The organism is Pengzhenrongella phosphoraccumulans (assembly GCF_045689905.1).
In the GTDB taxonomy this organism is placed as follows: domain Bacteria; phylum Actinomycetota; class Actinomycetes; order Actinomycetales; family Cellulomonadaceae; genus Pengzhenrongella; species Pengzhenrongella phosphoraccumulans.
This window is the reverse complement of record NZ_CP144210.1, coordinates 281,953-338,252: the sequence shown is the minus strand read 5'-3', so window position 1 is coordinate 338,252 and position 56,300 is coordinate 281,953. Positions and strand designations below refer to the sequence as shown.

The window sequence follows — 56,300 nt, the reverse complement described above, 5'->3', positions numbered from 1 at the left end:
GTTGTTGGCGAGCACGTCGATCCGCGGGTACGCGGCACGCAGGTCCCGCGCGAGCTCGCGCACGGAGTCCAGCTGGGCGAAGTCGGCCAGGAACCAGGCGGCACCGAGCTCGTCCGCCACCGCGGTCGTCTTCGCCCGCGACCGCCCGACGACGACGACCTCCTCGCCCGCGGCAGTCAGCCTCCGGGCCGCTGCGGCGCCGATCCCGTCGCTCGCGCCGGTGATGATGATGGTGCGTCCGGGCATGATCTGCTCTCTGGTCGATCCAGGTCAGCTGGCGAGCAGCTCGCGCACCAGGGCAGGCAGCGCCTCCTGGATCGGCTCGCGCTCGACCCGGTCGGCGATGCGGTCATACGGCGTCGGTTCGGCGTTCACGATGATCACGCGGGCACCGGCCTCGACAGCCACGGTCGTCAGGCTAGCCACTGGTTGCACCGTCAGGGTCGAGCCGACCACGACGAACACGTCACAGGCGCCCGCCGCATCGATGGCGGCATCGAACGCGGCCGCCGGCAGGGGCTCGCCGAACATCACCACGTCGGTGGCCAGCAGCCCCCCGCAGTGCGCGCAGTGCGGATCGGGGTCCGCCTCGAGCCGGGCGAGGATCCCGGCGGTGGGTTCGGTCGTCCCGCAGCCCAGGCAGCGCGAGCCGGTCAGGCTGCCGTGGAGCTCGAGCACCATGCCCGACGACGATCCGGCGCGCTGGTGCAGACCGTCGAAGTTCTGGGTGCAGATCGCCCGGAGCGCGCCGGCCCGCTCGAGCTCGACGAGGCTGAAGTGCGCCGGGGTCGGCTCGGCCTGCCAGACGGGGCTGTCCCGCCACATCTGCCACGTGCGGCGGCGGATGGACGGGTCGGTGACGTATCGGTCGTACTCCAGAAGCTGGGCCGCCCCCGGGTCGCGCGTCCACACGCCGTCGGGCCCGCGGAAGTCCGGGATGCCGGACCCGGTCGAGATCCCCGCACCGGCGAGGATCGTGACGACGGGAGTGTGAGTCGTGCGGTGAGACTGCCCTGCTGCGGATGCCACCTGGCCGACGGTACGCCCGGCCGCGCCGCGCTCGTGCCCCCGAACCTGCGGGCGGGACGCCCGTCGGGGACCGCGGGTCTGGTTAGGTGACGGGCTGCAACCGCGCGTCGACGACGCCGTCGGACACCCACCGGCGCACCACGTCGGTGAACAGGGGGGCATCCTCGATGCTCCACGCGTGGTGCATCCCGGGGGCGATCCGGCACTGCGCGGTCGGCAGGGCGCGGAGCAGGTCGGGGAAGGAGTCGCGCACGGACGCGGACTCCTTGCCGCCGGCGATCGCGAGCACCCGACCCGGGAACCGGTCGAACCCCGCGGGCACGCCGCCGTCGTACACCTCGCGCAGCACCCGCTCGGCGGTGGCCCGCGAGACGCTCAGCCCGTGCTCGACGAAGAGGGCTCGCGCGTCGGCGGGGAGCCCGAACGCGCGCGCCTGGGCCCGCCAGAACCAGCGCTGGTCCCAGAACTGCAACTGCAGGTCCGCCAGTCGGCGGGTGGCGCCCTGCACGCCGGCGAGCGGCACCCCGCTGATCAGCGCCGACTGCACGACCTCGGGATGGTTCGCCAGCAGCCGGGTGGCGACCACGCCGCCCAGCGAGAGGCCGACCACGTGGGCCCGGCCACCCCGGGCGCGCGCGGCGATCGTGGCCGCGACGTCCGCGGCCGTGCCGGCCAGGTCGGTCCAGCGTTCCTCGGCGCGGGCGCCGAACCCCGGCAGGTCGGGCGTCAGCACGTGGAAGTCGGTCAGGCCGGCGACCTGGGGTTCCCACATCCAGCTCGCGACGTTGCCGCCGTGCAGGAAGACGATGGAGGTGTCGCCGTGGAGCCCGTGCTCGACGGGGTAGGCGGCGGTCACGGGAGACCGTCCTCGACCACGCGCAGCCAGTCCAGCTCGGCGCGCACGTGCGCGATGCCGTTGTCCAGCGTGGCGATCGTCAGGTAGCTCGCGCGGTCGTGCGCCGCCGCGCGCAGGCTCTCGCGCTTGAGCGTGAACCGGTCGAGGGTGGCCTCGGCCTCGGTGCGGCGCTCGTGCAGCAGGTCGAGCACCGCGTCCCGCGGCAGGCTACCGGCGAAGAAGACGCGGGCGAGGAAGGGTTCGCGTGCGGCGTGCGGCACGAGCTCTGAGCTCAGCCACTGGGTCAGCACGGCACGGCCCGCGTCCGTGATGTGGTGCTCTTGGCGGGCGGGGTAGTTGGCCTGCGGGACGACCTCGACTGTGGCGTAGCCGTCCGCGACCAGCGCCGTGAGGGTGCGGTAGATCTGTGCCTTGTCGGCCGCCCAGAAGTGGCTGATGCTCGAGTCGAAGACCTTCTTGAGGTCGTAGCCGGTCATCGGAGCGAGGTTGAGCAGGCCGAGGACCAAGCGGGCAAGAATCATGACCGTAGTAGAGCACGCAATTAGTCGACATTGCAACTATTGAGGTGCCCGCCACCTGGTCGTCCGCTTCGCCCGGGACGTCATTGACCTAGTGTCTCGACTGTGATTGTTCCGAACCCCCCGCAAGACGCCCGCCGCGGCCTCGCTCGGCACGAGGTCCCCGATGCGTTGCGCAACGACGTCCGGCTGCTCGGCGGCCTCCTCGGCACCGTGCTCCGCGAGGCGGGCGGCGCCGAGCTTCTCGCTGACGTCGAGCGGCTGCGCGAGCTGACCATCCGGGCCCATGACGAGCAGGGGATGGAGGCGCTCATCGAGGCGGAGACCCTCGTCGAGGGCTTTGCCCCGGCCCGCGCCGAACAGGTCGCGCGCGCCTTCACCTGCTACTTCCACCTGGCGAACCTCGCCGAGGAGTACCACCGCGTGCGCACGCTGCACGGCCGCGAGTCGGTGCTTGCCCCGCACGAGCTGTCGTCGGACGACTCCCTGCCGGCAGCCGTCGCTGAGCTGGCCAAGGAGATCGGGTTCGACGCGGCAATCGCGCGGCTGCAGGAGCTCGAGTTCCGTCCGGTCGTCACGGCCCACCCCACCGAGGCGCGCCGGCGCGCCGTGGCCACCGCGATCCGGCGGATCTCCGACCTCGTCGCCGAGCGCGACGCGCTGCACGTGGGCGGGACGTCGCTGGCCGAGAACGAGCGGCGGCTGCTCGCCGAGATCGACGTGCTCTGGCGGACCTCCCCCCTGCGGGCCGCCAAGCCGATGGTGCTCGACGAGGTGCGGACCGTCATGGCCGTGTTCGACGCGACCTTCTTCGACGTGTTCCCGGACGTCTACCGACGCCTCGACGACTGGCTGCAGGCCGACGCGGCCGGGGCCAAGGCCCCGATCGTCCAGCCATTCATCCGCCTGGGCACCTGGATCGGGGGTGACCGCGACGGGAACCCGAACGTGACACCGGACGTGACCCGCGCCGCGGCCGTGCTCGCGTCCGAGCACGTCCTGGCCGCGCTCGAGACGGCGGCGCGCCGCACCGGTCGCGCCCTCACGCACGACGGCACGGGCACCCCGGCCTCGGCCGAGCTCCTCACGCTGTGGCAGCACCAGCGGCAGCTCTCCGAGATCCTGACCTCCCGCGTGGCCGCCGACTCCCCGAACGAGCCGCACCGGCGCGCCCTGCTCGTCGTGGCCGAGCGGATCGCGGCGACGAAGAACCGTGACGCCGACCTTGCCTACCCGCGGACCGACGAGCTCCTCGCCGACCTGGCCGTGGTGCAGCGCTCGCTCGTGGCGGGCGGCGCGCCGCGTGCGGCGTACGGCGACCTGCAGCGCCTCATCTGGCAGGTGCAGACCTTCGGGTTCCACCTGGCCGAGCTCGAGGTGCGGCAGCACTCCCAGGTGCACGCCGCCGCGCTCGCCGAGATCGCCGAGCTCGGCATCGACGGCCCGCTCTCCGCCAGGACCACCGACGTGCTGGACACGTTCCGTGCGATCGGGGCCGTCCAGCGCCGCCACGGCGTCGAGGCGGCCCGGCGCTACATCGTGTCGTTCACGCAGAAGCCGGAGCACCTCGCGGCCGTGTACGAGCTGGCCGATCTGGTGTTCCCCGACCCGGCCCAGGCCCCGGTGATCGACGCCGTCCCGCTGTTCGAGACCTTCGCCGACCTCGCCGCCAGCGTCGACATCCTCGAGGCGATGCTGGACCTGCCCGCCGTGCAGCGACGCCTGGCCGCCAACGGGCGCCGGGTCGAGGTCATGCTCGGGTACTCCGACTCGTCCAAGGACGTCGGGCCGGTCGCCGCGACGCTGTCGCTCGACGTCGCGCAGAGCCAGATCACGCAGTGGGCGCGGCGGCACAACCTCACGCTGACGCTCTTCCACGGCCGCGGCGGGGCGCTCGGGCGCGGGGGCGGTCCGGCCAACCGGGCGCTGCTGGCCCAGCCGCCCGGTTCGGTGGACGGTCGGTTCAAGGTCACGGAGCAGGGCGAGGTCATCTTCGCCCGCTACGGCGACCCGGTGATCGCCGCGCGCCACATCGAACAGGTCGCCGCCGCTACCCTCCTCGCCGGCTCGCCGGCCCTGGAGAAGCGGAACGCGGCTGCGACCGCGCGGTTCACGGCCCTCGCATCGGTGCTGGACGAGACCTCGCGGGTCCGGTTCTACGAGCTGGTCCGCGCCGACGGGTTCCCGGCCTGGTTCGCCGAGGTCACCCCGCTCGAGGAGATCGGGCTCCTGCCCATCGGGTCGCGCCCCGCGCGCCGCGGGCTCTCGGTGGAGTCGCTGGACGATCTGCGGGCGATCCCGTGGGTGTTCTCGTGGTCGCAGGCGCGGACCAACCTTGCGGGCTGGTTCGGGCTGGGCACCGCCCTCGCGGCGGTCGGCGACCTCGACGAGCTCCAGGCCGCCTACGCCGACTGGCCGCTGTTCGCGACGCTGATAGACAACGTCGAGATGTCGCTCGGCAAGACCGACGAGCGCATCGCCGCGCGGTACCTCGCGCTCGGCGACCGGCCGGACCTGGCCGAGCTCGTGCTCGAGGAGATGCGGCTCACGCGCCGGTGGGTGCTGGCCACCACCGGCTCCGACAGCACCCTGTCCCATCGGCGGATCCTCGGGCGCGCCGTCCAGCTGCGCAGCCCGTACATCGATGCGCTCTCCCTGCTGCAGCTCCGCGCGCTCAAGCGTCTGCGCGCCGGGGTGGCCCCGGACGAGGTCGGGGACGTGCGCCGGCTGCTGCTGCTGAGCGTCAACGGCGTGGCGGCGGGCCTGCAGAACACCGGGTGACCGGGCTGCGCTGGCGCTCCGCAGGAGACGTGCTATACCGGAGTTAGCCGTGATTCACGGTCAGTCCCTCGGCCCGGAGAAGTGCCATCTCGGGTGTCACTGTCGACTCTCGGACCGGGACTCGTCAGCGCCCAAGGCGTCGTCTGGGGAGACACGCGTGGCCATGCTCAAGGAGCGGCGACCGGAGTCCGTCCGCACCTCCACGATCCGAGTCAACCGTCCACCGGACGTCGGTGGTTGGTCGACCATGGGCCGTTCGCGCCGGTTCGCCGAGCTCGAGGCACTGATCCTGGCCAAGGAGCTGGAACGCACCCGCATCGTGTGGGACGTCTCCGCGGAGGACCGTCGGTTCCGGTTGCAGGGCCTCGAGCGCACGGCCCGCCGGCAGGGGCAGCTGGCCGAGAGCGCGCGTCTCGCCCAGGTCCGACGGCGGTCGCTCGCCGCGCAGGGCGAGCTCGTCGCGCTCGCCGGAGCGCGCACCAGCTTCTGACGGGGGTGACCAGCCCCACGTCCACGATGCTGCCCATTTGGGCTCCCGGTGGCATTGGTGCGACCTACACTCGCGGCAAGGGCAGGCAACGGCGCCGTCCACAGTCATCGGAGGCTTGCCGTGGGTTCGTACGTGTTCGATTTCAGCGAAGGCGACAAAGACCAGAAGGACCTGTTGGGGGGCAAGGGCGCCAACCTCGCAGAGATGACGCGCCTCGGGCTGCCCGTGCCACCGGGCTTCACCATCACGACCGAGGCGTGCCGGCACTACCTCGCGCAGGGTTCCGAGCCGCAGGACCTGCGGCTGCAGGTGACCATGGCGCTGCGGCGGCTCGAGGACCAGGTGGGCCGTCGGCTCGGTGACTCCGTCGATCCGCTGCTGGTCAGCGTCCGGTCCGGGGCCAAGTTCTCGATGCCGGGCATGATGGAGACCGTCCTGAACGTCGGCCTGAACGACTACTCGGCCCTCGGGCTGATCGAGGCGTCGGGTGACGAGCGGTTCGTCTGGGACTCCTACCGCCGGCTGATCCAGATGTTCGGCAAGACGGTGCTCGGCATCGACGGTGAGGCCTTCGCCTCCGCGCTCGACGCCGCGAAGAAGACCAAGGGCGTCGCGACCGACGTCGAGCTGGATGCCGCGGACCTGCTGCTCCTGGTCGCCGACTTCAAGGCGATCGTGCTCGCGGAGACCGGACGGGCCTTCCCGCAGGACCCGCGCGAGCAGCTCGACATGGCCACGCGCTCGGTCTTCGACTCCTGGAACACCGATCGCGCCCGGCTCTACCGGCGCCGCGAGCGGATCTCGCACGACCTGGGCACCGCCGTGAACATCTGCACGATGGTCTTCGGCAACCTCGGTGAGACGTCCGGCACGGGCGTGTGCTTCACCCGCGACCCGGCCACCGGCCGCCCGGGCGTCTACGGCGACTACATGACCAACGCCCAGGGGGAGGACGTCGTCTCGGGGATCCGGAACACGCTCTCGCTCGACGACTTCGCCGCCCTCGACCCTGAGTCCTACGCCCAGCTGCGCCAAATCATGCGCCGGCTGGAGACGCACTACCGGGACCTGTGCGACATCGAGTTCACCGTGGAGCGCGGCAAGCTCTGGATGCTCCAGACGCGCGTCGGCAAGCGCACCGCCGCGGCGGCGTTCCGGATCGCGACCGCGCTGATCGACGAGCGGTTGATCACGCTGGACGAGGCGCTCGAGCGGGTCACCGGTGCCCAGCTGGCCCAGCTGATGTTCCCGCAGTTCGATCCCACCGCGGACCGGACGGCGTTCGCCCGCGGGATGGCGGCCTCGCCTGGCGCGGCCGTGGGTCGGGTCGTCTTCGACTCCGCCACCGCCGTCGAGTGGGCGGCGCGCGGCGAGCAGGTCGTCCTGCTGCGGCGCGAGACCAACCCCGAGGACCTCGAGGGCATGCTCGCCGCGGCCGGGATCCTGACCTCACGCGGTGGCAAGACCTCCCATGCCGCCGTCGTCGCGCGCGGGATGGGCAAGACCGCGGTCTGTGGCGCGGACGGGCTCGAGGTCGACTCCGTGGCTCGGTACGCCCAGGCCGGCGGCGTGAAGATCACCGAGGGTGACGTGCTGTCGATCGACGGCTCGACGGGTGAGGTGTTCCTGGGCGAGCTCCCGGTCGTGCCGTCCCCGGTCGTGCTCTACCTCGAGGAGGGCCTCGAGGCGGCCCTCGACGCGGTCGACGACGAGACGGCCGAGCTGGTCATGGCCGTCGATCGGATCCTGCAGCACGCCGACGAGGTGCGCCGGCTCACCGTGCGGGCCAACGCCGACACGGTCGAGGACGCCGGTCGCGCGCGGCGGATGGGTGCGCAGGGCATCGGGCTGTGCCGCACGGAGCACATGTTCCTCGGTGACCGGCGCGTGCTGATCGAGCGCGTGATCCTGGCCGCCACGGATGCCGAGCGCGAGGGCGCCCTGGCGGCGCTGCTGCCGATGCAGCGGGCCGACTTCACCGACCTGCTCACCGCGATGGACTCGCTGCCGGTCACGATCCGGCTGCTCGACCCGCCGCTGCACGAGTTCCTGCCCGACCGCGCGGACCTGATGGTCAAGGTCGCGCGCGCCGAGGAGCGCCAGGAGCCGGCCGACGACGACGTCCGGATGCTCGCGGCGGTCAACCGGCTGCACGAGTCGAACCCGATGCTCGGCCTGCGCGGGGTCCGGCTCGGGCTGGTCGTCCCCGGCCTGTTCGCCCTGCAGGTCCGGGCGATCGCCGAGGCCGTCGCGACCCGGATCAAGGCGGGCGGGCACCCTCGCGCCGAGATCATGATCCCGCTGGTCGGGTCGGTCATGGAGCTGTACCTGATCCGCGACGAGACCGACCGGGTCCTGGCAGAGGTCAGCGAGGCGCAGGGCGTGGACCTGTCGATCCCTATCGGCACGATGATCGAGCTGCCCCGTGCCGCGCTGACCGCGTTCCGCATCGCCGAGGCGGCGGAGTTCTTCTCGTTCGGCACGAACGACCTCACCCAGACGACCTGGGGGTTCTCGCGTGACGACGTCGAGGCGGCGTTCTTCGCCTCGTACCTCGAGAAGGGCGTGTTCACCGTGTCGCCGTTCGAGAGCCTCGACGTCGACGGCGTCGGACGGCTCGTGAAGATCGCGGCCAAGGAGGGACGGGCCGCACGACCCGACCTCAAGCTCGGTGTGTGCGGTGAGCACGGGGGAGACCCCGAGTCCATCCACTTCTTCCACCGCGCCGGCCTGGACTACGTGTCCTGCTCCCCGTTCCGGGTGCCGGTCGCGCGCCTCGAGGCGGCGCGGGCGGCCCTCAGCACGGACGCGGAGGTCACGAGCAGCTGAGCCTGACCCCCGTTCGCGGGGCACCACGGCAGGTCCCGGCCGATCGGCCGGGACCTGCCGTGCGTCCGGCCGGTTCAGGTGCGGTCGAGCTGGATCGGGGAGTCGAGCGTCGTGAGCTCGGCATCGAGGCCTGCGTCGACTGCCTGCTCCTTCGACTTCGCGATGGCGATCGCGAGGACGAGCAGCCCGAACAGGGGCTTGGCGAGCACGTCGGCGATGGAGTAACCCACCTGCCGGACGACCTCGGCCTGGGCGGGGTCGCTGATGAGCGAGGGGGAGAGGTAGGCCAGCGGGTACACGGCCCACGTGATGAGGATGATGTAGCGCAGCCCGTCGACGAGCGTGCGCACCCCCGCCGGCTGGCGGCCGAGCGACCGGCCGAGCTCCACGAAGAGCACGTAGAGGATGTACAGGAACGGGATCGTCGAGGCGATCCCGTAGAGGGTGCGGCTCGCGGACCCGACGGCAGCGATCTCGCCGGGGTACCCGAGGGCGATCATCGCCACCGCGGCGATGGAGAGCCGGACCAGCAGGCTGCGGGTCGTGGCCTTGGCCAGCTTCAGCACGATGACCAGCTCGGTGAGCAGCAGCGGCACCGTCAGGAGCCAGTCCACGTACCGGTAGGCCTCGTTGAACGGTGCGCCGTCCTGGACGTAGCTGCCGTCGACATAGGAGAACGCGTCCTCCCACGAGCCGAAGATCCGGACGTAGTGGTACAGGGCGATCGCGACGACGACCGTCGAGATCGTGACCGCGAGCTGGTTGGCCGGGCGGACCCGGTTGCGGACCAGCAGGAAGAAGATGAAGGCCGCCCCCATCGAGGCGATGACGAACGAGAAGGCGTTGTACACGAGGGAGAACTGCCCTGCGGTCAGCACGAGCATGGGATCCATCAGTGGCTCCTTGGGACGTGTCCTGGCGGAAGCCCGGACCTGGTGGAGTCATCTCTACCAGTTTTAGTCCGATTTAGTCTAGATATACTTTTTATGAGTTTCATCGCTATGATCGGCAGGTGGTCGACCCTCGTTCACTGCCGCTCCGTGAAGCCGCCGGGGAGCTCGGAGTGCACTACCAGACGGCCTACAAGTGGGTGACGTCGGGGGTGCTGCCGGCCACGATGGTCCGCGGGCGCTACGTCATCGACCGCGCGGCGCTGGCGGAGTTCGCGCGGCATCGAGACGAGCCCGCAGTGCCGCGGGCAGGGAGGTCGGCGCACCGGGCTGAGCACCTGGACAGGGAGGCGGAGCGTCTGCATGTCGCGCTCGTCGCGGGGGACGAGTCGGCTGCCCGCCGCATTGCCACGACGCTGATCGAGAAGGGCGTCCCGCTCGCCACCGTCCTGCAGGACGTCGTCTCGCCGGCGCTACGAAGGATCGGGGCGGCCTGGCGTGCCGGGGAATCCTCCATCTGGGTCGAGCACCGGGCGTCGGCCATCGTCGAGCGACTGCTCGGTCACGTCCAGCCGGAACCCCGGGGCCGGCGTCGGGGGAACGTCGTGGTGGCCGCGATGTCGGGGGACCTCCACAACCTGCCCTCGGCCATGGCGGCGGCCGCGCTGCGTGCGGACAACTGGGCCGTTCAGCACCTCGGCAGCGACCTGCCGGGCGAGGAGCTCGTACGCTTCTGCGCTGAGCACGACGTCGACCTGGCGGTCATCACGGTGACGACCGATGCCGTCGGCCCAGCCGCCGAACGCATCGCGGTCGAGCTCCGGTCGACCGGGATCGCGACCCTCGTGGGCGGATCGGGTCGGACGGTCCAGGATCTGCGGACCGAGGCGCGCGAGGCGATCCGCACCGGAGCGTCGACGCCCGGCTGAGAGGCGACCGGATCTCCTGCTCAGAGACCGGCCTGGTCGAGCGCGCTCTGCAGCGACTTCACGTAGCCACCGCTGGTGTAGGTCGCGCCCGAGACCATCGAGATGTTCGCAGAGCCGGCGGCCGCGGCCTCCTTGTTGAGCACCGGGATCGCGTACGAGTTGATCTGCTGGTCGTGACCGTTCGAGTTCGGGTAGCTGATCGCCTCGGCGGCGGTGACCTTGCCGGCGGTCACCGTGACCCGGACCTGGACGTCGCCGAACTGCGTCGACGCGGCCGCGCCGTCATAGGTGGCGGTCGCGGACGTCGTCGTCCCGGTTGCGGCGGGGGCAGACGAGGTGGCGCTCCCGGCGGTGCTGGTGCTCGCCGTGGCCGCGTTGGCCAGGTGAGCGATGCTGGTCCCGTAGGAGAGCAGGAGCACGAGGCCCGAGAGGGTGGTGCCGGTGGCGACAACGATGCGCTTCATGCCCATGACGATGCACCGGCGCTCTGGGTGCGCCCTGACCCCTGCCTATGCGCCCGCTGAGAACCCGCTCCCACTCACCCGTGGCTGACCCCGGCGGTGACGTCCTGCCGTACGGCGCCCCCGACGAGCCCGCCCGCGATGGCGCCCCGCGTGGCCCACTTCTTCCCGCTGGGGTCCGCGGTCTTCGTCGAACCGGACCTTGCCGTCGGTGTTCCGGACGAGGACGACGGCGTCGATGAGCTCGATCGATCATCCGGACTGGGTGAACGGGTGCCTCGGACTCTCACCCCCGGCGGATGAGGCCGCTGGCTTCGCCCCCGGACGACGCTGGTGCTGGCACTCAAGTTCACATCGAGAAGGAGTTGACATGAGTGACATACGGCACGAGACGGAGCAGGAAGCGTCGTGGCGGACCGAGCCAGCACCTTCGGGGTGGGTCGGCTGGATCGCTTTCGCCGGCACGATGATGCTGCTGCTCGGGGTCTTCCACGTGATCCAGGGCATCATCGCGCTCGTCCAGGACGAGTACTACCTCGTCGGTGCGAGCGGGCTGACGGTGCAGCTGGACTACACCCAGTGGGGCTGGACGCACGTGATCCTCGGGTCGCTGGTCGCGATCGCCGGGATCGCGCTGTTCACCGGTCAGATGTGGGCCCGGGTCGTCGCTGTCCTGGTGGCGTTCGTCAGTGCCATCGTGAACATCGGGTTCATGGCGGCCTACCCGGTCTGGTCGACGATCATGATCGCGCTCGACGTGCTGGTGATCTGGGCCGTGACGGTGCACGGTCGGGAGATGAAGTCGATCGACGCCTGAGCTCCGCGGCGCGGCGGCGGGTGGTCAGAGCCGAGATGGTCGACGACGTCGCCGCCGCGAGCGGTGAGCAGGGTGCAACGCGCACGGTGGGGGAGCATCGGTGGCCGATGGCGGCCGCGGCGCTCACCGCGGGCATCTTGCACCAGCTGCTCCCGGAGCACTTCCGGGTCGCGCCGCACTGGCTCTACCCGGCGTTCCTCGTCGTGTTCCTGGTGGTGCTCATCGCCGGCGACCCAGGCCTGATCGATCGGGACCGACGCTGGTTGCGGGTGACGACTGGTCTGATGATCGGGATGATCACCCTCGTGAACGGGATCTCCGCCGTTCGGCTCGTGAACGGCATCCTGAAGTCAGGAACGTTCGAGACCGCCAGCCAGCTGCTCGCGACCGGCGCGATCGTGTGGCTGACGAACATCTTGGCCTTCGCGCTGTGGTTCTGGGACTTCGACGGCGGCGGCGCGGGCGCGCGCGCGGCGCACGGCCTGCGCCACCCTGCCTTCGTGTTCCCCGAGATGACGTACCCCGAGCTCGCCCCGGCCTCGTGGCGGCCGCAGTTCGTGGACTACCTCGCGCTGTCGTTCAACACCGCGACGGCGTTCGGCCCGACGGACGTGTCCGCGCTCCGACGCTGGGCGAAGGTCCTGATGATCATGGAGTCGCTGATCTCCCTGGCCCTGGCGACCCTGGTCGTGGCGCGGGCCGTCAACGTTCTGTAGCTGCGCGCCGCGCCCGGGGCGCGCCCGGCGGGCGCCCGATCTGCCCGGTTGCGGAGCCCCCGGACGCTAGGGTGAAGCCACCATGACGAGCCCGACCCGAGTCTTTCAGGGAGCCGATGCGGGTCGGCTCGACCTCGGCGCGGTCGCCGACGAGCTCGCCGGTCGCTACACGATCGCCCGGGGCCCGGTCCGACGGGTCCGCTGCCGTCGCCTCGACACGGCCGATCGGCGGATGGGTGCCGCCGGGCTGACCCTGGACGATCAGACGGCCCCCCGGTCGCGACGGCTCGTGCTGGGCCGGGCGGACGGGTCGCAGGCCGTGGCCGTGGTCGGTGACCTGCGGTGGCCCGCGCTCGCGGAGGCGCTGCCCGCCGGACCGCTCGCGGACGAGGTGGTACCGGTCCTCGGGATCAGGGCGCTCACGGTCGTCGCCGACGACCTGCGCTCGTGGCAGCGCTGGGACCTGCAGGACGGCGAGGGCAAGACCGTCGCTCGGGTCGACGTCGACGAGCCCATCGGGGACGACGGCCGCCCGGTCGTGCTCACGATCCAGGCGCTGCGGGGATACGACGACGACGCCCGCCGGGTCGCACGGCTGCTCCTGCGCGGCGGGCTGCGACCGGTCGAGCCCGCCGCGCCTGACCAGGTCGCCGACGTGCAGCCGGTCCAGGCGGGTCCGGACCGGCCGGCGGTGGTGGTCCTGACCGACGCGTTGATCGCGTTCGAGGCCGCGATGCGGGCCAACCTGCCGGGGGTCCTGGCCGATGTCGACACCGAGTTCCTGCATGAGTTCCGGGTTGCGTTGCGACGAACCCGCACCACGCTCCGCCTCGGTCGGTCGGTCGTGCCGGCGCGGTGGCGCAGCGACTGGGAGCCGGAGTTCGCGTGGGTCGGCGCCCTCACCACCCCGGTCCGTGACCTGGACGTGTACGTGCTGGGGCTGCCGACGATGGCGGGCTGGCTGGTCGCGGCCGACCCTGCAGATCTCCGGCCGTTCGCCCTGCACCTTGCGCGGCGCCGCTCGGCCGCCCGCGCGACGATGGTGCGCGGACTCCGGTCGGCGCGCTTCCGGCGGCTCCAGACCGGCTGGGACATGGCGTTGGCGGAGCTTGCTGCGGAATCGGTCGACGGTCGGCCCGGCGGTGCCGCCGGAGAGGATGGTGGCGAAGCGGGGAACGACGTCATCTCGGCCGGGGTCCTCGCGGGGCGCCAGCTCGACCGGGCGCACCGCCGGGTCGTGCGCGACGGCACGTCGATCTCGGCCGCCTCGCCCGCGGATGACCTGCACCGGCTCCGGGGGCGGTGCAAGGCGCTGCGGTACGCGCTCGAGGTGTTCGAACCGGTCGCCGAACCCAGGACCGGCCGCAAGGCGATAGCCGACCTCAAGGGGCTGCAGGACGTCCTCGGTCGGTTCCAGGATGCCGAGGTCCAGCATCGCGCCCTGCGCGAGTTCGCCGACGAGATGATGCTCGAGGGCGTTCCAGCCGCGGCGCTGCTCGCGCTCGGTGAGCTGATCACACACCTGGACGCCGAGCAGGCGCGGGCCCGCCGCGAGTTCGACCGCGCATTCACCGACTTCGTGCAGACGTCCGGCACGACCGCTGCCCGGCTGCATCGACTCGGAGGAGGAACGTGAAGATCTTCGCGACGTACAACATCAAGGGTGGGGTCGGCAAGACGTCCACGGCGGTGAACCTGGCGTACCTCGCCGCGCGCGAGGGGCAGCGGACGCTGCTGTGGGACCTCGACCCGCAGGCCGCGGCGACCTTCCTGTTCCGCGTGCGGCCTCGGGTCAAGGGGGGCGGGCACGGACTGGTCTCCGGCAAGCGACCGATCGAGGCGGCCATCAAGGCGACCGACTTCGACAACCTCGACCTGCTGCCCGCGGACTTCAGCTACCGGAACATGGACCTCGACCTCGACGACGCGAAGAAGCGGACCCGCCGGCTCGGTCAGCTGCTGGACGGCTTCACGGACGACTACGACGTCGTCTTCCTCGACTGCCCGCCGAGCATCTCGCTGATGAGCGAGAACGTGCTGCACGCCGCCGACACCCTGCTGGTGCCGCTGATCCCCGCGACGCTGTCGCTGCGCACGTTCGAGCAGCTCAAGACCTTCGTCGCGGACTCGGTCAAGCCGCGCCCCGAGCTGGTCGCGTTCTTCTCGATGGCCGACCGGCGCAAGCGGCTGCACCGCGACGTGATCGAGACCTTCGACCGGGACGGCGCCGACGTCGCCGAGACCGTGATCCCGGCGTTGTCGATTATCGAGCAGATGGCCGAGCGCCGAGCACCCGTACCCGCGTTCGCGCCGTTCAGCCGCGCGGCCCTGTGCTACGAGCAGCTGTGGGCCGAGGTGCGGTCCGCCTCGTGACACCGACCAGGGCCGGGATCGGCATCGTCGGGGCAGGCGACATCTCCGGCCAGTACCTCGCCATGCTCACCGCCGCCCCCGACGTCGAGGTGCGGTACGTCGCCTCCCGGGACGCGGCGCGCGCCCGGTCCAAGGCGGACGAGTTCGGCGTCGCCGGGTCGGGTTCCTACGACGAGATGCTGCGCGACGACGCGATCGACGTCGTGGTCAACCTCACCGTGCCGCAGGTGCACCGCGAGCTCACCGCGCGGGCTCTCGAGGCGGGCAAGCACGTGTGGAGCGAGAAGCCGCTCGCGCTGACGGGGGCCGACGGTCGCGAGCTCCTCGACCTGGCCCAGGCCCGGGGCGTCCGACTCGGGTGCGCCCCCGACACGTTCCTCGGCACCGGGCTGCAGTCCGCGCTGCAGATCGTCCGGTCCGGGCAGATCGGGACCCCCCGGTCGGCGTTCGCGAACTTCCAGTACGGCGGCCCGAACCTGTGGCACCCGAACCCGGAGTTCTTGTTCACGCACGGCGGCGGACCGTTGCTCGACATGGGCCCGTACTACCTCACGGCGCTGGTGCAGGTGTTCGGTTCCGTCCGCCGCGTCAGCGCGACGGCGATCCAGGGCACCGCCACCCGGGTCGTGCAGACCGGACCGCGAGCGGGCCAGAGCTTCGGGGTCGACGTGCCGACCCACGTCACGGCGCTGTACGAGTTCGTCGACGGCGGGGTCGCCGACGTGATCCTGAGCTTCGACACCCCGATCATGCGGGTCGCGCTCGAGGTCACCGGGACTGCCGGCGCGCTGCGGCTGCCGGACCCCAACCAGTTCGGCGGCGACAGCGAGGTCTTCGCGCCCGACGGGACCTCTCAGGTCCTCGCGCCGATCGCACCCGGCGGATCGGGGCGAGGGGCCGGGGTGGTCGACCTGGTCCGCGCGGTCCGCGCCGGGGTGCCCGAGCGAGCATCGGGGGCGCTGGCGTACCACGTGCTCGAGGCGATGCTCGCGACGCAGGAGGCGGCCCGAACCGGACAGCCCGCCGACGTCGTCAGTCGCGTTCAGGCGGTTCCGCTGCTCCCGGCGGGCTGGGGGGTTGAAGGCGCCTGACGGCCTTCGGGCCCCCGCTACCGAAGCGGCGACCTGGCTGGACTCCCAGCAGGCCGCCGCTCGTCGGAGGAATCAGACCTGATAGGCGCACAGCGTGTCGGAGACCGTGAAGTCGGCCTCGGTGATCGCGCGGATGTCGTCGACGGTCAGGCCCTCCAGGACCTCGGTCAGGACCAGACCCTCCGGCGTCACCTCGAACACGGCCTTCTCGGTGACGATCACGTCGACCACGCCGCGGCCTGTGATCGGCAGGGTGCACTTCTTGAGGATCTTCGAGCCGGACTTGCTGGAGTGCTGCAAGGTCACGATCACCCGGCGGGCACCGGCGAGCAGGTCCATCGCGCCGCCCATTCCGGGCGTGTAGCGACCGGGTGCCAGGGGTCGGGCCCAGTTGGCGATGCTGCCTTCCTGGTCAACCTCCAGCGCGCCGAGGACGGTCGCGTCGACGAACCCGCCCCGGATGATCCCGAACGACGTGGTGAGGTCGAACACCGCCGCGCCGGGCAGGAGGGTGATCGGCTGACCGCCGGCGTTCGCGATGTCCGCGTCCTGCTCGCCGAGGCTCGGCGAGGGGCCGAACATCAGGCACCCGTTCTCGGACTGCAGGACGAGCTGGACCCCGTCGGGCAGGTAGTTGGCGACCCCGGTCGGGATCCCGATGCCCAGGTTCACGACCTGGCCGTTCCGGAGCTCTTTGGCGGCGCGTCGAGCGATGACTTCTCGTGCTTCCATGTCTGCAATACCTCCTTCGCTGACGAGCGGTGGACTACTTGAGCTGCCCTGACCGAACCCATTGATCGGTGTAGGCCCGCTGGTGCTCATCCATCGTGTTGCCCTGGACGACGGCGTTCACGTAGACGCTCGGCGTGCCGACGGACTCCGGCGGGATCTCACCGAGCTCGACGATCTCGTTGACCTCGGCCACGGTGAAGTCGGCGGCGGTGGCCATGACGGGGTTCGAGTTCAGCGACACGCCGCGGTACTGAATGTTTCCGTAGCGGTCGCCGCGGTAGCCCTTGATGAATGCAAAGTCGGCGCGCAGCGGCAATTCGAGCAGGTATTCCTTGCCCCGGATCATGAGCTTCTGCTTGCCTTCTTCGACGAGCGTCCCGACGCCGGTGGCGGTGAGTACGCCGCCCAGCCCGGCACCCGCGGCCCGGATCTTCTCGACGAACGTCCCCATGGGGAAGTACTCGACCTCGATCTCGCCCGCGGCGAACTGCTCCATGGCGATCTGGCACGTGCCTGCGTGCGAGGTGATCAACTTCTTCACCTGCTTGTGCCGGTACAGCGCCTCCATGTCGAATCCACCGCCCGGGTGGGCATTGACGTTCGAGATGACGGTCAGGTCCTTGACGCCGATCTCGACCAGCTTGTCGATCGCGCGCAGGGGCGACCCGATGCCGAGGAAGCCGCCGAGCATGATGGTCGCCCCGTCGCGGACGTTCTCCATCGCCGCGTCCAGGTCCATGACTTTGTCCACAATGACCCCTTCAGAGTAGTTCGCTCTCCAGGCACAGATTCTCGCCCCGGGGGCCGCCTATCTTCGCTCCGAGGAGCGCTTTCAATTCGAAATCTCGCAGGGAGTTTCGGGGTGAGTACTCGTCATCATTGTCCCCGAACTGTCCCGTGTCAGGCGGTTGCCCGATTGCCGGGCCAGCACTTTCGGTATCCGTCTTCGGGCTAACGATAGGTTGCCAAAAACGCCCGACCAGGGACCAACTTCCTACGCGAGCAGGACCTCTTCGGCAGCCGAGCCGGTCGGCACCGGGACGTCGAGCCTGGCCTCGCCCGCGCGCAGGGTCACGACGCGCACACCGAGGTAGCGGGGGTGGTCGCGGACCGTTGCGGCCTCGAACCGTGCGAGCGGAACGGTGAGCTGCGAGAGCGAGTGCTCCGTCCGGTTGCCCCGGACGAGCCACTGGCGGCGTCCCAGGATCAGCCGCAGGTCCGCGTCGCCGCACACGATCGCGCCCTGGAGCGTCATCGGGCGGGCGAGGTGCAGCGCACGGGTGGCCGCGCCGCCGCGCGGGATACGGACGATCCGACCGTGCGCCGCGAGGACCCGCAGCCCGGGTTCCGATCGCAGCACCTCGCGACTGAGGGTGACCAGAGCGACGTCGCGATCTCCCAGGTCGCGCAGCTCCAGGGCTGGCACGTCGGCGCCGAGCGACTGCCTGGTGCCCGGAGGCCGGGCGGCTACGGGTTCCATGGACAGCTCGCGCAGCACTCGCACGAGGCGGGCGACGACCTGCCGGGAAGCGCCGTTGTAGCCGACCGTGACCGCCGGGCCGCTGAGGGTGTGCACGACCAGCCGGCCATCGAGCAGGTTCACGCTGTCGGAGATGGCCGCGATGTCGTCGAACGCGACGCGGCGTTCGGAGTACCCGTCCCCCTGCCGGCTCAGCACGGTCATGCTCGCCGGCCCGACGGCAAGGAGATGGTCGTACAGGTCCATGTCGGGCGTCGCATCCCGGCGAGCCACGTTCCGCGGCACCTTCAGGACGAGCCGGAGGTTCGCCAGGTCCAGCGGGTGGTCTCGGTACAGCCGGGGCACGTCCGCCGGGTCGCGGATCTCGTCGATCCACGGCCCGAAGGCGTCGTACTCGGCCGATCGTGCCGCGGGCACCGCTCGGGTGGTCGGGCCGGGCGCTCGCTGCATGGTCGTCCTCTCGCCGTCCCCGGACGTCGCGTGTCCGTGACGACGATTCTCCACCGTCAGATGGCGGACCAACCACCATCCGAGCTCAGCACTGCGCCGGTGACGTTCGGGGAGTCCGGGCTGGCCAGCCAGCAGATCGCGGCGGCCAGCTCCTCGGGCTGCGCGACCGGCGGGATGATCGCCATCAGCGGACCGAGCACCGACATCGCAAAGTCCGACTTCGGCGCCGCGGTGGCCCCGATGTTCGTCGCGACGGCGCCCGGCAGCACGGCGTTGCACCGGATCCCGGCGGCACGGTAGAGCACGGCCGTCGATCGGGTCAGGCCGATGACGCCGTGCTTCGAGGCGGTGTACGCGGTGCCCGCGGCACCCGCGCGCAGCGACGCGGCCGAGGCGACGTTGACGATCGACCCGGAGCCCGCCGCCGTCATGAGCCGCAGGACGGCGCGCGTGGTCCGCATCGGGGCGGTGAGGTTCACGTCGAGGACCCGCTCCCAGGTGACGTCGTCGAGCTCGCCGACGGGCAGGAACGCGTCCATGATCCCGGCGCAGTTCACCAGGACGTCCACCCGGGCGCCGGCGTCGGCCACGAGCGCGTCGACGTGGCTCTGATCGGTGATGTCGCCGACCGCGCCCACGCCCGACCCGCCCGCCGTCGTGATGATCCCGATCGTCTCCGCGACCCGCCCGGGCATGAGGTCGCTGGCCACGACGTGCGCGCCCTCCGCGGCCAGCCGCACCGCGGTCGCCCGACCGATGCCGGACCCCGCGCCCGTGACGATCGCGGTGAGTCCCGAGAAGCGTCCTGCGTCCATGTCGCACTCCCTTGTGCTCGGGGCTGCACCGCGCCCCCGCGGGCGATCCGCGGCCCGGCGGATCGATGTCTGACCTTTGCAGCGCGGCAGGTCCGGCACAAGGGAAATCCGACCCAGATTCCCCCGGTCTGTCCCGGTGTGGTCGACCCGTGTGCTCCTCTTCGTCTGCCCGCGGGCTCACACCCCTGCGCTCGCGGTCGATGGGTACGCCGGACCCAACCCGCCTCACGACAGGACGCCCGTGGACTCGATCGCCGCAATCACCGGCCGCATCGCCGCGATCCAGAACACCCTTGCTTCCCTCGGGCCGCAGCGGTCCGCTGCCGCGGCATCGTCCGTGACCGAGGCCGTCGCGACGTCGTCCGCCACGACGTCGGGCACGGCGAGCTTCGCCTCGGTCCTGGCCACCGAGGTCGCGGGAACGAGCTCGGCCGCGACCGGCACCGTGAGCGCCGAGCAGCTGACCAACGCCGCGTCGATCATCCGGGCCGGCCAGGCGATGGGGCTGTCGGTGCGCGACCAGACGATCGGCGTCATGACGGCCCTCGGGGAATCCTCGCTGACGGTCGTCGACCACGGCGACGTGGCCGGGCCGGACAGCCGGGGACTGTTCCAGCAGCGCGACAACGGCGCGTGGGGGAGCCTCGCGGACCGGATGGACCCGAGGGCCAGCGCTACGAGCTTCTTCACCGCGCTGGCCGCGGTGCCGGGCCGCGACGCGATGACGCCGACCGCCGTCGCCCACGCGGTGCAGCGCAACGCCGACCCGAACCACTATGCGAAGTACTGGGACACGGCCGTGTCGATCGTGGCGCGGGTGTCGGCCGGAGCCGCCTGAGTCACAGCGGGTCGTCGGGCCGCTCCCGCGGGTCGGCGGGCCGCCGGAACCGTTCGCCGGTCTCGGTGTTGATGGCGGTGGCCCCGTCGGGCAGGTTGGACAGGTCGGGCGCGATGATCAGGTCGGGCAGCCCGGAGTCAGGCAGCCGCAGGGCCTCGCGCTCGCTCGAGGGCTCGTAGGTGATGCCGGCGAGGACCAGGTCGTGGGCACCGCGTCGTTCCAGCGTCTCGCCGCGGAAGAAGGCCGGCGCGGTCAGGCGGCACACGACCATGAGGACGGCGCCGACCGCGAGCGCGCCGATCCCGACCACGAAGACGCCGCCGATCCCGAAGATCGTGGTGTTGCCGTAGTCCGGCTGGGCGTACTGGTAGGAGGCGACCACGAACGCGCCGAGCAGCATCAGCCCGCCGCCCAACGGCAGCACACCCTTCATCCACAGGTCGCGCCCACCCTTGACGATCGACCGGCGGTAGAACCAGACGCACGCGAACCCGGTCATGCCGTAGTAGAAGGCGATCATCAGGCCGACCGCCGAGATCGAGTCGCCGAGGATGTTCTCGCTGACCAGGGTGAGGCCGACGTAGAAGAGGATCGAGACCGCCCCCATCCAGATCGTCGCGTCCGTCGGGGTGAGGTACCGCGGGTGGATCCGGGCGAACTTGGCGGGCAGGGCGCGGAAGGCCCCCATCGCCAGGGCGGTGCGGGCCGTCGGCAGGATGGTCGTCTGGGTCGACGCCGACGCGGACGTCAGCACCGAGATGACCAGCAACGACTCCATGATCTTGCCGAACCCGGACCCGCCGAAGACTGTCGGGCCGAGCGCGTTGAACACGTCGTCGGAGTTGGCCTGGTTGCCGAGCCCGATGCCCTCGGTGCCGACCCCGGCGAAGGCCACGGTGGCCACGCTGACGATGGCGTACGTCAGGAGCAGCAGCACCGTGGAGATGATGGCCGCCCGGCCGGGGGTCGTCTCCGGGTCCGAGGTCTCCTCGTTGATCGAGACCGCGGTGTCCCAGCCCCAGTAGATGAACACGGCGATGAGGGTCGCGGTCACGACGGCGCTCATCGTCAGCCCGCGCGGCACCATCCATTCGAAGCTCGGCGTGATCGAGCCGGCCGGCGCAGTGCCGCCGTAGACCTTGCTCAGGGCGATCACGGAGAAGATGACGAGGATGAGGACCTCGATGCCGAGCAACGCGTACTGGATCCGGGCCGAGACCTCGATCCCGCGGTAGCAGATGTACGTCATGATGATGATCCACACGATGCCCGCGACCGTGCTCCACAACGTGCTCGCGGCGAGGCTGTCGGCGCCGAACAGGCTGAACGTGTAGGACCCCGCGATCTGGGCGAGGTTCGCCATGACGATGACGTCCGCGGCGATGATCCCCCAGCCACCGAGCCAGCCGACCCACGGCCCGAACGCCCGCGACGCCCATGTGAAGGTCGTGCCGCAGTCCGGTTCGGCCTTGTTGAGCTCGCTGTAGGCGATCGCGATGAGGAACATCGGGACGAAGGCGAGCAGCATCACGGCGGGGGCCTTCACCCCGACGATGCCGTTGCCGTTCGTCGTGGCCACCACGAACCCCAGGCTCGCGGCCAGGCTGTACGCCGGCGCGGTGGAGGCCATCCCGACGACGATGCTGGACACGAGCCCGAGCGCGCCGCTCTTGAGACCCTTGTCGGCGGCCGCCTCGGGGAATCCGAGGGGGGCGTCCTCTTCGTCTTGCGCCATCGCAGACTCCTCGCCAGGTCGAGTTCCTTGGTGATCGTGGACGTGCGCAAATTATCTCGAGAATCTAGCGCAACCGGCAGATAACGGGGCGAAAACGGCGACGTAGGATCAAACGGGGCGCATCAACCGGGTCGGGAGTGAACGTGGTCCAGGAGCAGAGCCTGTCGGCGGTGCTGGGGGAGTTCGCCCGCACGATGCTCGCGGAGATGTCCGTCCAGGCGATGGTCGACCGCCTGGCGGAGCGGGCGGCGGGTCTGCTGCCGGTCGCCGGCGCCGGTGTGACGCTGTACTCGCGCGAGCTGACGGCGCAGCAGGTGGCGGCCTCCGACGAGCGCACCCTCGCCTCCGAGCGGCAGCAGGTCGCGGCAGGCGGTGCGCCGGGTCGCACCGCCGTCACCACGGGCGCGGCCGTCCTGGTCCCCGAGCTGCACGACGACGACCGGTTCCGAGCCTGGGCCTCGCTGGTGGCCGGGTCGGCCGCGGCGTTCGCGTTCCCGATGTGCCACGGTGCGGCCCGCCTGGGTGCCTTGACGCTGTACTGCGACGATCCGGGCTCGCTCGATCAGTCCTCCCAGGACGTGGCCCAGACGCTCGCCGACGTCGCCGCGGCCTATCTGCTCAACGCGCGGTCGCGGCGGGAGGCCCTGCACGCCGAGACCTGGTTCCGCGAGCAGTCCGTCCGGGATCCGCTGACCGGTCTCCCCAACCGGCTGCTCCTGCAGGAGCGTCTCGCGCTGGCGTCCGCGCGCGGGCAGCGCGCGCAGACGGCGGTCGCGGTGCTCGTGGTCGACCTCGACGGCTTCCAGCGGATCAACGAGACGTACGGGCACCGGTTCGGCGACGACCTGCTGATCGCGGTCGCCGCGCGCCTTTCTGCCCTCGTGCGGCCCGGTGACAGCATGGCGCGCGTCTCCGGCGACGAGTTCGTGTTCCTGTGCGAAGACCTGGCGTACGCCTCCGACGTCGAGGGTCTCGTGGGCCAGATCGACGACGCGTTCAGCACTCCGTTCGTGCTGTCGGGGCTCGAGCTCACGGTGACCGCGAGCGTCGGCATCGCCTACTCCGGGCCGGGCGAGGCGGTCACGGACGATCTCGTGCTGCAGGCGGGCACCGCGATGCACCAGGCCAAGCGTCAGGGCGGAGCGACGCACCAGGTGATCGACCTCCCTCTGGCCGAGGAGGTGCTCGATCGCCGCAACCTCGAGCGCGACCTGCACGAGGCGCTCGCGCGGGCCGAGCTGGAGGTCGCGTACCAGCCGATCGTCCGGGCGGCGGACGGGACGGTGACAGGCGTCGAAGCCCTGCTGCGCTGGACCCACCCCGAACGGGGACCGGTGAACGCTGCCACGGCGGTCGCTCTCGCGGAGCGGAGCGGGCTGATCGTCGAGATCGGCACGTGGGTGCTCGAGCAGAGCTGCCGTGACTGGGCGACCTGGCTCGCCGAGCGGCCGGGGCGCCCGCTCGACCTGTCCGTGAACGTCTCGGCCCGACAGCTGATGGCCCCCGGCTTCGACGCGATCGTCGCGACCGTGCTCTACCAGACGGGGATGGACCCGGCGGCGCTGGTGCTCGAGGTGACGGAAGGCATCTTCGTGGCCGACGGCGATCGGGCGTTGAGCGTGCTCGGCGAGCTCCAGCGGATCGGGACCCGGCTCGCCCTGGACGACTTCGGCACCGGGTTCAGCTCGCTGAGCTATCTGCGTCGCTTCCCGGTCGACGTCGTCAAGATCGATCAGTCCTTCATCTCCGACCTGGGCAGCGCCCCCGACGCCCGCACTCTCGTGGCCGCGATCACGCACCTCGCCCACGACCTCGGCAAGACGGTCACGGCCGAGGGGGTCGAGACGGCGACCCAGGCAGACGAGGTGGTCCAGATCGGGTGCGAGCGCGCGCAGGGCTACTACTTCGCCCGCCCGATGACGGCGTCGGAGTTCTCCGCGCGATTCAACTGAGCCGATCGGTGCGGCGGCCGATCGGTGCTGCGGCCGGTCGACCCGACGACGCGGATACCCTCGCGGGAGACAACGGACGGGCGCGTCGCGCGCCGGGAACTGGCGGGAGCTGCCTTGTGAAGAGCGTTGACGGTCATCTGCGTGACCTGCTGGACGGCGTCGGCGCGCTCGAGCCGGTCACCGTGGACTTCCTCGACGCGCTCGGCGCCGTGCTGGCCGCGGACGTCGTCTCCCAGATCGACCTCCCGGTCTTCGACAACTCCGCGATGGACGGCTATGCCGTGCAGCGCAAGGACCTCGTCGGTGCGAGCGACGACAGTCCCGTCGAGCTGGCGGTCGTGGGTGACGTCGCCGCCGGCACGGTCGCCCCGGCGGCCACCCCGGGCGCCGTCGTGCGGGTGATGACGGGGGCACCGGTCCCGGTCGGCGCCGATGCGGTCGTGCCGGTGGAGTGGACGGACGCGGGCACCGAGCGGGTGCGGATCTACCGCCAGCCTGAGACCGGAGCGAACATCCGACGGCGTGCGGGCGACGTCGGCGCGCAGGACGTCGTCCTGCGCCGGGGCACGGCTGTGGACCCGACCGGGGTCGGCCTCATCGCGTCGGTCGGTCCGGGCGCGGTGCTCGTGCACCGGCGCCCGCACGTGCTGGTCGTCTCGACCGGCTCGGAGCTCGTGCCGCCCGGGGCCGCGCTCGGGCCCGCCCAGATCTACGACTCCAACTCCCTGATGCTGGCGGCGGCGGTGCTGCAGACCGGATGCACCGTCCGGCGGCTCGCGGCGGTCCACGACGACCCGGACGCGCTCTTGCGTGCGCTGGACGACGCCCTGCCCGGGGTCGATCTCGTGCTGACCAGCGGGGGGATCAGCGTCGGCGCGTACGACGTCGTCAAGGCGGCGCTCGGCGGTCTCGGGACGGTGACGTTCGAGCGCGTGGCGATGCAGCCGGGCAAGCCGCAGGGGCACGGTGTGCTCGGGCCGGACCGCACCCCGGTCATCACGCTGCCGGGCAACCCGGTCAGCGCCTACGTCTCGTTCCAGGTGTTCGTCCGGCCGGTGCTGCGCCGCCTGCTCGGGCATGCCGAGATCGCACGACCGACCGTGCAGGCGCGGCTGCTCGAGCCGCTGCGATCGCCGTCGGGCCGTCGGCAGTTCGTGCGGGCGCGGCTCGAGACAGCCGGCGAGGGACGCGTGGTCCGGCCGGTCGGGGGTGCCGGTTCGCACCTCGTCGGCGCGCTCGCTCGCTCGAATGCGCTCGTGGTCGTGCCCGAGGACGTCACCACCGTGGCCGCCGGTGAGCTGGTCCAGGTGATGGTCACCGAGGCTGGCGAGTGGTGAGCGACGCAGGCGGCGACGGCACGGGGCCCTACGCTGACCCGATGCAGAACCCTCTGACCGACGCGGCGCGTGACACGTCGCGGATCACGCCACCGGCGCGGGCGGTTGTGCGCGCGCAGGTCACCACGGCGTTGATCGATCCCGCCGCGCACGCCGACGAGGTGGCACGGGCCAGCGCCGGCGCCGTCGTGACCTTCTCCGGCGCGGTCCGCGACCACGACGGCGGCCGCGCGGTCGCCCGGATCGAGTACGTGGCCCACCCCAGTGCGGGGGAGATCCTCGCGCGGGTCGCGGCCGACGTCGCCGCACGCACCGAGGTCGATGCGCTCGCGGTCTCCCACCGGCTCGGCGAGCTGGCCGTCGGTGACTGCGCGCTCGCGGTCGCGGTGTCGGCCGCGCACCGCGCCGAGGCGTTCGCCGCGGCCGCGCTGCTGGTCGACGAGGTCAAGCGGCTCCTGCCGGTCTGGAAGCGCCAGGTATTCACCGACGGCACGGACGAATGGGTCGCCTGCCCCTGACCGAGCTGGCGCGGCCCCGTGCCGATGCGCTCGACCCGTGCGCCGCGGGCCGGTGCGCGAAGTGAGATGCTGGCGGTGCTCAGATCCGGGGTGCGGAGGTCGATGGGTCGAGCACGGAGCCCCGTCGGCGCGGCGCCGTGCGGTCTGCTCAGAGTGCGCCGCCACGGATGCCCCCGGAGAGACGATCCATGACGACCCCGATGACGGTGCTCGCGCTGACGCCCAGCGTCGGCGGCCACTACTTCGGGGAGCTTCTCGCCGGCCTCACGCGCGAGATCACGGGCGCACGGGCGCGCCTCGTGGTGGTCGAGACCCTGCCGGCCAGCGCACCCCAGGACGAGCCGGGCACACCCGGTGACTTCGCCCTCCCGGTCGCGTGGTCCCAGGTCGACGGGGTCGTCTCGATCACGACGGCGGTGGATGCGGACTATCTGCGTCGGCTGCGCGACTGCGGGGTACCGGTCGTCCTGGCCAGCACCCAGATGGCGGACTTCGACGCCCCGGTGGCGATGCCGGACAACCACGGCGGCACGTTCGCGGCGGTCGAGCACCTGATCGGTCACGGCCACACGCGAATCGGGTTCGTCGGGAACCTCGCGCAGCAGGACGTACGCGAGCGCCGAGCCGCGTTCGCGCGGGCGCTTGCCACGCACGACCTCGTGATCGACCCCGCGCTCGTCTACGGCGCGTCGGACAACGCCGAGGCGGGTGGCGTGCGCGCTGCCCAGGAGCTGCTCGCGAGCCCGCGCCGGCCGACCGCACTGATGGTCGCCACCGACCGCAACGCGATCGGGCTCATGCGCACCCTGGTCGAGGCCGGCCTGTCGATCCCCCAGGACGTCGCGATCGTCGCGTTCGACAACATCGAGGCCGGGGCGTTCAGCACCCCCGCGCTCTCGAGCGTGAACCAGCGGTTCGACGAGGTCGGTGCGCTCGCTGGGCGACTCGTGCTCGCGAAGATCCGCGGCGAGGACGTGCCGTACTCGGTGTTCACCTCCCCGTCGGTGGTCGTGGCCGTACGCGAGTCCTGCGGCTGCATCGCGGAAGCCGGTGACGCGGGGGCGAGCGACGAGAGCTGGTTGCTCGACGCCTCACCCGGCATCCTGCGCGACGAGCTCCAGGACGTGCTCTGCGGGGCCCTGCTCACGGGCGACGGCATGCTCGACGGACCGACGCGCGACGCCGTTCTCACCACCGTGCGCGACGCCGAGCGGCTGCTGCAGCCGGGCGTCGTGGTGACCTCGGCGGCGATCGCGGGGCTGTGTGCCGCACTTCGGCGCCTCAGCTCACGACCTGACAGCCTGCGCCGGGTCACGGATGCGATGACGGACTACGTGCAGCGGATGGGGGCTTTGGACTCACCGTCGGACGACCCGTCGACGTTGGCCTCCGCACGGATCGCGGCCGCACTGTGGAAGTCGCAGGCCGGGGAGTTCCTGCGCCGTGCCGAGTCCACGGAGCTGGCGATCAAGGAGCAGTTCGTGGTGGACGCCGGGCTGCTCGACGCCGGTCGGTTCGACCCGCGCGACCTGCGCTGGCTGGCGGGCACGCATGTGAGCGCGGGCGTGCTTGCGCTCTGGACGGACGGACCAGCAGGCGACGCGCTCGAGATCGTCGGGACGTTCGATCCGGTCGGCGTGCTGCCAGGTCTGGTCGGAACGGCAGTCACGACCGCGTGCTTCCCGCCGGAGCGGCTCATCGCGTCGGGCGTGCCCGCGGGTGGCCGGGTCTGCGTCGTCGTCCCGGTGCGCACCGTCGACCGGGACTGGGGACTGCTCGCGGTGGTCGGCGAGATCGACACGACCTCGGCGCGCGAGACCTACCAGCATTGGGCCGCGCTGCTGTGCGCCTCGCTCGACTCCCAGCGGCTGCAGAACGAGGTCCGCCGCAGCGAGGACCGGTACGCGCTCGCGGCGCGGGCGACCCGGGAGGGCCACTGGGAGGTCGACGTGTGCGCCCGCACGCTCTACCTGTCCGACCGTTGCTGCGCGTTGCTCGGGCTGGAGCCGAGCCCGCGCTCGGACCGCTTCGCCGAGTGGGCCGCCATCGTCCACCCGGACGACCTCGCCGCCATGCGCCACCTCATGCGACCGGGGGCGATGGGTCCGGACGCGACCGTCGACGCCGAGTTTCGCATCCGCACCGCGAACGGCGACAACCGGTGGATGCTGGCGTGCGCGGTCGGCGTGGCGGCGGGTGCAGGCCGCGTCGAGCGCATCGTGGGCTCGCTCGCCGACGTCGACGATCGCCGATCCCTCGAGGAGCAGTTGCGGCGCGCCTCGCTCTACGACCCGCTGACCGGGCTGCCGAACCGGCGGGTCTTTCTCGAGCGCCTCGAGCATGCGGTCGAGCTGTGGAACCGGTCGAAGACGCCGTTCGCCGTCCTGTTCCTTGATCTCGACGGGTTCAAGGCGATCAACGACTCCCTGGGGCACCCGATCGGGGACCGCCTGCTGAGCGTGGTCGGCACGCGACTCACCCGCGAGCTGCGGGCGGTGGACACCGGCGCGAGGTTCGGGGGCGACGAGTTCGCGATCCTGCTGCACGACGCGCGGCCCGACGCCGTGCTGAGGGTCGCCCAGCGGATCCAGGCCGACCTGGCCGAGCTGATCGAGATCGACGGTCACGAGATCACGATCCAGGCGAGCATGGGCATCGCGACCGGCGCGGCCGAGTACGCCTCCGCCGAGGACATCCTGCGCGATGCCGACACGGCGATGTACCACGCGAAGGCGCTGGGCTGGGGCACCGTGACGTTCTTCGACGCCGAGATGCACGCGCACGCCGTCCATCAGCAGCGGCTGCAGACGCAGGTCTACCGGGCGCTCGAGGACGAGCAGTTCGAGGTCTACTACCAGCCGATCGTCGACCTGGTCACCGGCCGGGCCGACCGGTTCGAGGCGCTGGTGCGCTGGAACCATCCCGAGCGTGGCCTGGTGATGCCGGACGAGTTCCTGCCGCTCATGGAGGAGACCGGGCTGGTGATCCCGCTCGGCCGCTGGATCGTCGAGGAGGTCTGCCGCCAGCTCGCCGCATGGGGCCCGGCGGTCGCCAACGTGGCGGTCAACGTCGCCAACCGCGAGTTCTGGCACAAGGACCTGCTGGCGCACGTCCTGGCGAGCCTGCAGCGTCACGGCCTGACCCCGGACCGCCTCACCCTCGAGATCACGGAGGGCGTGATCATGCGTCGTCCGGAGGTCGCGCTGCGCCTCATGCGCGACATGCACGAGACCGGCCTCGAGCTGCACATCGACGATTTCGGCACCGGGTACTCGTCGCTCGAGACGCTGCACCGGTTCCCCGTCGACGCGTTCAAGATCGACCGGGCGTTCATCCGGGACCTCACGCCGGGCGACCGCTCCGCCGATCTCGTCCGAGCGATCGTCGCGATGGGCCAGGCGCTCGGCCTGGAGATGGTCGCCGAGGGGATCGAGACCATCGAGCAGCTGGCCTTCCTGCGCGACGTCGGGTGCGCGAGCGGTCAGGGCTTCTTGTTCACGGCGGCGGTCCCCGCGGACCAGGTCCCCGGCCTGCTCGGCCGGGCGCTGGGGACCGGGTCGGGCGATCGCGACCGCCAGCTCGAGGCCGGTTAGGCGCGGATGTCGAACAGCTGGAGCCGCTTGCGGTCCTTCTTCGTCGCCGATGCCTGCAGGGCCAGCAGCTCCGCGTAGATCCCACCCGTGGTCGCGAGCTCCTCGGGCGTGCCGATCTCGTCGACCCGCCCGTCCCGGAGCGTGATGATGCGGTCGACCGACGAGATCGTCGAGAGCCTGTGGGCGATGATCAGCGTGGTCCGGTCGGTCATCAGGTGGTCGAGACCCTCCTGGACCAGCCGTTCCGACTTGGAGTCGAGCGAGCTGGTCGCCTCGTCGAGGATGAGGATCGGGGCGTCCTTGAGGATCGCGCGGGCCACGGCGATGCGCTGCTTCTGACCGCCGGAGAGCTTCAGGCCCCGTTCGCCGATCTGCGCCTCGTACTTCTTGGTGAACCTCGCGATGAAGTCGTGCGCGTTCGCGGATCGCGAAGCGGCGACGACCTGGTCGACCGAGGCGTCCGGGGTGGCGTACGCGATGTTCTCGTGGATCGTGCCGGAAAAGAGCGACGGGTCCTGGAACACGACGCCGATGTCGGCCCGCAGCTCCTCGAGCGGCAGGGCGGTGGTGTCCGTTCCCGCGACCCGGATGGTGCCCACCGACGGGGTGTACAGGCGCAGCAGCAGGCTGACGAGCGTCGTCTTGCCCCCACCGCTCTCGCCGACGAAGGCCACGTGCTCACCCGGGCGGATCGAGAAGCTGACGTCCCGCAGGACCTCCTGGCCGCCCGGGTAGCCGAACGACACGGAGTCGAACTCGATCGCGGCCGGCGCCCGGTGGCCGTCCGGGGCGCGCGTCGTCGTCGGCAGCACGTCGGCCTCGGCGAGCTCTTCCATGACCGTGAAGTAGTCGCGGCTGCCCGCGACCGCGCGCTGGGAGGAGTCGACGAGGTAGCTCATCGAGAACACCGGCTGACGCGCCATGTTGACCAGCTGGATCAGGAGGAACATCACGCCGATCGTGAAGTCGCCGCGCACGGTCTGGACGAAGATGATCGCGAACACCGCGAAGAAGATGACGTTCAACGCGGCCCGCCGGGTCGCGTCCATCTCGTGCCAGTAGGTCGACTGGCGCTTGGTCGTGAGCACCGTCCGGTGGTAGCGGTCGTTGAAGGAGCTCAGCTCGCGACGCTCCTGCACGAAGCTCTTCACGACCCGGATCTGGCCGATGACCTCGGCGAACCGGCCACCCGCCACATCGAACTCGTGGTTCTTCTCGGCCTCGAGAACCTGCCACTTGGCGCTCGTGATCGTCGTCAGCCACATGAAGATCGGGTAGACCACGGCGAGCAGCAGGGCGATCGGCCAGGAGTAGAACGCGGTGATCGCCAGGATCGCGATCACGGTCAGCACCATCTGGAAGAAGTTGTTCGCGAACATGTTGAGGAAGTTCGTGGTCTCGGTGATCGACCGCGAGAGCCGGTTGATCACGGTGCCGGTGAGCTCGCCGTCGAAGTAGCGCTGGGGGAGCGAGAGGAGCTTGGCGAAGTACTTGCCCGACAGCGCCGCGCGCAGCTTGGCCGCCATCGTGTCGCCGAGGTAGCCCCCGATGTTGCTCAGCACGGTGTTCGTGAGGTCTGCGAGCAGCAGGGCGGCTGCCAGCCACACCACGGTGGAGATCCCCGTGGCCGCCTGCCCTTGGGTGGCCGCGACGACGTAGTCGGTCGCCGCCTTGATGATGAAGGGGGTCAGCAGGCTGGTCGCGGCCACTGCGAGCGAGCACGCGATGATGCCCGCGTAATAGGGCCACAGGTCTCTGGCCGAACCGAGGATCCGAATGATGCTGCGCACGGGTGGGGAGCTCCTGAGATGTTCGTGGGTGGTGGTGCCGGGCCCGGGAGCGCGGCGACCTGGTCGAGCCTGCGGGTGTCGCGGCTCCGGCGCCGGGGTCCACCATGCCACAAGACATCGAAGTTCGTCTATATGACCGGTGGGTCGCCGGACCGATCACGTCGCCCGCGGCGGCGGGCGCCTACCCTCGGCGGGTGACCTCCGCCGCTGCCCAGCCCCTGTCCGACGCACGTTCCGCCCAGTACGCGGTGCCGGGCGTGGTGGTCCGCGAGCACCGGCTGACGGTTCCGGTGGACTGGTCCGCTCCGGACGCCTACCCGCCGATCGAGATCTTCGCCCGGGAGATCGTCGACCCGGCGCGGGCGAACGACGACCTGCCGCTCCTGCTCTTCCTGCAGGGCGGGCCCGGGGGCCAGGGGCCGCGCCCGCTCGCGACGGGGTGGTGGACGACGGCGCTCGCGACGCACCGCGTCGTGCTGGTCGACCAGCGGGGTACCGGTCGCTCGTCCCGCATCGACGGACGTCGGATCGCGGAGTTCGACGACGCCGCCGCGGCGGCCGCCTACCTCGCGTGCTTCCGGGCGGATGCGATCGTGGCCGACGTCGAGCACCTGCGTCACACCGTGTACGGCGGGCGGAAGTGGGCCACGCTCGGGCAGTCCTACGGCGGCTTCCTCACCCTCGCCTACCTGTCCCGCCACCCCGAGGCGTTGACCGCGTGCTACGTCACCGGCGGGCTGCCCAGCATCACCACCGATGCCGAGGACGTCTACCGGCACACGTACCCGCGCCAGGCCGCGCGCAATGCGGAGCTCGCCCACCGCTACCCCGACGACGTCGCGCTGCTCGGGCGGATCGCCGACCGGCTCGCCGCGGGCACCGCTTCGCGGCCGAGCGTCCGGCTGCCCAACGGGGACCCCTTCACGGTTGAGCGCCTGCAGCTGCTCGGGATGCCGTTCGGGATGAGCACCGGGATCGACGCGCTGCACTGGCTGCTCGACACCGAGCATGTCGACGACGCCGCGGCCGAGCCCTCCGACGCGTTCGGGGCGGCGGTCGCGCGGCAGACCGGCTTCGACGACAACCCGCTCTACGTGGTGCTGCAGGAGGCGATCTACCACCAAGGGACCCGGGCACCTGGGTGGGCGGCGCAGGCCGAGCACGAGCGCCGCTCGGCCTTCGGGGCGGGGGAGCGACCGTTGCTGCTCACCGGAGAGGCCGCCTACCCCTGGATGTTCTCCCAGATCAGGGCCCTGCGGCCGTTCCAGGGCGCCGCCGAGGAGCTTGCCGCGCGCACGGAGTGGCCGCAGCTGTACGACGTCGAGCGGCTCGCTGCGAACGAGGTGCCGGTGGCGGCGCTGCAGTACTTCGACGACCCCTACGTCGACCTCGATCTCGCCCTCGCCACGGCGGGCGCGGTCGGCAACACGCAGGTGTGGGTGACCAACGAGTACCTGCACGACGGGTTGCGGGTCGCGGGAAAGGTCATCCTGCCGCGGCTGATCGGGCTCGCTGCGGGGACGTGGAGCGTGCGGTGAGGCCCACGGGGTCCTCGCCCGCGGCGATCAGGGGTTGCAGCGGGTAGCGAGCAGCGTCAGCGAGTCGACCGCGGGGCGCCACGGCTCGAGATTCCAGTTGTCCTTCGTCGGGGCACCCAGCGCGTGGCACGTCAGCTGGTCGTGCATCGACGTCGAGTCGGCATCGGGCTCGGCTGCGACCAGCGCCGACCACAACGCCTCCTGGGCGGCGACGCCTCCGGTGCGGACCCAGGTAGCCGGGACGACGGCGAGTGACCGTCCCCCTTCGCGGTCGCCCCACACCGCGCTGACCAGGGGAGTCGCGCCGAACGTGAGAGTCGCGGCCCCGGCCGGTCCGGCGCCGACAAGGACGTCGAGCAGGGTGGGGTCGCCGGCGCGAGCCGCCAACCGCGCCGAGAGGCGGTTCCCGGCGGCGTCGACGACCCTCGCCGGGGGCAACGCGCCGACGACCGTTCCGGTGGACCCGGTCAGTGCGACCGAGCGGTCGGTCCGCACGTCGAAGCCCAGGCCCGGTGGCGCGGCGAGCACGGCCGCGAGGCGATCCGCATCGGTGCTGTCGCCCGGTTCGGTGTCGGGTGCGGGGGCGACGGCAAACGTGAGCACCGCTGACCCGTCGTCCTGAGCGGTGACGGTGACCGCCGTCAGGGGAGCAGCGGCGCGCAGGGTCAGGTCGCCCGCGCGCACGGGTGTCCCAGCGGTGCGGGCAGCCTCGGCGAGCGCCGCCGGGTCCGCGGCGGGCACCGCGCTCGGCGTCGGGGGCGGCGGCGACGTTCGCGTCGTGGTCGGCGTGACCGCTGGTTCACCTCCCGTGCACGCCCCGAGCGTGGTCGCGAGGGCGATCGCGAGGATCAGGGGCAGCGCGCAGCGCACGAACCCGCCGGGCGGGGCACTGGTGCCGTTCCGGGACGTCGTCGCGGGCATGCTAGCCGAGGCGCTTCGTCATCTGCAGCGCCATCGTGCCGTAGCCCAGGGACTCGTACAGCGCGCGTGCGGCCGTGTTGAACCCGAACACGTTGAGGCCCAGCGTCGTCGCGCCGTGGGCCTGAGCCTCGACCTCGGCGAGCACGAGCGCGGCACGACCCAGGCCGTGTCCGCGATGCGGCTCGTCGATCGCCAGGTCCCACAGCCACCAGTCGCCCGGCCCGCCGTTCGACTGCCGGCCGATCCATACGTAGCCGACCCGCTCGCCGTCGTGCACGATGTCGAGCACGAGATGCCCAGGTGCCGGGACGCCGTGCGGGAAGCACTCCTCGAACGGCTCATCGGCCTTCTCGCGGGCCTGCTCGGGGGTCTTGCCGGACCTGATCAGGTCCTCGAGGTACTCCACCTGGCACGCGTCGTACCAGGGGCGCAGCCGGGACGGATCCATGGGCTCGAGGGTGAGGGGCACGTCCAGATTCTTCCACGCGCGCACTCGCGCGAGGGAGTGGCGACCGCCGTCATCGCCATCGCCGTCCGGATAGCAGGACTGCGGCTAGGCCATTCGAGGCAATCATCGCCGGGACACGTCCGACGAACGTGCGCCGGGGGTCGGTTGTCCCGCTCACCGACGCGACAAATGGGTCCGACAAACCCGCGCGAACGGGTCGAATTGTGCGGGTGTTGCAGACGGGAGAATGCCGCCGGCAGCGCGTGCACGGTGCGGGCGCTCAGGTGTGACCAGCACTATTGTTTGTGGTGCAGGTGAGCTGGGCTACCGCTGAGGAGCCCGGAGAGCCGCCAACGACCGCCCGAGAAGGGCCCCTGCAATCCCGCGACGCCAGGCGAGGAATACTCGCGCCGACGTTGTTGCGGAGCGGGGAATGCAGGTTCAGCAGGGGTATCCATCGCCCCTGCATCACTACAGGAGATCAGCGTGTCCGACGACCAGTCACCCACCCCGCCGTTCGGCGAACAGCCGCCCCCGGCCCAGCAGTATGGCCAGGCGCCCGAGCAGGCGCAGTATGGCCAGGCGCCCGAGCAGGCGCAGTACGGCCAGGCGCCCGAGCAGGCGCAGTACGGCCAGCAGCCGCCGATGCAGTTCGGTCAGCAGCCGCCCGTGCAGGCGCAGTACGGCCAGGCGCCGCAGTACGGCCAGCAGCCGCCCGCGGCCGCGCCCTACGGTCAGCAGCCGCCCACGCCCTACGGTCAGCAGCCGCCCACGCCCTACGGTCAGCAGCCGCAGGTGAAGCGCCCGACGGAGCCGCTCGCGATCTGGGGCCTGGTCACGGCCTTCCTCTTCTGGCCGGCCGGGCTCGTCCTGTCGATCATGGCGTCCAAGAAGATCAAGCGTGAGGGTGGCGAGGGTGCGGGGCTGTCGCTTGCCGGCCTCATCGTCTCCATCGTCGCGGGAGCGTCGACCGTCATCGGCATCATCGCGTTCGCGCTGATCAGCGTCGCGGCCGTCGGCACGATCGGCACGGTCGCCGCCGCCGTGGACGCGCTCCCGACTGATGGGTCCTTCGCTGAGCCGTCCGCGCCCGCCGACGGCGAGTCCGGCAGCCGGACCGCCCCCCTGGCGTACGGCGATTGGCTCCAGTTCCCCGGCGAGAGCGGTGACGTGGAGTGGGAGACCTCCATCGGTGCACCGAACTGGGACGCGACCGCTGTGCTGGCCGCGGACGAGTACAACGACGTGGCCCCGGCCGGGTCGGTCTACGTCGTCGTCCCCGTCTCGTACCGCAACAAGGTCGTCGAGGCCAAGTCCCCGTGGCTCGAGACGTCGGTCGCCTTCGTCTCGGCTGCCGGGATCTCCTACGACTCGACCTTCGCCTCCATCGAGAACGAGGCGTCCGACCTGACCGACCTGTACCAGGACGGCGAGGCGACCGGGAACCTGGTCTTCCTGCTGCCGACCGATGCGCTCACGGGTGGCACGTGGTCCGTGTCGTACGGCTGGTTCGCGCCGGAGCTGTTCGTCGCCGCTTCCTGAGCGGTCACGCAGAGGTCCCCGGCGACAGCGTCTGTCGTCGGGGACCTCTGCGTTCCGGGGGTGCCGATCAGGACGCGGTGGCCTCGTTGGCGGCGGTGGCCAGTGCGGCGAGCTCGTCCTCAGCGATCGGGAAGCCCGGGAACCGGGACAGCCGGTCGAGCGGGATGGCGCGCATCATCTCGGCCGTGCTCGGGTCGAACAGCCCGGCCGCGACGTTGCTGGCGTCGGCGAACCGGGCCTGCAGCGCGGGTCCGGTCATCGGGTGGTCGAGCCAGGCGGAGGCCGGCGACTGCGGCGACAGCGGGGGCGTCAGCGCATCCCCGGTGAGCTCCACCGTGCCGCTGAGCCGGACGTCCCGCGAGGAGGCGCCGACCCGGATCTCGAAGGACCCGCCCTCGACGACCCACCGGTGCAGCTGCACGTGCCAGAACGAGAAGGCCCGGGCGTCGAGCATCAGCGTGACCCGCGCGCTTGCGCCCGGCTCGAGCGACACCGGGGCGAACCCCTTGAGCTCCTGGTCCGGCCGAAACACCGAGGACTCGGGGTCCGCGACGTAGACCTGCACGGTCTCCCGGCCGGCCCGGCTTCCGGTGTTCGTCACGGTCAGGCCGACCTCGACCTGGACCTCGGGCCCCGCACAGAGCACGGTCGTGGTCAGGTCGGTGTACCCGAAGGTCGTGTACGACAGCCCGTGCCCGAACGGGTAGCTCACCTCGAGCCGGTGTGCGTCGTACCAGCGGTAGCCGATGAGCAGGCCCTCGCCGTACCGGACCGAGCCGAGCTCGCCCGGGAAGGCCCCGATCGTCGGGTTGTCGCAGTGCCGCACGGGAACCGTCTCGGCGAGCCGGCCCGACGGGTTGACCGCGCCGAACAACAGGTCGGCCACGGCCTGGCCCCCACCCTGGCCGAGCAGCCAGCCCTCCAGGACGGCGCGTGCGCGGTCCTGCCAGGGGTGCAGGGCGACGACCGATCCGTTGGACAGCACGACGACGACCTGGTCGTTGACGGCCGCGACGGCGTCCAGCAGCTCGAGCTGTGCGGCGGGCAGGTCCAGGTGGGTCCGGTCGTACCCCTCGGACTCGTCCGCGGCCGGCAGGCCGAGGAACAGCACGACCACCTGGGCTGCCTGGGCGTGCCCGACCGCCTGCGCCACGAGTGCGGCGTCACCCTGCTCGGCGTCGGGGACGTAGCCGGGCGCGAACGTGACCTCGCGCGCGCCACCGACCAACTGCCGGACCGCGGTGAGCGCATCGTCGAGGCGCGTGGGCACCACCTGCGAGCTGCCGGCCCCCTGGTACCGGGGAGTGCGGGCGAACTCGCCCACGACGGCGATCGCGCCGCCGACCCGGGGATCGAGGGGGAGGATCGCCCCGTCGTTCTTCAGGAGCACCGCGCTGGCGGCGGCCGCCTCGCGGGCCAACGCGTGATGCGCGGCGGCGTCGAAAGTCTGGCCGGGGGCGAGCGCCGGCAGCGCCCGGTCGACCAGGGTCAGGACGCGGGTGACGGCGAGATCGACGTCGGGCAGGCTGAGCGTGCCCGCCGCGATTGCGGCGAGGATCTTGCGCTGCCCGCCACCGCCGGACGACGGCATCTCGAGGTCGAGCCCGGCGTGCACGGCCGCGGCCCGGTCGTTCACGGCGCCCCAGTCCGACACGACGACGCCGTCGTATCCCCAGTCCCCGCGTAGCACGTCGGTCAGCAGCCAGCGGTTCTCGGAGGCGTAGACGCCGTTGATCCGGTTGTACGAGCACATCACGGTCCACGGCCGGGCGGAGGTGACGATCCGCTCGAAGGCGGGCAGGTAGATCTCGCGCAGCGTCCGCTCGTCGACCTCGGCCGACACGGACATCCGCTCGGTCTCCTGGTTGTTCGCGGCGAAGTGCTTGAGCGAGGTGCCCACGCCTCGGCTCTGGATGCCGCGGACGAGCGCCGCGCCGAGCTCGCCGGCGAGCAGAGGGTCCTCGGAGAAGTACTCGAAGTTGCGCCCGCACAGCGGTGAACGCTTCATGTTCACGCCCGGGCCGAGCAGCACCGCGACCTGCTCGGCGCGGCACTCGTCGCCCAGGGCCACGCCGACGCGGGCGAGGAGGTCGACGTCCCAGGTCGAGGCGAGCCCGGCCGCGGGCGGGAAGCACGTGGCGGGGACGGACGTGCCGATCCCGAGGTGGTCACCGGCCACGGCCTGCTTGCGCAGCCCGTGGGGGCCGTCGGTCACCATGACAGCCGGGATGCCGAGACGGGCGATCGGCTCGGTGTGCCAGAAGTCCGACCCGTCCAGCAGTGCCGCCTTCTCCTCGAGCGTCAGCTCGGCGAGCAGTGCAGGAATGTCCAGGCGTGCGGGCGGATCGGGTGTCACGGTCATGGGGGCTCCTGGGTTCTCGGTGGCCGGGGCGCGGCGTGAGCGACAGGCTACTGCAAAACCGACCATGCGGTAAGTTTCTAGTCTGGATCGAGAAGGGTCACCCGACCGTTCGGTCCACCACTCCGGAGGAGGCCCGATGACCACCAGTGCACCGCGCGGGTACGCCAAGGGACGGGCCACGCGGCAGCAGATCCTCGACGAGGCGATGACGCTGTTCGGCGAGGTCGGCTACCGGTCGGCGTCGCTCCGGGAGATCGCGGCCCGGTGCGGGATCTCGCATCCGGGGCTCCTGCATCACTTCGCCCACAAGGAGGCGCTGCTCATGGCGGTGCTCCAGCGGCGGGACGAGCTCGACTCCGCACGGTTTCCGAGCTTGCGGGAGACGGGTCTGGACCGGTTGCGGGCCCTCGTCGAACTGGTGGAGCACAACGCGCACGTACCGGGGATCGTCGAGCTCTTCGCGGCGCTGTCGACCGAGGCGATCGCTCCCGACCACCCCGCCCATGCCTACTTCGTGCGCCGCTACGCGCGGACCCGGGCCTCGCTCGCCGAGGCGCTCGAGGCCACCAGGGCGCAGGGTGCGCTCCGCGACGGGGTCGACCCCGAGCTCGCGGCTGTCGTCATCGTCGCCGTGATGGATGGGCTGCAGGTGCAGTGGCTGCTGGACCGCGGTTCGGTCGACATGGCGCGAACGCTGCAGGCCCACATCGCCCGGCTGCTCACGGTGCCGTTCCCGGACCAGGTCGACGCCGGTTAGCCCCGCGTCTGGTCCCTTTTAGGTGTCGTGGAGCCACGGCGTGAAGCAGACCCCGACGAGCATCCCGTCCTGCGTCTGGAGCCGGGCGATGATCTGGTGCCAGGGTTCGGTTCTGGCCGGGTGCAGGAGGGTGTAGCCCTTGGCCACCAGCTCCTGCGCGGCAGCCTCGACGTCGTCCACCTCGAACTCGACGCAGGCCTGCGGGACGGGATGGGAGTCGGGCCACTGGGACTGGCCGAAGCAGGCCGCCGCGGCCTCCTTGAGGGGCCAGACGCCGAAGTGCTTCACCCCGCCGAATCCTTCGAAGAAGACGTACTGCGATTCCCCGGCGGTGATGGCTGAGCGCAACGGTAGGCCGATGGTGTCGCGGAAGAGGCGGCGGTCCTCGGTGGGGTGGCTCGTGATGACGGTGAAGCTCGCGATGAATCGGACGTCCATGCGACCTCACCCTAGATTGCCGCGACCACCCGCCATGATCGGCGCGCGCGGTGCGACGGCCCGGGTACGCGAGGGGTTCACCCGCCGGGACGCACCTAGGCGAACAGGTCGTCGAGCACGCGACGCATCACCAGCGGATCGGCGTCCACACCCGTCCAGAGCCTGATGCCGATGACGGCCTGGTTGACCAGCATCCCCAGCCCGTCGAGAGTGCGGCAGCCGCGCGCCTCGGCCGCGGCCAGGAATGCCGTCCGCGGTGGGTTCGGGATCACGTCGGCGACGACCATCCTGGCGCGCAGGCTGGCGTAGTCGAGGTCGGGCCGCGCGTCGGCGTCGGGGAAGAGGCCGATCGAGGTGGCATTGACGACGATCCCGACCTCGGCCGGGACGCTCAGCGGTCCTACCCAGGCCAGGGCGACGGCGTCGGCCGGGGTGTTCTGGCGGACATGGCGCGCGAGGTCGTCCGCACGCTGCGGGCTCCGGTTGGCGATCACGATCCGGCGCGCGCCCGCGAGAGCGAGTTCGACCGCGATCGCGCGCGCCGCGCCGCCCGCGCCCAAGACGAGCACGACCTGGTCGCGCGGGTCGGCGACGGTGCGCAGCGACGTGAGGAACCCCTGCCCGTCGGTGTTCTCGCCCCGCAGGCGCCCCGACTCGATGACCACGCAGTTGACCGCACCGATCAGCGCGGCGGACTCGGCGAGCTCGTCGAGGAGCGGGATCACGGCGACCTTGTGCGGGAGCGAGCAGTTGAATCCGACCCAGCCCATGGCTACCGCCCCGCGGACGGCCGCCTCGAGGTTCTCGCCGGACACGTCGCAGTTCACGTAGCGGGCGGTCAGGCCGTGGTGGCGGTAGGCGGCCTCGACCATCACTCCGGTCGGGTTCTCGTCGACCGGGGACGCGAACACGCCGGTGAGGACGCTGAGGAAGTGGTGGGACTCGGTCATCGCTGCTCCTGGGTCGTTCGTCGCGGGTGTCCCGTCGCGTCGTCGGCGGTCATCCCGGCGGCGGCGAGCGGGTGCACGATCGGGCCCGCCGGGAGTCAGTAGAGATGATACGAAGTCGTACCCGCGCGCCCTGCTGCGGCCAAGAACGACATGAGCCGGTCCGAGGCGATCCGCGCCGCGCCAACCCACTTCACTGCGTCAAGGTCCACCCCAGCGCGCTCACGCCCGGCATCTCCGCGGAGGGATGCGATTCAGGCAGCGCAATGGTTGCTGTCGATCGAGCCCCTCGACGAGGACGGCCCTCCTGGAAGCTCCCACCCGAGCCGCTCTGTGTGAGTCAGCGCGTTCAGGGACCGCCGCTGAGCCCGTAGGCGAGGTACGAGTCCGGGCCGTTTTTCAGGTAGATGCCCATCGAGCACGGCAGAGCAGGATTGGCGCGTTTCGCGTCCGGGGGGACGACAGCCAGGAGGGGTTGGCCGATAACCGGGGGGACTTTGCCGACCACTTCCAGCATGTAGGGCGCATCGCCGTTCAGGGTCGTTGTGCTCTCGATCTGGCGGATCTCAGCCCCGCTGCGCACTGCGGTGCCGCGGAGGTAGGTGCGGTCGCAATAGCTGATGCGCTGCGGCGTCTGCCACCACGTGCCGTAGGCATACCGGTAGCTGGCTGTTCCAGCTGCGGCCACGACCAGGGTGAGCGCAACGACTGCAGTGGCTGATCGACGCTTCACGTCGCTCCGATGAGACGGGAAGGCGGTCGCCTTCTACGAGGAGTCGAACACAGATCCAACCGAATCGGAGGAGATTCAGATCGGTCCAGTGACCGACTCTGTCCGTCCAACTGCGGGCCGATGCTCAGGTCGTCTTGTGACCGCCGAACGCGGTGCACGCGGATCTCCTGCTCCCTACGTTCGCGCCGATGGGGCAACACACGTCGTTGCGCCAGGCGACGGCCTCAAGCAGTCTGGGATCCATGGACCTTGAAGTGTTGTGGCCTCTCCTCGAACGGGATTCCCGTGACTGGCTCATCGCCAACAATGGGGACGCCTTGAGCGTGACGGTCCTCGAAGACATCGCACGAGTGAACGGTTCGGTGCCCACTGACGGGTGGTGGGGCCTCACGAAGGGGCCGACCGGTTTCCACCTCTCCGACGCGGGCATCGACTGGATCGAGGCGGTGGCCAATCGGGAGGTGCCCCCGCCGCCGCCCGATCGCTGAACGTGCCAGCGCGAGAAAGGCTGTGGCCTCTGCCACCGGGTGGACCGCTTCGTGTCGTGTGCGCGTGGCCTGACCGCCAGATCAGCGAGACAAGCACGACCATCGATGCCGCGCAGCTGCGAATCGCGGCAACCAAGGCGACCTCCCTTTGGTCATGACGGTCACCGACCATCCGAGCAAGCAGCGCAATTTCGGCGCGATGGTTCTTGGTGGCCGCCTGACCGTCATCTGGTCAGAAGACGGTGGCCCAGTCGTTCTTGACGCTGACGACGGTCCAGTCGTTCTGGGCAGCCAGTTCGAGTGCCTTCTCCGACCCGGAGACGTAGTCGAACTCGCGCTCGGCGTCGTCGTGCAGCACGAGCAGCCTCAGGGTCGGCGTGGTGGGGTGCCGGGTCCAGTCGAGCATCTCGATGTCGCCGTTGGAGTTCCCGCCGGCGAGCACGGGGCGCCGGCCGACCCGGTTCCAGATGCGCACCGGCTTCTCCGGTCCGTCGTCGAGGTAGTCGGGCGCCGCCTTGCGCACGATCGTGCCGCCGTGCTCGTCGGGCACGTAGGCCAGGGCGGGGGCGCTGCCGACGACCCGCTCGCTGGGCACGCCATACACCTCGGCGCTGATCGGCCGCATGAAGTCGCGTCCACCGCCAGAGACGATGTAGGTGGTAAAGCCGTTCGCCTCGAGGTACCCGAGCAGCTGCACCATCGGGGCGTAGGCGCACTCGAGGTAGCCCCGCCCGAGCGTCGGGTGTGCGGCGCTGCGCAGGAACGAGCCGGCCTCCTCGGCGAAGTCGTCCACGCTGATGTCGGCGAAGGCTCCCAAGATGCCGCCGGCCAGCGCCGGCAACTGCGAGTCGTCACCGGCGTAGTGCTGTGCGAGCACCGTGCCGAACCAGGCATAGTCGCGCTCAGCGACCGCCTTCCACGGCTGCTCGAGCGCCAGGGCCGGGTTCTCCTGCACCATCGCAGTCAGCCGCCGCAGGATGAAGTCGAGCTGGATCGGCATCGGCTTCTCGCACCACAGCGTGCCGTCGTTGTCGAACACCGCGACCCGGTCCGCTGGCGCCAGCCCGGTGTGTGGGTCGGTGGCCCGCTCGACGAAGGCGAGCACCGCCTCCCTCGTCGCCCCCTGGTTCCACAACGACAACGGCTCACTCATGACGATCTCCCTCGATGACGTCCGCAGCCATGAACCAGTCCAGTCAACGCGAAGCTGCGGCGGCGTGGATCACATCCACCGGGTGTGGCAATCCGGTCGACTCTGTGCCAAGGGTGTCGACGACGGCTGAAGACTGCCCCGCCTGGCGTCGGGCGAGGTGAGGCCTCAGTACGTGAAGGCCGCGATCCGCTCGCGCAGGTCGGCGGACATGCGCGCCAGCTCCGTGACCGAGACGCCCATCTGGCCCATCACGTCGCTCGAGCTCGCTGCTGTGCGGGCGACCCCGGTGATGTTCATCGCGATCTCGCCGGAGCCCGCGGCCGCCTCGGTCACCGACCGCGACATCTGGTTCGTCGTGGCCGTCTGCTCTTCGACCGCCGAGGCGATCTCCAGCTGATACGCGTTGATCGAGGCGATGATCGAGCTGATCTCCTCGATCGCGGCGACGGCGCCGGAGGTGTCCACCTGGATGGCCGCGACCCGCTTGGTGATCTCGTCGGTCGCGCGCGCGGTCTCCCGTGCGAGCTCCTTCACCTCGCCCGCCACGACGGCGAACCCCTTGCCGGCCTCGCCCGCGCGCGCCGCCTCGATCGTGGCGTTCAGCGCCAGGAGGTTGGTCTGCTCGGCGATGCTCGTGATCGCCTTGACGACCGTGCCGATCTCCGCCGACGAGACGCCGAGCTTGGCGACCAGGTCACTAGTCGACGACGCGACGCCGGTCGCGCGGCTGGCGACCTTGGCTGCCTCGTTCGCGTTCTGGGCGATCTCGCGGATCGACGCGCCCATCTGCTCGGCACCGGTGGCCACGGTCTGGACGTTCCGGCTCACCTGCTCCGCCGCGGCAGCCACGACTCCCGCCTGCGCGCTCGTCTCCTCCGAGCCTGCGGCCATCTGGGCGTTCGCAGCGGAGAGCTCTTCGGCAGCCGAGGCCACGGTTCCCGCGGTCTCCCCGACTCCCGCGAACGCCACCCGCAGGGAACGCTGCGCGACCTCGAGCGCGTGCGCCATCTGCCCGATCTCGTCGGTTCCGTGCACGTCGGCGGGCACGGTCAGATCCCCGCTCGCCAGCCCCTCGAGCGAGGCCGTGACGGCCTTGAGCCGGCGCCGGAGCGCCTGCGCGATGAGCAGGCCGAGCGTGACCACCACCACGAGGGCGACGCCGAGCACCACCACGAGGACCCAGATCGTCGCCGTGGAGCTGGTGTGCGCGTCGGTCACGACGGCGGTGGACAGGTCCGTGATCTCCACCTGCAGGGAGTCCAGGTAGTCGACGTACTCGTTGATCAGCGGTTGGCTCACGCTGTCGAGCAGCGACTCGTAGCCGCTCGACGCGTCGGCGAGCGCCGCCGGGACCAGTTGCGCGTCCCGAGCGCTGATCCACGCCTCATAGCCCGCCAGGAACGGTGCCCAGCTCGGCAGCGCCGCTCCCTCGGTCGCCGCGAAGGCGTCGATGTAGCCCTGCATCTCGGCGTCGTTCTTCGTCTGCTTGGACATCCAGGCGTTCTGCGTCGCGTGCGACTGGATCGCAGCGAGCTGGGCGACGATCATCCGTGCCGTGAGCTGGTCCTGCTGGATCAGCCCGAGGTTCATGGACACGTCGTTCTGGAGGGCCACCACCTCGTCGGTGCTCGTCACGACGGCGCGCAGCGACCCGACCGCGAGGACGCCGGTGCCGACGGCGGCGACGGCAAGCACGGCGATCAGGCACAGGATCTTGGCCCGGACGGACTGGTCGACGATCCAGGCGATGACGCCGCGCGGGCGTACGTACGAGTCGATAGCGGTCGCGGAGCGCAGGTCGTCGGTCATGGCAGGTCCTCGCGGTTCTGGGGGGAGGGGCACGGCGGACTCAAGGGCGCGGGCGGCATCGTCGGCCGGGCTTGCAGGACGTGGGCTCGGTCGCTGCCAAGGCGGGGGTGGGGGAGGTGCCGCGCGTGCGCGGAGCTCACGCCCGCGGCCGGGCGCAGGACACAGCCCAGCAGTACGCCGACGACGTCGTCGATGCCATCCATGGCAGCCCCCTGGTCCGATTCCCCTGACTCCGACCCGATCGGCCGCGGGAGAGCAGTCGTGAGGATTGCGCCGGGTTCGCGCGGTCGAGCCCGCGGCGAGCGGCGCGTGGGGTCGGGTGGAGCGGCGTCCCGCCTACGGTCGCAGGGCGTGCCGAGCGGCGCCGGTCGAGCTCGTCGCGGGAACCTGTCGTTCCAGCAGGCTGAGGTCGCGCACGGCCCCGGTGTCGGCCGACGTGGCCATCGCGGCGTACAACCGCAGCGCGGCGGACACGACGCGGTCGCGGTCCTTCGGCCGGTATCCGCCGGCCGCCTCGAGGTCCGCGCGCCGGGCGGCCAGGACCTCGTCGGGCACGTCGAGGTGGATCGAGCGGTGCGGGATGTCGATGGCGATCGTGTCGCCGTTCTCGACGAGCGCGATCGCGCCGCCGGCCGCGGCCTCGGGGGAGACGTGTCCGATCGAGAGCCCGGAGGTGCCGCCGGAGAACCGGCCGTCGGTGATCAGGGCGCACACGGCGCCCAGGCCCCGGGCCTTGAGATACGTGGTCGGGTACAGCATCTCCTGCATCCCGGGCCCGCCGCGGGGACCCTCGTAGCGCACGACGACGACGTCGCCCGGCTTGACCGTGCCGCTCAGGATCGCGTCGACGGCGTCCTCCTGGGACTCGACGACGAGGGCGGGACCGGTGAACGTGAGGATCGACTCGTCGACGCCGGCCGTCTTGACGATGCTGCCGTCCTCGGCGAGGTTGCCCCACAGCACGGCCAGACCGCCGTCGACCGTGTAGGCGTGGGCGACGTCGCGGATGCAGCCGGCCTCGGCGTCGACGTCGAGGGTCGCCCACCGCTCGGACTGCGAGGAGGCCTCGGCCGAGCGCACCCGGCCCGGCGCGGCGTGGAAGAGCTCCACGGCGGTGGCCGACGGCGACTTTCCGCGGATGTCCCAGGCGTCCAGCCAGGTGTCGAGGGACGGGGCGTGCACGGTGTGGACGTCCTCGCGCAGCAGGCCCGTGCGGTGCAGCTCGCCCAGGATGGCCGGCACCCCGCCGGCCCGGTGGACGTCCTCCATGAGGTAGCTGCTGGAGGGCGCGACCTTGCAGATGCAGGGCACGACGCGCGAGCGCGCCTCGATGTCGCGCAGCGTGTAGTCGAGCTCGGCCTCGCGGGCCGCGGCGAGCAGGTGCAGCACCGTGTTGGTGGAGCCGCCCATGGCGATGTCCAGGGACATCGCGTTGTCGAACGCGTCGTGGGTGGCGATGGCGCGCGGCAGGACGGACGCGTCGTCGCCGTTGTAGAAGCGGTTCGTGATCTCCACGATCGTGCGCCCGGCCGCCTCGTACAGGTCGCGCCGGGCGGTGTGGGTCGCGAGCGTGGAGCCGTTGCCCGGCAGGGCGAGGCCGAGGGCCTCGACGAGGCAGTTCATGGAGTTGGCGGTGAACATCCCGGAGCACGACCCGCAGGTCGGGCAGGCCGCGGCCTCGATGACGTCGATGTCGGCGTCGGACACCTCGCCCGAGACGGCGTCGGAGATCGCGGTCACGAGGTTGAGGCCGTGCCGGACGGTGCCGTCCGACAGGGTGGCCGTGCCGCCCTCCATCGGGCCACCGGAGACGAATACCGTCGGGATGTTCAGCCGCAGCGCGGCCATCAGCATCCCGGGCGTGATCTTGTCGCAGTTGGAGATGCAGATGAGCGCGTCGGCGCAGTGGGCCTGGACCATGTACTCGACCGAGTCGGCGATCAGGTCGCGCGAGGGCAGGGAGTACAGCATCCCGCCGTGCCCCATCGCGATCCCGTCGTCGACGGCGATGGTGTTGAACTCGCGGGGGATGCCGCCGGCGGCCTTGATTGCCGCCGAGACGATCCGCCCGACGGGCTGCAGGTGGGTGTGGCCGGGGACGAACTCGGTGAAGCTGTTCGCGACCGCGATGATCGGCTTGCGGCCGATGTCGGCTCGATCCACCCCGCTCGCCAGGAGCAACGCGCGGGCCCCGGCCATGTTCCGGCCGTGGGTGACTGTTCGCGAACGCAACGGAGGCATGGTGACAGTCCAGCACACCTGGGTCGGGGGCCGGACCGGGCGGAGGGGACCTTGGGCGGGAAGGCCTCCTCCGCGCTGGCTAGAGTTTCGTTGTCACGGTGGAGGGGCTCAACCCTCGAAACCGCCGTGCAGACCTGCCTGAGGAGGCGCCGGCGTCGTGAGCGAACCCACTGCGGCGAAGCAGAAGTGGTTCACGCGGGGGGTCGGCAGCATCGGGGCGGCGTCGTTCTTCAGCGATGCCGGCCACGAGATCACGACCAGCGTGCTCCCGAGCTTCCTCAGCGCCACCCTCCACACCGGACCCGGGGTCCTCGGCGCGATCGAGGGCGTCTCGAACGGTCTCATCGGGCTGAGCAAGCTGGCCGGCGGGCCGCTGTCGAACGACCCGACCCGTCGGGCCCGCCTTGCGTCGGGCGGGTACCTGGTGACGGCGTTCGCGACGGGCGCGATCGGGCTGGCGACCTCGGTGGGTCAGGTCGCCGTGCTCCGGGCGCTCGCGTGGATGTCGCGCGGGATCCGCTCCCCGGCGAGGGACACCCTCCTGATGTCCCTGGTTCCCCGGGCCGCGTACGGGCGCGCATCGGGCGTCGAGCGGGCCGGCGACAACGCCGGTGCGATCGTCGGACCGTTGCTCGCCGCCGCACTCGTGGGTGTCGTGGGGATCCGCAACACGATGCTGCTGGCGTTCATCCCCGGGCTCTTCGCCGCCGCGGCGATCACCGTCGCTGCGCGCGAGGCCCGCCGCACGGTGCTGCCTGTCGAAGGTCGACGCACCCTGTCGTTCAACCTGCGCGAGCTGCGCGAGGCCGGGATGGTGCGCGCGTTCGCCCCGGTGGCCCTGTTCGAGGTGGGCAACCTCGCCACGACGCTGCTGATCCTGCGCGCCACCGACCTGCTCCACGTGGGCGGGCGCAGTGTGGGGGAGGCCACCACAGTCGCGATCTTGCTCTATGCGGCGCACAACGGGGCGGCCGCGCTCGCGGCCATCGCCGGGGGACACCTCGCGGACCGACTCAACCCGAGAATGGTCTTTGCGGCGGGGTGCGCCGCGTACGTCGTGGGCTACGGCATCTTCGCGGTCGAGCAGCACTCCTGGCCGGTGCTGCTGCTCGGGTTCGTTTGCGCCGGGATCGGCATCGGGTTCGCCGAGACCGCCGAGTCCACCGTCGTGGCGCTGATGCTTCCCGACCGCCTGCGCGGCAACGGGTACGGCGTGCTCGGCCTGGTCCAGTCCCTGGGTGCGCTCGCGGCCTCCCTGGTCGTGGGGCTCCTGTGGGCCGCGTTCACCCCGTCGGTGGCCTTCGGCTACGCGGCCGCCTGGATGCTCGCGGCCGCCCTGGCCGCGCGCCTGATCACCGCGACCGCGACGACGACCGCCACCTCGGCACCGGACCAGGGCACGCGCGCATGAGTGATCGCCGCTCGTCGCGCACCCAGGTCTGGGGCGTCACCGCGACCATCGCCCTCGGCGGCGCGCTCGGCGCCCTCGCGAGGTACGGGGTGAGCACCGCCTGGCCGCACCCGCCGGCCGGCTTCCCCTGGGCGACCGTCGTGATCAACGTGACGGGCTGCTTCTTGATCGGCGCGCTCATGGTGGTCCTGACCGAGATCGCCGGCCGACCCCACCCCCTGGCCCGGCCCTTCCTCGGCGTCGGGATCCTGGGTGGTTTCACGACGTTCTCCACCTACACCGTCGAGGTGCAGCAGCTCCTCGCCGGCGGCCACGTCACAGTGGCGCTGTTGTATCTGTTCGGCACACTGGGCGCGGCCCTGGTCGCGGTCCAGCTCGGCATCGTTGCCACCCGTCTGCTCGCCCGAACGCGAAGAGGAAGACGACCATGAAGGCTCAGGACTCGGTGCTGCGGTTGACGATCTACATCGGCGAGGCCGACCAGTGGCACCACCGGCCGCTGTACAGCGAGATCATCCACCGTGCCCACGCCGCCGGCCTGGCCGGTGCGGCGGCCTTCCGCGGGTTCGAAGGCTTCGGTGCCTCCCACCACATCCACACCACCCGCCTGCTCAGCGTGAGCGAGCACCTGCCGGTGAGCGTCGTGATCGTGGACACCGAGGACCGGATTCGTGCGTTTCTGCCGCAGCTCGACGAGCTCATCCAGGCGGGGATGGCCATCCTCGATCCCGTGGAGGTCGTGAAGTACGTCGGGCGACGCACGCAGGAACCGGACGTATGACGGTCCTGCTCGTCGCGCTCGGCGCGGCGGTCGGCGCGCCCCTGCGGTACTACACCGACCGCACGGTCCAGGCCCGGCACGACTCGGTCTTTCCCTGGGGCACGCTCACGGTCAACGTCGTCGGCTCCCTGCTGCTCGGGTTCCTCCTCGGTGGCGCGACCGCCGGCGGGGTCTCGCCCGCGGTCGTGGCGGCCTGCGGCACCGGGTTCTGCGGGGCCCTGACCACCTACAGCACCTTCGGCTACGAGACGGTGCGGCTCGCAGAGGGCGGGTCAGTGCTCTACGGGTTCGCCAACATCGTGGTCAGCCTCCTCGCGGGACTCGCCGCGGCGTGGGTCGGCCTGGCGCTCGCGGGCGTGCTCTGGTCCTAGGGGTCAGGCACGGCCCTGCGTCGCACCGGAGACGACGGCGATCTTCGACACCCGCGGAGAACCCATGTGTCGATCCTCAATTGACGCCGGTTTTGCACAGTGCGAGCACGCGATGCAGCCGGCGCTGACGGACGTCGGTCAGCGGGGGAGGAGCAGCGTGGTGATGCCGGCCTCGACCGCCGCACCGTCGGGGCCGGACCGGTCGCCGACCATGAGGGCGTCGTCAGGCCCGACGCCGAGGGCGGCCAAGGTCCGGTGGAACATCCGCGGGTCCGGCTTCTGGATGCCTTGCTCGAAGGACAGGATGAACGCCTCGACCGTGTCGGCGAAGCCGGCCGCGGCGAATGCGGGCCGCACGTCGAAGTGGATGTCGGTGAGCACGGCGACCCGAACGCCTCGCCGCCGGAGCTCGAGCACGGTGGGCAGCGCCGAGTCGACGCCCGGACCCTCCAAGCGATGACGGCGCGGAAGGTCACGGGTCAGGACTATCACGCAGGTGCCCTGCTACCCTCGCGCCATGCTCCAGATGTGTGACTGAAGGCCGCGCTGGCCCCGTCCAGCGCCGAAGCCCTCACTCACCGCGCGCCTGAGCGCGCCCCATCTCTGGAGCATTCCTATGTCTGACACTGCGCTGCCCGCGACCTACGCGGGAGTCCTCACGCTGCCCCGGGTCCCCGTCGTCTTCGCGAGCGCCATGGTGGGGAGGTTCGCCTACCCGCTCGTCGGACTGCCTCTGTTGCTCGCCGTCGAGGGCGCGACCGGGTCGTTCTCCGCCGCGGGCGCGGCCGCCGGTGCGTACGGCGCGACCGCCGGGTTCCTCGCACCGGCCAGGGCCCGCGTCCTGGACCGATTCGGCCGACGGCGGGTGCTGCTGGCTTTCGCGGTGCTCTTCGGACTCAGCCTGCTCGCGCTCGCGCTGGTCACGAGCCGGGGGGCGTCGACCCTCTGGTGCGTGAGCATGGCGGGGCTCGCGGGTGCGCTCGCGCCGCCGCTGGGCCCGACGATGCGGGTGGTGTGGGCCTCGTTGACCCCGTCCCCGGCGCTGCTGCGCAAGGCGCTGAGCCTGGATGCCGTGCTCGAGGAGCTGCTCTACCTCGCCGGGCCGGCGCTGTCCGGCTTCCTCCTGATCAGCGTGAGCCCGAGCGCGGCGCTGGTCCTGCCGGCGGTCCTGATCGTGGCCGGGACGGCCCTGATGGTGTCCGCGCCGGGGATGGGCGAGGCGGCCTCGGGCTCGTCGGACCTCCCTGCGGAGCGATCGACCACCGGGCTGCTGTCTGACCGGCGGTTCGTCGCGCTCCTGCTCCCGGTCCTCGCCACAGGACTGGTCGTGGGCAACGTCTACGTCGCCGTGCCCGCCCTGGTGGGAACGGTCGGCAGCACGGCGACCGTCGGGATCGTGCTGGCCCTCTTCGGTGCCGGGAGCGCCATCGGGGGGCTGACCTACGGGGCGCTGCGCCTGACGGCGTCCTGGCAGCGTCAGCTTCTCGTGCTCACCGGGCTCCTCGTGGTCGCCTCGGCCCTGGTCGGGCTTGCCGCTTCGACGATCACCCTCGCGATCGTGGTGACGGTCATGGGTCTGTTCTTGTCGCCGGTCATGATCGTGGCGTACTTCGCCGCGAACGGGTTCGGCGGCACGGCCCGCCAGACCGAGTCGACCACCTGGGTGAACACCTCCCACAACGTCGGCGCAGCCGCGGGCAGCGCCGCGGGAGGGCTCCTCATCGAGGCGTGGAGCGCGAACGTCGCCTTCGTCGCGTGCGCGCTGGGCGCCGCGGTGCTGCTCGCCGTCGGCGCCACCCTCGCAGGTCCGACCGGCGTCAGCGAGGCGGCCAGGCGGCTTCGGTCAGATCGGGAATGAGGTACTCGACGCGCGTCGCGACGACGAGCCGGGAGACTGCCCGCAGGAAGGCGGCGACCTCGGGGCGCGCCTCGTGCGCGGCGTGCGCTGCTCGATCGCGGTAGATCTCGTAGAAGGCGCGCGACAGCGGTGCGTCGTCCACCCGGTGGGTCAGATAGACGAGGGTGCCCGGTTCGTTCGCGCGGATGCCGGGCACCACGTCTGCCGTCAGGGCGTCGAAGCTGGCCGCTGCGGCGTCGTCGGGCAGGTCGAACCGCACCATGATGCTGAACATTCGTTGCTCCGTTCGAGAGCTAGGGGTGAACCGCCGACGGCGATCCTCAGGTCCGGCGGGGTGCGCTGGTGCCTAGGCTGAGCCGGTGGCGGTCAACCGAAGTCGCAGAGCGCGGGCCGTGCGCAAGCGCAAGCGTCGCATGGACGCCGTCGAGCACGACCTGACGGACGACCAGTGGGCCGAGCTCAAGACCGCGTGGGGCGGGTGCGCGTACTGCGGGGCGATGGACAAGCCGCTGCAGCGTGACTGCGTGCTCGCGCTCTCCCGGGGCGGTCGCTACACGCTCGACAACATCGCGCCCGCGTGCGGCTCCTGCAACGCCAGCAAGTGCAACGCGGAGGTGACCGGTTGGCTGCGGCGCAAGAAGCTCGACGAGCGGGCCTTCCTGCTGCGCCACCTCGAGATCAAGGCGTCGTTCGCGGCGCGGGCGGTGGCGGCCGGCTCGATCGTCTGACGGTCGGCGTGCTCAGCCGTCTCGCGTGCGCTTCTGCGGGTACGGCGTCTGGCCAGCAGCGAGCATCACGACGAACTGCTCGATGCGGCGCGCGCGGGTGTCGGCGCGCTTGGCGGCGCTGATGCGGTACAGCACGGCGTAGCGGTTCTGGCCGGTGAGGACGTCGAACATGGCCTGCGCTGCGGAGTCGGCCGCCAATGCCGCGGCCAGGTCGGGCGGCACCTCGATGGTGGCCTGGCCCGCGTAGGCGGCCTCCCATCGACCGTCGGCCTGCGCCCGCGCCACCTCGGCGAGGCCCGCAGCCTGCATCCGGCCCTCGGTCGTCAGCCGCTCGACGATTCCCACGTTGCGCTGCGACCAGGTGCTGCGTGTCCGACGGGGGGTGAAGCGCTGCTGGTAGGTCGACTCGTCCCGCCGTCGGACATGGCCGTCGATCCAGCCGAAGCAGAGCGACTCGTCGAGGGCCTGGTCGTACGTGAGGCTGGTCGGCTCGGTGGTGCCCTTCTTGGCGAGGATCAACCAGACGCCCACCGGGTCGTCGTGATGCTCCTCGAGCCACGACCGCCACGCGGCGGCGTCAGCGACGATGAGCTGGGGCGGATCGGTGCTCATGGTCGACGAGTGTGGCAGACACCCCGCCCCGCAGGTCGCTGGCACCGGGGGAGCCCTGCCCTACCCTGCCCGACGGCGTCTGACACCACTTTGGCTTGACGAGACACCATCGTGGTGTCATGGTGGTGACATGGAACTCGGACAGTACGTGAGCGACCTGCAGGGTCAGCTGGTGAGTGCGGCGGAGAACGGGTCGCAGGACACCCGCGCGGTCGCGGAGCGCCTCGCCGCCGGGCTCGACGCCGCAGTGCGGCTCGTCCTGCTCGACGTGCTGTCGGCCGCCGTCGGCGAGATCACGCGTGACCTCGCGCCCGGCTCCGTCGACCTGCGGCTGCGCGGACGCGAGATCGAGTTCGTCGTCGCCCAGCCGAACGCCGAGCCCGACACCGACGAGCGGCCCGCCGCGTCCGTCGACCTCGACGACGCGAGCACCTCGCGCACGACGCTCCGGCTGCCGGACGCCCTCAAGGCTCGGGTGGACGAGGCAGCGGCCGCTGATGGCCTGTCCGTCAACACCTGGTTGGTCCGCGCGGTCGCGGCCGCGCTCCAGCCCAAGCAACGACGATCTGCACAGCGCACGCTGCGCACCGGCGACAACTTCGCGGGCTGGGCTCGCTAACCCCGCGCAGCCCAGCACCTCCACCAGCCACGCGGACCCGCGGGGCGGGACGAGCACGCCCATCGATCCAGAGAAGGGAAGGCGTCAGCATGCCCAGCTACCCCACCCCCACGCCCATCGACCTCGCCATCAACCTGCCGGTCGGCGCGATCGACGTCGTCGCCGGCGACCGCGCCGACACCGTCGTGACGGTGTCGCCCACCAATCCGGCGAAAGCGGTCGACCGCCGAGGCGCGGAGGAGACCAAGGTCGACTTCGACGGCCAGCGGGTCACCATCACGAGCCCGCGGCCCCGCATGAGCTGGATCGGCCCGACCGAGTCGGTCGACGTGGTGGTCGAGCTGCCGACGGGTTCCCGGTTCACCGCGGAGATCTCGGTCGGTGGCGTGCGCACCGTCGGGCGCCTCGGCGCCACCCGCATCAAGAGCTCGATGGGACCGGTGGACGTCGAGGCGACCGGCGACCTGTGGCTGCGCGCCGGGCACGGCAACGCGACGGTGGGCACTGCCGAGGGCGGGATCGAGATCACGGCCGACCACGGTCAGATCCGCGTCGGTACGGTCGCCGGCGACGCGATCCTCAAGGCGTCGCACGGCTCGATCCTGGTCGGGGAGTCCGGCGGCGACCTCGACGCGAAGCTGTCCTACGGCGACCTGGAGATCACGACGGCGCTCGCCTCGGTCTCGGCGAAGACCGCGTATGGGGCGATCCTGCTGCGCGAGGTCTCGAGCGGTTCCATCCAGGTCTCGAGCGGCTTTGGCCAGGTCACCATCGGCGTGCGGCCTGGCGTCGCGGCCTGGCTCGACCTGTCCTCCCGGGACGGGCATGTGCGCAACCAGCTCGACGGCGAACGCCCTCCGAGCGAGTCCGAGCAGACCGTCGCCGTCCATGCGCGCGCCCAGCACAGCGACATCACCATTCGGCGGGCCCGATGAGCCCGGCCATGACCACCCCCGCGATCGAGGTCCACGGGCTGCGGAAGTCCTACGGCAGCCAGGTCGTGCTCGACGACGTCGATCTCACGGTGGACGCGGGTACCGTCACCGCGCTGCTCGGCCCGAACGGCGCCGGCAAGACGACGACCGTGAACATCCTGTCCACGCTCCTGCGGCCCGACGGCGGCACGGCGTCCGTGAACGGCTGTGACGTCGTTCGCGATCCGGACGGCGTGCGCGCGGTGATCGGCCTGACCGGCCAGTTCTCTGCGGTCGACAGGCTGCTGACGGGCGAGGAGAACCTCGTGCTGATGGCCCGGTTGCGTCACCTCGGCGCGAAGCGCTCGACGATGCGGGTGGCCGAGCTGCTCGAGCAGTTCGACCTCGTCGAGGCCGCGCGCAAGCCGCTCGCCACCTACTCCGGCGGGATGCAGCGCCGGCTCGACCTCGCGATGACCCTCGTGGCGCCGCCGAGCGTGATCTTCCTCGACGAGCCCACCACCGGCCTGGACCCGCGCAGCCGCCACACGATGTGGGGCATCGTCCGCGACCTCGTCACGGACGGGACGACCGTGCTGCTCACCACCCAGAACCTCGAGGAGGCGGACGAGCTCGCGGACCGCATCGCGGTGCTCGACGGCGGTCGCATCGTCGCCGCCGGCACGCCGGACGAGCTCAAGCGTCTGGTGCCCGGCGGGCACATCCGGCTCCTGTTCGCGGACGCGGTGGCGCTCGACGCCGCCGCCCGACTGCTCGACGGGTCCACGCGCGACGACGTCGGGCTGGCGCTCACCGTGCCGAGCGGCGCCGGGGTCGGCGCGCTGCGCACCGTGCTGGACCGCCTCGATGCGGCCCATCTCGAGGTCGACGACCTCAGCATCCACACCCCGGATCTCGATGACGTGTTCTTCGCGCTCACCGGGCGCCACGACGCGACGGGAACCCAGTCATGACCATCGACACCGCCCAGCGCCCCACGGCGGGCGCCGTTCACCGGTCGCACGTTGTCGCCGACGCGATCACGATGCTGCGACGCAACCTGCTGCACATGGTGCGCTACCCCGGCCTGTCCGTGTTCACGATCATGGGACCGGTGGTGTTCCTCCTGCTGTTCGTCTTCGTGTTCGGTGGCACGCTCGGGGCCGGCCTGCCGGGTGTGGACCCGGCCAGCGGGCGGGACGCGTACGTCGCGTACGTCATGCCGGGCATCTTGCTGATCACCATCGCGGGCACCGCCGGCGGCACCTCGACGACGGTCTCGATGGACATGACCGAGGGCATCACCGCGCGCTTCCGCACGATGGCGATCTCGCGGGCGGCAGTGCTCGCCGGGCACGTGCTCGGCAACACCGCGCAGGCGATCATCGCCGTCCTGCTCGTGCTCGGCGTCGGCCTGCTGGTCGGGTTCCGGCCGACCGCGGCACCGAGCGAGTGGGTCGCCGCCTTCGGCATCATCGCGCTCATCGCGTTCGCGATCACCTGGCTCGCGGTCGCGATGGGGATGCAGGCGAAGTCGGTCGAGACGGCGAGCAACCTGCCGTTGGTGTTCATGCTGCTGCCGTTCCTCGGCAGCGGCTTCGTCCCGACCGAGTCGATGCCGGCGGGGTTGCAGTGGTTCGCGCAGTACCAGCCCTTCACGGCGTTCATCGAGACCCTGCGGGCTCTGCTGCTCGGCACCCCGCTCGGCTGGAACGCGGTGCTCGCCGTCGGGTGGTGCGTCGTGATCACGGTCGCCGGGTACGCCTGGTCGATGGCGCTCTACGAGCGGAAGTCGGTGCGCTGAGCCCTGGGGCATCTCGTCGACGGGTCGTCGGCCGGCTCAGGGTCTCAACCAGGGGTTTCCCTGATGCGGCGGGACGGGTGCGCTCCCTACGGTTGCGGAAGCGGGCACCCCGGTCAGGAAAGTCGGTGCTCGCGCCCGGAAGCACGACGCGGCACGACTGAACCGAAGGCGGACACGACCCATGCTCGATGACTGGATCGTCGCCCTCGCTGCCGCGCCGTGGGTCTACCTCGCGCTGTACGCCATAGCGGCTCTCGATGGGTTCTTCCCCCCGGTGCCGAGCGAGACCGTCGTGATCGCCCTGGCCGCGCTGTCGGTCTCGGCGGGGATCCCGAATCTCGCGCTGGTCCTGCTGGCGGCGGCCGCCGGCGCCTTCACCGGGGACCAGATCGCCTACGCGATCGGTGGGCGGCTCGACGTGCGCCGGCTGCGGATCCTGCGCAGTCCCCGCGGGCAGCGCACCATCGACTGGGCTGAGGCGGCGCTGGCGAAGCGAGGCCCCTCGTTCATCCTCGCCGCGCGGTACATCCCGATCGGGCGCGTCGCGGTGAACATGACCGCGGGGGCGACCCGGTACCCGCGGCGCCGGTTCGCCGCGCTCACAGCGCTGGCTGCCGTGACCTGGTCGCTCTACTCGGTCGCGATCGGTCTCACTGCCGGCGCGTGGTTCCGGGACCGTCCGCTCGTCGCCGTCGTGATCGGTGTCCTCGGCGGCTTCCTCGGTGGCCTCGTGCTCGATCGGATGCTGGCGCGTCGCCAGGCGCGTCAGCAGCGCGCGGCGGTCGAGGTCCTTGACGTGAGCGTA

Annotated in this window: 53 protein-coding genes (2 of these 53 only partly in view); 29 read left to right on the top strand and 24 right to left on the bottom strand. The window is 71.3% G+C overall.

The genetic code is table 11. The features are described from left to right. The 4 genes from VTA80_RS01665 to VTA80_RS01650 form a co-directional block, all read right to left on the bottom strand. Positions 1 to 246 carry the 5' portion of an SDR family NAD(P)-dependent oxidoreductase gene (locus VTA80_RS01665; RefSeq protein WP_407343691.1) on the bottom strand. It extends 594 nt beyond the left edge of the window, so 246 of the gene's 840 nt are visible here — the first part of the coding sequence; it begins with the start codon at positions 244 to 246; its stop codon lies off the left edge, out of view. Positions 247 to 270: 24 nt separating this feature from the next. Next, entirely contained in the window at positions 271 to 1,029 is a 759-nt protein-coding gene (locus tag VTA80_RS01660; RefSeq protein ID WP_407343690.1) for an SIR2 family NAD-dependent protein deacylase, read from the bottom strand. A gap of 82 nt (positions 1,030 to 1,111) precedes the next feature. Further along, positions 1,112 to 1,885: an alpha/beta fold hydrolase gene (locus tag VTA80_RS01655; protein WP_407343689.1), complete on the bottom strand. Its 774-nt coding sequence runs from the start codon at positions 1,883 to 1,885 to the stop codon at positions 1,112 to 1,114. Beyond that, entirely contained in the window at positions 1,882 to 2,406 is a 525-nt protein-coding gene (locus tag VTA80_RS01650) for a PadR family transcriptional regulator (RefSeq protein WP_407343688.1), read from the bottom strand. The genes VTA80_RS01655 and VTA80_RS01650 overlap by 4 nt, the downstream gene beginning before the upstream one ends. 102 nt (positions 2,407 to 2,508) lie before the next feature. On the opposite strand from VTA80_RS01650, the gene VTA80_RS01645 reads away from it, so the two are divergent. The 3 genes from VTA80_RS01645 to ppdK all read left to right on the top strand — a co-directional run bounded on the left by VTA80_RS01645 (position 2,509) and on the right by ppdK (position 8,503). Beyond that, the gene (locus tag VTA80_RS01645) at positions 2,509 to 5,184 is read left to right on the top strand and encodes a phosphoenolpyruvate carboxylase (RefSeq protein ID WP_407343687.1); all 2,676 of its coding nucleotides are present in this window, start codon (positions 2,509 to 2,511) and stop codon (positions 5,182 to 5,184) included. Between the two features lie 157 nt (positions 5,185 to 5,341). Beyond that, positions 5,342 to 5,674 (top strand): hypothetical protein, encoded by a 333-nt coding sequence (locus tag VTA80_RS01640; protein ID WP_407343686.1) that lies wholly within the window; start codon positions 5,342 to 5,344, stop codon positions 5,672 to 5,674. A gap of 120 nt (positions 5,675 to 5,794) precedes the next feature. Then, positions 5,795 to 8,503, top strand: a complete 2,709-nt coding sequence (ppdK, locus tag VTA80_RS01635; protein ID WP_407343685.1) for a pyruvate, phosphate dikinase — start codon at positions 5,795 to 5,797, stop codon at positions 8,501 to 8,503. Positions 8,504 to 8,577: 74 nt separating this feature from the next. Here the strand turns inward: ppdK and VTA80_RS01630 are convergent, their stop codons facing one another. Then, positions 8,578 to 9,396: a bacteriorhodopsin-like gene (locus VTA80_RS01630; RefSeq protein ID WP_407343684.1), complete on the bottom strand. Its 819-nt coding sequence runs from the start codon at positions 9,394 to 9,396 to the stop codon at positions 8,578 to 8,580. A gap of 119 nt (positions 9,397 to 9,515) precedes the next feature. Here VTA80_RS01630 and VTA80_RS01625 point away from each other — a divergent pair, with 119 nt between their 5' ends. Then, positions 9,516 to 10,322, top strand: a complete 807-nt coding sequence (locus VTA80_RS01625) for a B12-binding domain-containing protein (protein ID WP_407343683.1) — start codon at positions 9,516 to 9,518, stop codon at positions 10,320 to 10,322. Between the two features lie 20 nt (positions 10,323 to 10,342). Here the strand turns inward: VTA80_RS01625 and VTA80_RS01620 are convergent, their stop codons facing one another. Continuing rightward, entirely contained in the window at positions 10,343 to 10,786 is a 444-nt protein-coding gene (locus VTA80_RS01620) for an FMN-binding protein (RefSeq protein WP_407343682.1), read from the bottom strand. A 367-nt stretch (positions 10,787 to 11,153) separates the two neighbouring features. Here VTA80_RS01620 and VTA80_RS01615 point away from each other — a divergent pair, with 367 nt between their 5' ends. From VTA80_RS01615 to VTA80_RS01595, 5 genes are all read left to right on the top strand, one after another. Next, complete coding sequence (locus VTA80_RS01615) at positions 11,154 to 11,600, top strand: hypothetical protein (protein ID WP_407343681.1); 447 nt, start codon at positions 11,154 to 11,156, stop codon at positions 11,598 to 11,600. 35 nt (positions 11,601 to 11,635) lie between these two features. Then, positions 11,636 to 12,316, top strand: coding sequence for a hypothetical protein (locus tag VTA80_RS01610; RefSeq protein ID WP_407343680.1), 681 nt, complete (start codon positions 11,636 to 11,638; stop codon positions 12,314 to 12,316). An 82-nt stretch (positions 12,317 to 12,398) separates the two neighbouring features. Then, the gene (locus VTA80_RS01605) at positions 12,399 to 13,952 is read left to right on the top strand and encodes a CHAD domain-containing protein (RefSeq protein WP_407343679.1); all 1,554 of its coding nucleotides are present in this window, start codon (positions 12,399 to 12,401) and stop codon (positions 13,950 to 13,952) included. Beyond that, a complete protein-coding gene (locus VTA80_RS01600; protein WP_407343678.1) occupies positions 13,949 to 14,689 on the top strand; it encodes a ParA family protein in 741 nt (246 codons plus the stop codon). The genes VTA80_RS01605 and VTA80_RS01600 overlap by 4 nt, the downstream gene beginning before the upstream one ends. After that, a complete protein-coding gene (locus VTA80_RS01595) occupies positions 14,686 to 15,780 on the top strand; it encodes a Gfo/Idh/MocA family protein (RefSeq protein WP_407343677.1) in 1,095 nt (364 codons plus the stop codon). The genes VTA80_RS01600 and VTA80_RS01595 overlap by 4 nt, the downstream gene beginning before the upstream one ends. 72 nt (positions 15,781 to 15,852) lie before the next feature. Here the strand turns inward: VTA80_RS01595 and VTA80_RS01590 are convergent, their stop codons facing one another. The 4 genes from VTA80_RS01590 to VTA80_RS01575 form a co-directional block, all read right to left on the bottom strand. After that, the gene (locus tag VTA80_RS01590) at positions 15,853 to 16,512 is read right to left on the bottom strand and encodes a 3-oxoacid CoA-transferase subunit B (RefSeq protein WP_407343676.1); all 660 of its coding nucleotides are present in this window, start codon (positions 16,510 to 16,512) and stop codon (positions 15,853 to 15,855) included. A 34-nt stretch (positions 16,513 to 16,546) separates the two neighbouring features. Then, the gene (locus VTA80_RS01585) at positions 16,547 to 17,251 is read right to left on the bottom strand and encodes a CoA transferase subunit A (RefSeq protein WP_407343675.1); all 705 of its coding nucleotides are present in this window, start codon (positions 17,249 to 17,251) and stop codon (positions 16,547 to 16,549) included. A gap of 255 nt (positions 17,252 to 17,506) precedes the next feature. Then, on the bottom strand, positions 17,507 to 18,442 hold the full coding sequence (locus VTA80_RS01580) for a hypothetical protein (protein WP_407343674.1): 936 nt from the start codon (positions 18,440 to 18,442) through the stop codon (positions 17,507 to 17,509). Between the two features lie 56 nt (positions 18,443 to 18,498). After that, positions 18,499 to 19,257 carry an SDR family NAD(P)-dependent oxidoreductase gene (locus VTA80_RS01575; RefSeq protein WP_407343673.1) on the bottom strand — a complete coding sequence of 253 codons (759 nt, stop codon included), beginning with the start codon at positions 19,255 to 19,257 and terminating at the stop codon, positions 18,499 to 18,501. 241 nt (positions 19,258 to 19,498) lie between these two features. Here VTA80_RS01575 and VTA80_RS01570 point away from each other — a divergent pair, with 241 nt between their 5' ends. Beyond that, entirely contained in the window at positions 19,499 to 20,095 is a 597-nt protein-coding gene (locus tag VTA80_RS01570) for a hypothetical protein (RefSeq protein WP_407343672.1), read from the top strand. A gap of 1 nt (position 20,096) precedes the next feature. On the opposite strand, the gene VTA80_RS01565 is transcribed toward VTA80_RS01570, so the two are convergent. Further along, positions 20,097 to 21,830, bottom strand: a complete 1,734-nt coding sequence (locus VTA80_RS01565) for an APC family permease (RefSeq protein ID WP_407343671.1) — start codon at positions 21,828 to 21,830, stop codon at positions 20,097 to 20,099. Between the two features lie 143 nt (positions 21,831 to 21,973). Between VTA80_RS01565 and VTA80_RS01560 the strand changes: the two genes are divergently transcribed. The 4 genes from VTA80_RS01560 (at position 21,974) to VTA80_RS01545 (ending at position 29,230) form a co-directional block, all read left to right on the top strand. Then, positions 21,974 to 23,782: a putative bifunctional diguanylate cyclase/phosphodiesterase gene (locus VTA80_RS01560; protein ID WP_407343670.1), complete on the top strand. Its 1,809-nt coding sequence runs from the start codon at positions 21,974 to 21,976 to the stop codon at positions 23,780 to 23,782. 116 nt (positions 23,783 to 23,898) lie between these two features. Next, the gene (glp, locus tag VTA80_RS01555) at positions 23,899 to 25,119 is read left to right on the top strand and encodes a gephyrin-like molybdotransferase Glp (RefSeq protein ID WP_407343669.1); all 1,221 of its coding nucleotides are present in this window, start codon (positions 23,899 to 23,901) and stop codon (positions 25,117 to 25,119) included. A gap of 41 nt (positions 25,120 to 25,160) precedes the next feature. Continuing rightward, positions 25,161 to 25,637 carry a molybdenum cofactor biosynthesis protein MoaE gene (locus VTA80_RS01550; RefSeq protein WP_407343668.1) on the top strand — a complete coding sequence of 159 codons (477 nt, stop codon included), beginning with the start codon at positions 25,161 to 25,163 and terminating at the stop codon, positions 25,635 to 25,637. Positions 25,638 to 25,825: 188 nt separating this feature from the next. Next, entirely contained in the window at positions 25,826 to 29,230 is a 3,405-nt protein-coding gene (locus tag VTA80_RS01545) for an EAL domain-containing protein (RefSeq protein WP_407343667.1), read from the top strand. Here the strand turns inward: VTA80_RS01545 and VTA80_RS01540 are convergent. Then, the gene (locus tag VTA80_RS01540) at positions 29,227 to 31,020 is read right to left on the bottom strand and encodes an ABC transporter ATP-binding protein (protein WP_407343666.1); all 1,794 of its coding nucleotides are present in this window, start codon (positions 31,018 to 31,020) and stop codon (positions 29,227 to 29,229) included. The genes VTA80_RS01545 and VTA80_RS01540 overlap by 4 nt on opposite strands. Positions 31,021 to 31,214: 194 nt before the next feature. Between VTA80_RS01540 and VTA80_RS01535 the strand changes: the two genes are divergently transcribed. Next, positions 31,215 to 32,558, top strand: coding sequence for an alpha/beta fold hydrolase (locus VTA80_RS01535; RefSeq protein WP_407343665.1), 1,344 nt, complete (start codon positions 31,215 to 31,217; stop codon positions 32,556 to 32,558). Positions 32,559 to 32,585: 27 nt separating this feature from the next. On the opposite strand, the gene VTA80_RS01530 is transcribed toward VTA80_RS01535, so the two are convergent. Beyond that, entirely contained in the window at positions 32,586 to 33,479 is an 894-nt protein-coding gene (locus VTA80_RS01530) for a DUF2599 domain-containing protein (RefSeq protein ID WP_407343664.1), read from the bottom strand. 1 nt (position 33,480) lies between these two features. Then, positions 33,481 to 33,948: a GNAT family N-acetyltransferase gene (locus VTA80_RS01525; RefSeq protein WP_407343663.1), complete on the bottom strand. Its 468-nt coding sequence runs from the start codon at positions 33,946 to 33,948 to the stop codon at positions 33,481 to 33,483. A 465-nt stretch (positions 33,949 to 34,413) separates the two neighbouring features. On the opposite strand from VTA80_RS01525, the gene VTA80_RS01520 reads away from it, so the two are divergent. Then, on the top strand, positions 34,414 to 35,469 hold the full coding sequence (locus VTA80_RS01520; protein WP_407343662.1) for a hypothetical protein: 1,056 nt from the start codon (positions 34,414 to 34,416) through the stop codon (positions 35,467 to 35,469). Between the two features lie 67 nt (positions 35,470 to 35,536). Here VTA80_RS01520 and VTA80_RS01515 read toward each other — a convergent pair whose 3' ends face one another. Next, a complete protein-coding gene (locus VTA80_RS01515) occupies positions 35,537 to 37,831 on the bottom strand; it encodes a glycoside hydrolase family 3 C-terminal domain-containing protein (protein WP_407343661.1) in 2,295 nt (764 codons plus the stop codon). 136 nt (positions 37,832 to 37,967) lie between these two features. Between VTA80_RS01515 and VTA80_RS01510 the strand changes: the two genes are divergently transcribed. Beyond that, entirely contained in the window at positions 37,968 to 38,588 is a 621-nt protein-coding gene (locus VTA80_RS01510; RefSeq protein ID WP_407343660.1) for a TetR/AcrR family transcriptional regulator, read from the top strand. 18 nt (positions 38,589 to 38,606) lie between these two features. Here VTA80_RS01510 and VTA80_RS01505 read toward each other — a convergent pair whose 3' ends face one another. From VTA80_RS01505 to VTA80_RS01495, 3 genes are all read right to left on the bottom strand, one after another. Beyond that, positions 38,607 to 39,026, bottom strand: a complete 420-nt coding sequence (locus tag VTA80_RS01505) for a VOC family protein (RefSeq protein ID WP_407343659.1) — start codon at positions 39,024 to 39,026, stop codon at positions 38,607 to 38,609. A gap of 95 nt (positions 39,027 to 39,121) precedes the next feature. After that, positions 39,122 to 39,976, bottom strand: a complete 855-nt coding sequence (aroE, locus tag VTA80_RS01500) for a shikimate dehydrogenase (protein WP_407343658.1) — start codon at positions 39,974 to 39,976, stop codon at positions 39,122 to 39,124. 346 nt (positions 39,977 to 40,322) lie between these two features. After that, a complete protein-coding gene (locus VTA80_RS01495; protein ID WP_407343657.1) occupies positions 40,323 to 40,706 on the bottom strand; it encodes a hypothetical protein in 384 nt (127 codons plus the stop codon). A 242-nt stretch (positions 40,707 to 40,948) separates the two neighbouring features. Between VTA80_RS01495 and VTA80_RS01490 the strand changes: the two genes are divergently transcribed. Next, positions 40,949 to 41,194, top strand: coding sequence for a hypothetical protein (locus VTA80_RS01490; protein WP_407343656.1), 246 nt, complete (start codon positions 40,949 to 40,951; stop codon positions 41,192 to 41,194). A 232-nt stretch (positions 41,195 to 41,426) separates the two neighbouring features. On the opposite strand, the gene VTA80_RS01485 is transcribed toward VTA80_RS01490, so the two are convergent. The 3 genes from VTA80_RS01485 to ilvD form a co-directional block, all read right to left on the bottom strand. After that, positions 41,427 to 42,347: an HAD family hydrolase gene (locus tag VTA80_RS01485; RefSeq protein WP_407343655.1), complete on the bottom strand. Its 921-nt coding sequence runs from the start codon at positions 42,345 to 42,347 to the stop codon at positions 41,427 to 41,429. A 165-nt stretch (positions 42,348 to 42,512) separates the two neighbouring features. Next, positions 42,513 to 44,156 (bottom strand): methyl-accepting chemotaxis protein, encoded by a 1,644-nt coding sequence (locus VTA80_RS01480; RefSeq protein ID WP_407343654.1) that lies wholly within the window; start codon positions 44,154 to 44,156, stop codon positions 42,513 to 42,515. Positions 44,157 to 44,492: 336 nt separating this feature from the next. Continuing rightward, a complete protein-coding gene (ilvD, locus tag VTA80_RS01475; protein ID WP_407343653.1) occupies positions 44,493 to 46,397 on the bottom strand; it encodes a dihydroxy-acid dehydratase in 1,905 nt (634 codons plus the stop codon). A 157-nt stretch (positions 46,398 to 46,554) separates the two neighbouring features. Here ilvD and VTA80_RS01470 point away from each other — a divergent pair, with 157 nt between their 5' ends. The 4 genes from VTA80_RS01470 to crcB (VTA80_RS01455) are packed head-to-tail and all read left to right on the top strand — an operon-like array spanning position 46,555 to position 48,960. Beyond that, positions 46,555 to 47,808, top strand: a complete 1,254-nt coding sequence (locus VTA80_RS01470; RefSeq protein WP_407343652.1) for an MFS transporter — start codon at positions 46,555 to 46,557, stop codon at positions 47,806 to 47,808. Then, a complete protein-coding gene (crcB, locus tag VTA80_RS01465; protein WP_407343651.1) occupies positions 47,805 to 48,239 on the top strand; it encodes a fluoride efflux transporter CrcB in 435 nt (144 codons plus the stop codon). The genes VTA80_RS01470 and crcB (VTA80_RS01465) overlap by 4 nt, the downstream gene beginning before the upstream one ends. Continuing rightward, complete coding sequence (locus tag VTA80_RS01460) at positions 48,236 to 48,589, top strand: DUF190 domain-containing protein (RefSeq protein WP_407343650.1); 354 nt, start codon at positions 48,236 to 48,238, stop codon at positions 48,587 to 48,589. Before crcB (VTA80_RS01465) ends, VTA80_RS01460 begins: the two co-directional genes overlap by 4 nt. Then, positions 48,586 to 48,960: a fluoride efflux transporter CrcB gene (gene crcB / locus VTA80_RS01455; protein WP_407343649.1), complete on the top strand. Its 375-nt coding sequence runs from the start codon at positions 48,586 to 48,588 to the stop codon at positions 48,958 to 48,960. Before VTA80_RS01460 ends, crcB (VTA80_RS01455) begins: the two co-directional genes overlap by 4 nt. 138 nt (positions 48,961 to 49,098) lie before the next feature. On the opposite strand, the gene VTA80_RS01450 is transcribed toward crcB (VTA80_RS01455), so the two are convergent. Beyond that, the gene (locus tag VTA80_RS01450) at positions 49,099 to 49,452 is read right to left on the bottom strand and encodes an HAD family hydrolase (RefSeq protein WP_407343648.1); all 354 of its coding nucleotides are present in this window, start codon (positions 49,450 to 49,452) and stop codon (positions 49,099 to 49,101) included. Positions 49,453 to 49,576: 124 nt separating this feature from the next. Here VTA80_RS01450 and VTA80_RS01445 point away from each other — a divergent pair, with 124 nt between their 5' ends. Further along, entirely contained in the window at positions 49,577 to 50,818 is a 1,242-nt protein-coding gene (locus tag VTA80_RS01445) for an MFS transporter (protein ID WP_407343647.1), read from the top strand. Here the strand turns inward: VTA80_RS01445 and VTA80_RS01440 are convergent. Next, positions 50,778 to 51,092, bottom strand: coding sequence for an antibiotic biosynthesis monooxygenase (locus tag VTA80_RS01440; RefSeq protein WP_407343646.1), 315 nt, complete (start codon positions 51,090 to 51,092; stop codon positions 50,778 to 50,780). The two genes, VTA80_RS01445 and VTA80_RS01440, sit on opposite strands and share 41 nt — an antisense overlap. An 85-nt stretch (positions 51,093 to 51,177) precedes the next feature. On the opposite strand from VTA80_RS01440, the gene VTA80_RS01435 reads away from it, so the two are divergent. Beyond that, positions 51,178 to 51,546, top strand: a complete 369-nt coding sequence (locus VTA80_RS01435) for an HNH endonuclease (RefSeq protein ID WP_407343645.1) — start codon at positions 51,178 to 51,180, stop codon at positions 51,544 to 51,546. A gap of 12 nt (positions 51,547 to 51,558) precedes the next feature. On the opposite strand, the gene VTA80_RS01430 is transcribed toward VTA80_RS01435, so the two are convergent. Beyond that, positions 51,559 to 52,158 (bottom strand): YdeI/OmpD-associated family protein, encoded by a 600-nt coding sequence (locus tag VTA80_RS01430; RefSeq protein WP_407343644.1) that lies wholly within the window; start codon positions 52,156 to 52,158, stop codon positions 51,559 to 51,561. Positions 52,159 to 52,288: 130 nt separating this feature from the next. Between VTA80_RS01430 and VTA80_RS01425 the strand changes: the two genes are divergently transcribed. From VTA80_RS01425 to VTA80_RS01405, 5 genes are all read left to right on the top strand, one after another. After that, complete coding sequence (locus VTA80_RS01425; protein WP_407343643.1) at positions 52,289 to 52,777, top strand: histidine kinase; 489 nt, start codon at positions 52,289 to 52,291, stop codon at positions 52,775 to 52,777. Positions 52,778 to 52,866: 89 nt separating this feature from the next. After that, positions 52,867 to 53,712 carry a DUF4097 family beta strand repeat-containing protein gene (locus VTA80_RS01420; protein WP_407343642.1) on the top strand — a complete coding sequence of 282 codons (846 nt, stop codon included), beginning with the start codon at positions 52,867 to 52,869 and terminating at the stop codon, positions 53,710 to 53,712. Positions 53,713 to 53,720: 8 nt separating this feature from the next. Beyond that, positions 53,721 to 54,665 carry an ATP-binding cassette domain-containing protein gene (locus tag VTA80_RS01415; protein ID WP_407343641.1) on the top strand — a complete coding sequence of 315 codons (945 nt, stop codon included), beginning with the start codon at positions 53,721 to 53,723 and terminating at the stop codon, positions 54,663 to 54,665. Beyond that, positions 54,662 to 55,495: an ABC transporter permease gene (locus VTA80_RS01410; RefSeq protein ID WP_407343640.1), complete on the top strand. Its 834-nt coding sequence runs from the start codon at positions 54,662 to 54,664 to the stop codon at positions 55,493 to 55,495. Before VTA80_RS01415 ends, VTA80_RS01410 begins: the two co-directional genes overlap by 4 nt. Positions 55,496 to 55,676: 181 nt before the next feature. Beyond that, positions 55,677 to 56,300, top strand: partial view of a DedA family protein gene (locus VTA80_RS01405; protein ID WP_407343639.1) — the 5' portion only. The gene runs 33 nt beyond the window's last position; 624 of the gene's 657 nt are visible here — the first part of the coding sequence; the start codon lies at positions 55,677 to 55,679; its stop codon lies off the right edge, out of view.

Excerpts from the sequence above, each read along its gene's own strand:
- VTA80_RS01650 (WP_407343688.1), bottom strand. The coding sequence starts at position 2,406 with ATGATTCTTGCCCGCTTGGTCCTCGGCCTGCTCAACCTCGCTCCGATG.
- VTA80_RS01630 (WP_407343684.1), bottom strand. The coding sequence starts at position 9,396 with ATGGATCCCATGCTCGTGCTGACCGCAGGGCAGTTCTCCCTCGTGTAC.
- VTA80_RS01620 (WP_407343682.1), bottom strand. The coding sequence starts at position 10,786 with ATGAAGCGCATCGTTGTCGCCACCGGCACCACCCTCTCGGGCCTCGTG.
- VTA80_RS01615 (WP_407343681.1), top strand. The coding sequence starts at position 11,154 with ATGAGTGACATACGGCACGAGACGGAGCAGGAAGCGTCGTGGCGGACC.
- VTA80_RS01610 (WP_407343680.1), top strand. The coding sequence starts at position 11,636 with ATGGTCGACGACGTCGCCGCCGCGAGCGGTGAGCAGGGTGCAACGCGC.
- VTA80_RS01605 (WP_407343679.1), top strand. The coding sequence starts at position 12,399 with ATGACGAGCCCGACCCGAGTCTTTCAGGGAGCCGATGCGGGTCGGCTC.
- VTA80_RS01590 (WP_407343676.1), bottom strand. The coding sequence starts at position 16,512 with ATGGAAGCACGAGAAGTCATCGCTCGACGCGCCGCCAAAGAGCTCCGG.
- VTA80_RS01585 (WP_407343675.1), bottom strand. The coding sequence starts at position 17,251 with ATGGACCTGGACGCGGCGATGGAGAACGTCCGCGACGGGGCGACCATC.
- VTA80_RS01580 (WP_407343674.1), bottom strand. The coding sequence starts at position 18,442 with ATGCAGCGAGCGCCCGGCCCGACCACCCGAGCGGTGCCCGCGGCACGA.
- VTA80_RS01575 (WP_407343673.1), bottom strand. The coding sequence starts at position 19,257 with ATGGACGCAGGACGCTTCTCGGGACTCACCGCGATCGTCACGGGCGCG.
- VTA80_RS01565 (WP_407343671.1), bottom strand. The coding sequence starts at position 21,830 with ATGGCGCAAGACGAAGAGGACGCCCCCCTCGGATTCCCCGAGGCGGCC.
- VTA80_RS01550 (WP_407343668.1), top strand. The coding sequence starts at position 25,161 with ATGCAGAACCCTCTGACCGACGCGGCGCGTGACACGTCGCGGATCACG.
- VTA80_RS01545 (WP_407343667.1), top strand. The coding sequence starts at position 25,826 with ATGACGACCCCGATGACGGTGCTCGCGCTGACGCCCAGCGTCGGCGGC.
- VTA80_RS01530 (WP_407343664.1), bottom strand. The coding sequence starts at position 33,479 with ATGCCCGCGACGACGTCCCGGAACGGCACCAGTGCCCCGCCCGGCGGG.
- VTA80_RS01515 (WP_407343661.1), bottom strand. The coding sequence starts at position 37,831 with ATGACCGTGACACCCGATCCGCCCGCACGCCTGGACATTCCTGCACTG.
- VTA80_RS01510 (WP_407343660.1), top strand. The coding sequence starts at position 37,968 with ATGACCACCAGTGCACCGCGCGGGTACGCCAAGGGACGGGCCACGCGG.
- VTA80_RS01505 (WP_407343659.1), bottom strand. The coding sequence starts at position 39,026 with ATGGACGTCCGATTCATCGCGAGCTTCACCGTCATCACGAGCCACCCC.
- aroE (WP_407343658.1), bottom strand. The coding sequence starts at position 39,976 with ATGACCGAGTCCCACCACTTCCTCAGCGTCCTCACCGGCGTGTTCGCG.
- VTA80_RS01490 (WP_407343656.1), top strand. The coding sequence starts at position 40,949 with ATGGACCTTGAAGTGTTGTGGCCTCTCCTCGAACGGGATTCCCGTGAC.
- VTA80_RS01485 (WP_407343655.1), bottom strand. The coding sequence starts at position 42,347 with ATGAGTGAGCCGTTGTCGTTGTGGAACCAGGGGGCGACGAGGGAGGCG.
- VTA80_RS01480 (WP_407343654.1), bottom strand. The coding sequence starts at position 44,156 with ATGACCGACGACCTGCGCTCCGCGACCGCTATCGACTCGTACGTACGC.
- ilvD (WP_407343653.1), bottom strand. The coding sequence starts at position 46,397 with ATGCCTCCGTTGCGTTCGCGAACAGTCACCCACGGCCGGAACATGGCC.
- crcB (WP_407343651.1), top strand. The coding sequence starts at position 47,805 with ATGAGTGATCGCCGCTCGTCGCGCACCCAGGTCTGGGGCGTCACCGCG.
- VTA80_RS01460 (WP_407343650.1), top strand. The coding sequence starts at position 48,236 with ATGAAGGCTCAGGACTCGGTGCTGCGGTTGACGATCTACATCGGCGAG.
- crcB (WP_407343649.1), top strand. The coding sequence starts at position 48,586 with ATGACGGTCCTGCTCGTCGCGCTCGGCGCGGCGGTCGGCGCGCCCCTG.
- VTA80_RS01445 (WP_407343647.1), top strand. The coding sequence starts at position 49,577 with ATGTCTGACACTGCGCTGCCCGCGACCTACGCGGGAGTCCTCACGCTG.
- VTA80_RS01440 (WP_407343646.1), bottom strand. The coding sequence starts at position 51,092 with ATGTTCAGCATCATGGTGCGGTTCGACCTGCCCGACGACGCCGCAGCG.
- VTA80_RS01430 (WP_407343644.1), bottom strand. The coding sequence starts at position 52,158 with ATGAGCACCGATCCGCCCCAGCTCATCGTCGCTGACGCCGCCGCGTGG.
- VTA80_RS01425 (WP_407343643.1), top strand. The coding sequence starts at position 52,289 with ATGGAACTCGGACAGTACGTGAGCGACCTGCAGGGTCAGCTGGTGAGT.
- VTA80_RS01420 (WP_407343642.1), top strand. The coding sequence starts at position 52,867 with ATGCCCAGCTACCCCACCCCCACGCCCATCGACCTCGCCATCAACCTG.
- VTA80_RS01415 (WP_407343641.1), top strand. The coding sequence starts at position 53,721 with ATGACCACCCCCGCGATCGAGGTCCACGGGCTGCGGAAGTCCTACGGC.
- VTA80_RS01410 (WP_407343640.1), top strand. The coding sequence starts at position 54,662 with ATGACCATCGACACCGCCCAGCGCCCCACGGCGGGCGCCGTTCACCGG.